The following is a 57,671-nucleotide window of genomic DNA, read 5'->3' on the forward strand; positions in this document are numbered from 1 at the left end:
GCCTGTTCCTCCCCGGAGCTGTTTCGGCGTGCACCAAAACATTGCTCCTGGAACAGGCTTCATGTCAATTTCTTATCCAGAATTCGGGTTAAATATAAGTCTTCATTCTTTGTTTCAGATCAAATGAGAACGTGATTATCTCACTTCAAGTTACTATATATTGTGCTTAAATATGGAAATAAAACTATATATAGCGATATCTATCTTTAAGCTGAATATCAAAACGAGAATTGTTTGCACTTTTAAGCAACATTCTCAAGGAGCCATATTGTGAAAACTGTTGTGATAAAACGGGATGGTCGACAGGTACCATTTGATGAAACACGCATCAAAGATGCCATAAAACGGGCCGCTTCTGCCGTTGGCGTGACGGATGATGAGTATTGTATCCAAGTTGCATCCACAGTAACGCAATTAATCGCTGACTACAGGCAAGTTAATGCACAAGATATTCAGAATGCAGTAGAAAATCAGTTAATGGCTGGCAGATATAAGCACTTTGCCCGTCTTTATATCGAATATCGTCACAATAGGGATATTACCCGAGAGTTACATAGCCGACTTAATCAAGAAATCCGTGGTTTAATTGAACAGAGTAACGTTTCCCTGCTCAATGAGAACGCCAATAAAGATAGTAAAGTGATTCCCACTCAACGGGATCTGTTGGCCGGGATTGTTGCTAAAAGTTATGCCAAACAACATATTCTGCCGCGCAATGTGGTATTGGCTCACGAAAGAGGCGAAATACACTACCATGATCTCGATTATTCCCCCTTTTTCCCAATGTTTAACTGTATGTTAATCGACCTAAAAGGCATGCTAACCAATGGGTTCAAAATGGGTAATGCTGAAATAGAACCGCCAAAATCCATTTCAACCGCAACAGCGGTAACGGCTCAAATTATCGCTCAGGTCGCCAGCCATATTTATGGCGGTACCACCATCAATCGTATAGATGAAGTATTAGCCCCCTTCGTTAAAGCCAGCTATAAAAAACACTTGGCGATTGCCGAACAGTGGGATATCAGCGATAAAAAATCTTATGCCAAAGCACGAACAGAAAAAGAGTGTTATGACGCTTTCCAATCACTGGAATATGAAGTTAATACACTGCATACCGCCAATGGGCAGACTCCTTTTGTCACTTTTGGCTTTGGTCTGGGTACGTCAAAAGAATCCCGCTTAATTCAGCAATCTATTCTGCGTAACCGCATTGCTGGTTTGGGTAAGAATCACAAAACAGCGGTATTCCCCAAACTGGTATTTGCTATCCGTGATGGCCTGAATCACAAACTCGGTGATCCTAACTACGATATCAAGCAACTGGCTCTCAAATGTGCCAGTAAGCGTATGTACCCAGATATTCTTAACTATGATCAAGTGGTTAAGGTCACAGGCTCCTTTAAAACCCCGATGGGTTGTCGCAGTTTCCTCGGTGTCTATGAGGAAAAGGGTGAACAAATTCATGAAGGACGCAATAACTTAGGAGTTATCAGTTTGAACCTGCCTCGGATAGCTATCGAAGCCAAAGGCGATGAAAAACATTTCTGGAAATTATTGGACAAACGGCTGGCACTGGCAAAACAAGCACTCATGACCCGTATTACCCGCCTGGAAGGCATTAAAGCACGAGTTGCGCCAATCCTTTATATAGAAGGCGCCTGCGGGGTTCGCTTGAAAGCCGATGATAATATCGCTGAAATCTTTAAACATGGTCGGGCTTCTATTTCTCTGGGCTATATTGGTATTCATGAAACCATTAACGCATTGTATGGCAATCAGGTTCATCTATTTGATGATCAACAATTACGTGTAAAAGCGCTCTCAATTGTTGATCATCTGCGAAAAGCCACTGATCAATGGAAAAAAGAGACAGGTTATGGTTTCAGTTTATACAGCACGCCAAGCGAAAATCTATGTGACCGTTTCTGCCGCCTTGATACCGCTGAGTTTGGCGTGATTGAAGGCGTGACAGATAAAAGCTATTACACCAACAGTTTCCATCTTGACGTTGAAAAGAAGGCCAATCCTTATGACAAATTGGATTTTGAAGCCCCTTATCCACCACTAACAAACGGCGGTTTTATCTGCTACGGCGAATATCCTAATCTGCAACATAATCTGAAAGCACTGGAGGATGTATGGGATTACAGCTATTCATGTGTCCCTTATTACGGCACCAATACCCCCATCGACGAGTGCTATGAGTGTGGATTCACCGGTGAATTCTCTTGTACCAGTAAAGGGTTTACCTGTCCACGTTGTGGCAATCATGAACCTTCCAAAGTATCAGTAATCCGCCGCATTTGTGGTTATCTGGGAAGCCCCGATGCCCGCCCGTTCAATGCGGGCAAACAAGAAGAGGTGAAACGCAGGGTAAAACATCTGGCAAATGGGCAATTAGGCTAATGAAGGCAGGCTGACAAAGTGAATTATCACCAATACCACCCTGTTGATGTAGTCAATGGCCCCGGAACCCGCTGCACACTGTTTGTCGCCGGGTGCGAGCATCAATGTCCCGGTTGTTATAACAAAAGTACCTGGCGGGTAAGCTCCGGCCAACCATTTACGCAGGAAATGGAAGACCGTGTAATTTTTGATTTACAAGACAAACGCATTAAACGACAAGGGCTATCTTTATCTGGCGGCGATCCCCTCCACCCACACAATGCAGCCGCGATCCTGAAATTGGTAAAACGGGTTAAAACAGAGTGCCCAGACAAGGACATTTGGCTTTGGACAGGTTATCTGCTAAAGGAACTTAGCGAAATTCAACGGGAAATTGTCAGCTATATTAATGTGCTAGTGGATGGCAAGTTTATACAAGATCTTTATGAACCCGGTTTACTATGGCGTGGTAGCCGCAACCAGATTATTCATAGATTAAGATAATTTTATCGCTGCCAGCAGATTTTCTTACCAAATCCAAGCGTATTATCAGTCATCTTTATTTCATTGAGATTCAGTTGCCAAATAGGTGTTTTAACAGCAATTGCCACAGGAAAACGGCGGCAATAACGTGCTCTGGCAGCTTTATCTTGTTCACCTTCAAGACGAATGACTTCCCCTTTGAATTGAATACCCTTTATCTGTGCAATATTTCGAATCTGCCCAGCAATGGTACCTGCAACCTGCGGGTTTACCTGCATCATTTCACCGTGGCGCGTATGAAGTTCAGTCATAAACCAGAAAGCGATCTCATCGGCATTGAAAACATAGAAGCAATTTGCACACCAAATATCATCACCGGTTGCTGTACAAAGCGTTAGGACATGCTGTCTTGCGAGGTATCTATGGATAATCTGAAAGTTTTCAGGAGCGTTCACACTCTCTCCAATAGCAGGATTATATCTGCCTAGAAGCCCAGAACCACGCCGGGATAAACATCATCCTACGGCGTGTTCTGACATCTCCTGACAGGGCCAGGGTTCAGTATGTTCTACTATAAATTAGTTATAGATTTCAGCAACACCTGATAATTGATTCTTACCGCCAGCAGAGATAATGCGGAAAGAAGATGCCCCTGCTTTGTCAGCTTTTTTGGACAACTCGGCACTTAGGGTTTCCAAAGTATCAGCCCCCGTGACAGAAACTACGCCAACTTTAGAAGAGGAAGCAGTTTGAACTTCTGTTGCCGCCATACTACCAAAAGAGATAGCACTTAAAGCTAAAGCAGCAGCGATATATTTTACGTTTTTCATACTATGATCCTTGATCAATTTTTAGTTGAATGAGTTACTCTCTGTGATGTGGATCATAGTATGCTCTAAAGGCCGGAATAAAAATTAGCAATTATTGCTATTCTATTTCAATTTTTTTGAATAAATAATGCGACGTATAGCAAATTGATATGTAACGGGTCTTATAAAACTGTTATATTATAATAACTTAAACTAAATTATTCAGAAAAATGATATAGAAAAGCGTTCGAGTAAAATATAAATATCAAAAATAGAAAATTCAGAAAAAAATTATATGGCCGAAAATCAATGGGTTCTTTACTTACTGAAAACAAAATCTGGCATGCTTTACACCGGGATAACGACAAATATTCATCGCCGTTTTGCACAACATGAAAACGGGAAAGGGGCAAAATCACTGAGAGGGAAAGGACCGTTACAGCTGGTTTTCAGCAGTCATGCCGGAGACCGCTCCAGTGCCTCACGGCTGGAATATCAAGTAAAACAATTAAGTAAACAGCAAAAAGAGAGGCTGGTTATTTGCCAGCCCGTCTGTATATCAGAATATTTAGCATCAATTAGAAACGGCCAAAGTGTGGGGAATAAGTAACCAGTCCCTGATGGTCAGCCAAAAAACTATCAGCTAATTCATATACCTGAAAATAAGATTCATACGTTGGCCACTGGCAATACAATTGGTGCTCACTAGCAAGCGTAAAACCAAACCGGTGATAATAGTGTGGATCACCTAAAACAACGACGACGCCATAACCAAATTCATTCAGGCTATCCAAACCTTCATACACCAACTTTTCACCAATTCCCTGCCGACGATATTCTTCAGCAACCGCTAACGGCGCCAGACCAACCCATTGGTGATCTTCACCATTAATATCCACCGGACTAAAAGCCACGTAACCGATTACCTGGCCTTCGTCATCTGTGGCAACCACGCCTAACGTCAATAGTCCATCTTCCCGCAATCGTTGAACCAATTCCGCTTCCGACGAGGTATCAAAAGATTTCCGTAATAACCGATCTATTCCCGCAGCATCTACCGGAATTTCTACCCTGATCAACATGATAATCGCGCCAGATCGTGCTGATCCGCGCCCTCCGGCAAACTCGTTTTTACACACTCAGCCAATTGCAACAAACCTGCACAGAAAACAGTAAGCATGAATTTCAACGCTATCGCATCTACCAAATTTTTAACACACAACCCTAATTCTGTACGGATAATTATCAGAATCAGATCATTGGCTTCGTCGCTGAAACTAACCTCTTCCTGCTTATACTGGTTGACAACTAAATGACTAGCGCAGACAGTAGTAAACCAGCACAGAGTAAGATTGTGGATTTTTCCTAACACAGCTCAGACTCCTTACTTGATAAAGTAACGTAGCTATTTAGCCAAAATATATCGGCATTCCCCGATCCTACATCAAGAATCCAACACAGACCTAACTGTAAATATTACCTTTTAATTATTGTGGCAATATCTGACTATAAACTGCGCTAAATCAAAACATCTCATCACTCATTCAATTACAATAACTAATCATTTATTGTTTTATTCCGGTATTTTATATGGAGTAACTTTGTCCTACTAAAAATTTATTTGCGTGAAAAGTTATACAGATAACGAAACAGATACTCATTTATATTTGTCTGAAATATGATATCGAAGCCCGTTATCCCTCAATCTGAGGATGAAATAAAATATCGTACAAACATACAGTTATGGAAAAATTTGTAAACATAAGTTGCATACTAAAATTAAAATTTACACATACTGATTATAGCCGATGACAAACTTTTGGCTTAATGTATGGCTCCAGTCTATACGTATTTTGGAAGTTATTTAGAGAAATAATGTTAAAAAACACTCATAGACTTTATTAAGATTCTCTTCTGGATTGATTATCCTCGAGCTGAATTTTCACAAATGTATATAGTTTAGTCTTTATACAATAAATAGGAATGATGTATGGAAGGCCAAGATATTTATTCAAAATTCATTGGTAAGAGGATAAAGCTATGGATGGATGAGCGTTTCCCGCTGCAAAATGCGCCGCTTTTCTTTCTCTTTTATATCATCAGCTATTCCGTAGCTTTTTATTCAATAAGGGAAAAACCCGTTTTATCATGGGAAATCCTGCTCGGTTGCCTGATGTCCTTCTCCTATTTTTTACTATTACGGATATTCGATGAGCATAAGGACTATCAACTGGATTGTGAACATCATCCACAGCGGATTTTACAACGCGGTATTATTACGCTGAAAAATCTACGGGCGCTTGGTATCTGTTGTATCGCATTACAATTGGGTGGAAGCCTATTTTTAGATAGAGGAATAGGTTCAGTTACTTTTGCCTGGCTATTGGTCTTTATCTGGACCTGTCTTATGGGCAAAGAGTTCTTTATCGGTGATTGGTTAAACCAACACCTTACTTGGTATGCTATTTCCCATATGCTGGTAATGCCGCTCATTATCTGGTGGTTGGGCAATATCGCCAGCCCTAACCTCACATTCACTTTCCCAATATGGGTCTTAATGGGGTTGTGCTTTTTCTCTGGATTCAGTTTTGAAATTACACGCAAGTGTAAAGGTCCAGATGAAGAGCGCCTGGAAATACCGACCTATTCATCTATTTTCGGCAGAAAAGGGGCTGTCGCTATTATCGCGGCATTACTCACCGTAATGTTGATATTACAGATTTGGCTAATCCGTATCACCACTGATGGTATAGCGTTATGGGCGTTAATTATCTTGGTCGTTTGTTATGCATTGTGTCTATGGCAATTAAGTAAATTCCTCCGTAACCCCACTATCCAAAATCGCAAACGCGATGAAGCTGTCGTGGGAATATTTATGGTGCTGGGTTACTCGGTTTGCACTGCCAGCATCTTAATAAAGCTTGGGTTTGCTTAGGTATTAAAGGAAATATAATTATGTTGCAAAAGAATATCCAATCATATGTAAGTGATGCATCAGATAATACCACTGATCACATAGAAAACTGTGCGCGAGGTTCTATTCTAGAATTGTCACGTGACATATTTAGCATCAAAAAACACCAAGGAGCATCTGCCGTCCGTACAGAAACAACTCAAGTAAAATTATTGCCCCGCCGCCACCTCTACACCTACACCGAAGAAGCGCGACAAAAACGTCTGGATTATTTGGCAAAACATACCGGGCATACATTGGAACACGTGGCAAATACCCATCTGGATGCGACCAAACTGGCAAAAACCATTGAAGGATTTATTGGTTCAATAGAAATCCCCGTGGGGATCGCCGGCCCTCTCTTGATAAAGGGACAATACGCTCAAGGGATATATTATGCTCCACTTGCTACCACAGAAGGCGCTTTAATTGCTTCGGTATCCCGTGGTTCTTCCGCCATTACGCAATCAGGGGGAACGACCGCGCGTGTACTTGGTCAACGCATGATACGAGCCCCGCGTTTTGAATTTCATAGCGTCTCGCATAGCATTATGTTCAGTGATTGGATCAAAGAACATATCAGCGAATTACGGTATGAAATAGGACGCCATTCAAAACATGCGCAATTGTTGGAAATAAATCCACATATCATCGGTCGCAGCGTCCATTTGCAATTTATCTACAATACCGCCGCAGCGGCAGGTCAAAACATGACCACCATTTGCACTTGGTACGCATGTCAATGGATCCAACAACAGTTAGCCAAAATGGCGTTTATACCACTACGTCACTTTATGATCGATGGTAATACATCTAGTGATAAAAAGGTGTCTTATCAACCTTTCATCGAAGGTCGTGGAACTCGTGTAGTGGCTGAGGTTTATTTAGATGCTGAATCCTGCCAGCAAATCTTGCGAGTCACGCCACAACAACTTGTCACGGCTTATCATCATGTCTGCGAAGGCGCTATTGCCTCAGGGATGATCGGCATGAATATTAATGCGGCCAATGTGATTGCCGGGATGTTTACCGCTCTAGGGCAAGATATTGCCTGCGTACATGAATCGTCAGTCGCCCACCTGCACATGACATTAACTGCCGATAACCGCGTCTATTGCAGTATTACACTGCCTTCTCTGATCATCGGTACTATCGGTGGCGGAACTTATTTACCACACCAACGTGAATGTCTGAACATGTTGGGCTGCACCGATGAAAACGGCACTGCCCGCCTGGCGGAGATCATCGCCAGCTATTGTCTGGCCCTTGATATTTCAACACTGTCAGCTATTGCTGCGGATGAGTTCGCTCAATCACATGAAAGACTTGGCCGCTATCGCCCTGTCACCACCAGCAATATTATTGCACATACCCCACAGGACCTTGATCTCTCCTTCTTCCAGCAAGCAGATTTTAACCCTGTGTTACAAGGTGCCCATTTAACCACGATCAATCCTAAATTTTCTGGCGGTGATGAGCACAGCATGCTGACAAGTCTGAGCTCAAATTATGCGGAACGTTTAATTGGCTTATTTCCTTTTTCTATGACGACATCCGCACAGAACAATTTACCCGTGATGCTGAAACTGAAACCTCTGGGGAGTGAGGTCGTCAATATGGTACTGGATATCGCCAAACACTGTTCTCCTGAGTTGTTTGCTGTTTTCCAGGACTTTGAACATCAGCTTGAATTTAATCAAAGCCATAGCCGTGAGCTGGCTATTATGAATCAGCAAGATCCACGGTTGATGCGTTATATTCCAATTATTTATGGTGTGATTGAAAACGAAGCAACCGGAACTTATGCCCTGATTGAAGAATTGCTCCACGATATGGTGTTAATGAACAACATTAATCTGGAAACACCTTGGGAGCAGCGCCACCTTGAAGCTGCCATCCGAGGAATAGCAGATATTCACGCTATCTGGTTGGGACGAGAAGAAGAGCTCACGTTGAAGTTCCCACAACTGCAAATTGCGAATGCCGATACGGTTTCACAGATGAAGCCCCTGTGGCAAAAACTGGGCAATTTTATTCACCAAACGTTCCCTGAGTTGTTTCCCGTCGAAGAACAAGACGATTTCCAGTACTGGGTAAACAACACCGCCACTTGGTGGAAGGAAATCGAACAGATGCCAAGGACATTAATTCACGGTGATTTCAACCCACGCAATATTGCCTTCCGGCAACAGGAAACCGGGCTACGTTTATGCGCTTGGGATTGGGAGTTGTCTACTTTGCATCTACCACAACGCGACCTGGCAGAACTTCTGGCCTTTAGCTTAGACCCACAAAGCGACGCGGATAAGGTAGCCTATTATATTGAACTACACCGGGTTGAACTTGAGCAAAAATCGGGGCTCTCTCTTGATCCAATAAATTGGCGTCGCGGCTATGAATTAGCGCTGCGTGATTTATGGATGAGAAGAATTCCCCTTTATATGATGGCCCACAATGTTGTTGGCTATCCATTTATGGAGCGCACAATGAAAACTCTCCGCTGGCTTATTTCATTAATACGGAATTAATAATCAACCGAATATACTATTTAATTTTACTCTTCCTCTAAAATAAGGGTGCAGCAATAGCTTGTAATACATTCATATCTTATTGATCTATTCACGCCAACAATATTACGTGCAAATAAGACCATGATGTAAGCAAAGTATACTATTGCTGCATTGGTGGAATAATATGAAATATCTCTACACTCAAGATAACGCTATTGAATTGGCGGAACACTCCTTAGGTGGCAAAGCGGCTAATTTATTATGGCTTACGCAAAACGGTTTTCCTGTACCTAATTATTGGGTCATCAGCAGCGAGGTACTCAATAGCCTGCTTATCAAAGATACATTTGCAAACAATATCATAGAACAGTTGGCTGCCGTACCACGTGATATCAGCCAGGAAAAACTCGATACTATTGCTGCGCCATTGCGTCAGTGGATACAGTCGATTCCACTGCCTACCGAATTAGAAGAAGAATTGGCTCTCTTATCGGAGAATCACCCAGATACATTTTTCGCTGTTCGCTCATCAGCCATTGGCGAGGACGCCGCCAATGCCTCTTTCGCCGGGCAGATGGACAGCTACCTATTTCAACGAGGTAAATCAGCGCTGGTCAATAGCTTACGCGCTGTGATGGCCTCAGCTTTTAACACACGTGCATTACAATATCGCCTACACAAACAGCTACCGATGGGCAATATAAGTAGTGCTGTCATCATTCAAAACATGGTTGCCGGTGAGGTTTCTGGTGTTATGTTTACCGCCCACCCAGTCACGGGCAGCAGGCAACATTGCCTCATCTCATCCGCCTGGGGCACCGGAGAAGGTGTGGTTTCCGGCGAATGCGATACCGACGAATTCTCAGTTCATCTCACTACATCTGAGATTGAACGCCATATCACACAAAAAGAGACAGCAAGTGTTTTCGATACCGCCAATGGCAACGGTACAATAACGATACCCGTCGCAGAAGAAAAACAGTGGAAACCGACCTTACTCGATAATGAAATCTATGCATTACGAAATATTGGCAAAAAAATCGCGGCAGAACGAGGATGCCCACAAGATATCGAATGGACAATTCAAAACCATAAAATCTTTATTCTACAGACCCGGCCAATAACCCGCTTGCCACGTCAGGATGATCAAAGCGAGCGTCATATTATCTTTGATAATTCCAATATTCAGGAATCTTATTGTGGAATAACAACACCACTAACCTTCTCTTTTGCTCGCGCCGGTTATGCCACCGTTTATGAACAGACAATACGTGCCTTAGGTTGCTCGGATAAACAAGTTAACCTGCATCGTTCCATGTTGGAAAACATGCTCGGTTTAATTAAAGGCAGGATCTATTACAACATCAACAATTGGTATAAAGGGCTATTATTACTCCCCTCTTTCCAAACCAATAAAGAAGATATGGAAAGAATGATGGGGCTGGAAGATCCAGTTGATTTTGTTGAGGATAAAACGCTTTCACCAGGCGATAAAATAAAGAAACTGCCAAAAATGGGATGGGCATTTCTGCGCCTGTTATATGCCTTTAGGACTATGGATCAACGGGTAGAACTATTTTTAGAACAGTTCAAATGGCATGACGCCGCCATAAAACAAACAGAACCGCATACTTGTAACAGCGGCCAACTAATCGAGAAACTGAAATATCTGGATGAACATCTGCTACGACGCTGGACGACGCCGATCCTGAACGACTTCTATGTAATGATGTTTAATGGACGGGTAAATCGGGAGCTAATTGCTGCCGATATTGAGAATTCATCTGCATTATTAGGTGATCTCCTCTCTGGGGATGAAGATATTGAAAGCACCCAACCAACCAAAGTGCTGTTAAAGATGTGCCAATATGCACGCCAGCACCCTGAGTTGCGCAACCTATTGACCCACGGTGACGCCCGTACCCTGCTGACCCAAGTACGCCAACTCGATGAATCATTCCACCAGCAGTGCATCGATTATATTAAAAAATATGGCGATCGCACGATGGGGGAATTGAAGCTGGAAACCATCACGCTAAAACAAGATCCCAGTTTTCTATTTCTGATACTAAAAAACTACCTTGCTATCGATACTCTCACCCCAGAGACACTATCTAGCCGGGAAAGAAAATTGCGTACTCAGGCCGAAAACACGGCATTTCAGCAAATACACGAGCGACTTGGCTCCAGACGCATGAACGCTTTCAAAAACAATTTGCAGAAATTGCGCCAGGCGATACGCCACCGGGAAAATATGCGCTTCACCCGGACCCGTATGTTTGGGCTATATCGGGATATTTTCATACAACTTGGTCAAGCCTATGCACTAGAAGGTATCCTCGCTGAACCCCGCGATATTTTTTATCTCACGTTAGAGGAGATCTACAGCGGCTACGAAGGAACAGCAATACAAACCCAACTTAAGCCTTTAGTTGCTATACGCAAGCAAGAATATGCCAGCTACGAAACCGAAGATGAACCCGCTCATCACCTTTTCATTAGAGGCTCGCTGTATCAACAGCAAGATTACAGCTATCCCTATCGGGAAAAACAGGCCCCAACTGATAGCAATGTGCTACAAGGTATAGGTTGTTACCCAGGGCAGGTTGAAACAACTATCCGATTAATTAAAAACCCACAAGATGAAATGTCGCTGGCAGGTCAGATCCTGTGTACTGTGCGTACCGATCCCGGTTGGGCGCCATTATTCCCTACCGCCGGTGGGTTATTAATCGAACGCGGTTCTACTCTCTCACATTCCGCCGTTGTCGCCCGTGAACTGGGTATCCCCGCAATTGTTGGCATTCCTGCCGTCACACAAATTTTGCAAGATGGCGATCGAGTACGCATGGATGGCGCAACTGGAAGTGTTGTCCGCTTGCACGACACCACAACAGAAGAACAGGCATCAAGGAGTGAACATGTCTAATATCTTCATGGGAGAATGGTCTCCGGCCAATCCACTGCCTGAAGGTTTTCTTGACCTTCCGCCAATGATTTATCGCGATTGGCCGCTCTGGTCTGGTGAAGACCGGGAAAAAGTGCAACAACAGTTCAGTCCAAAGAATTCCTGGTTTAATCACAGTAAAGCTTGGATTGGCTGCATTCCTGGGAAAACCCGTCTTGTCGGCTTTTTAGTACCTCATAGTGTTGATGGCCGATCTGCCGCATTTTTCGGCTTTTGGGAAACGGATAATGACATAGCAAGCAACACCATGCTGTTTAGCGCCCTGGAACAATGGGCCAAGGAAAATGGTGCGTGTAATCTCTACGGACCCATTAATTTCTCAACTTTCGGCGATTACCGCGTTCGACTTGATCATTTTGAAGTCCCTCCCTTTGAGCATGAGCCTTATAACCCTCCTTACTATCCTCTTTTGTTAAAAGAGTTAGGGTTTGATATCCGTTATCGCTATATCTCACTATTCGACGATACTCAGGCAATAGCAGGCAACTTTCAGCAAGCTCATCAACGCGCGCAAAAACTTCCTGATATTCAAGCAACATTATTGCCGTTAACACCGGAATTATGGATGCAAGAACAGGTTAAACTTTATTCTTTTATCGACTCGGTATTTGGCGAAAATTTCGCTTATACCACGCCATCTTGGTCCGCCTTTCAACAGCACTGTGGTGAGGAGTTTATTAAACCTTTTTGCCGTTATCCTGCCTCATTTCTGGCTAAAACCACCAACGGCGAAATTGCTGGGTTACTTCTGAGTCTGTCTGTTCTACAAAAAGGTCAGCCCGCTATCGGGTTGTTGAAAACCGTGGCAGTTGCACCGCAATACCGAGGCAGTCGGCTGTACAACACGCTGTATTACTCATTTGAACAGAGCGCCAGGCGTATTCACCCTCGTCTGGGAGGCGCTTTGATGCGTGAAGATAATACATCTCTCAAGACCGCAGGACGGCTTTTTAATACACCGGCTGCCACCAAGCATCAATATGCGCTTTATTACAGGAGGATCGCATGACAAATATTTGTCAACCAATTGTCAATGCAGCCCAAAAACACCCTGAGCATTTAGCCCTGCAAGTGCCACATTCATTGGAGCACAGTAGCGGCTTAAGCTTTCAAGCGTTTTTTTCTCATGCCTCCCATTTCCAGCGTCTATTAACCCAAGCCGGCTTCGTCGCTGGCGATCGCTTGTTGGTGATTATTCAACCAGGCTTAGTCCTGTATCCATTGCTTATTGCTATTCTGGGTTTAGGGCTAGTTCCAGTTATGCTTGAACGCGGGCTTTCCAAAAAGCAACTGAGGGAGATACTGCGCCGCAATAAATTATCAGCGGTGATCACCCAACCTACGTTAGGAAAATTCTGGTTTTTGATCCCTGAACTGTGGCGACTGAGACGTTTTGTCATCGGACAACGTATCTGGGGCATGAAAGCGCTGGAAACACCCAGTCAACATTTATCTTTAGATAGCTTTATCTGCCGAGATTTACCGCCGGATACAACCGGGTTAATTACCTTTACCTCAGGCTCCACCGGCATACCCAAAGGCGCAAACCGCACTCATGACAGCCTGCTAGCACAACTTTATGCCATAACAGCGCTTTTTACTGAGGGAAAGAGTGAGATTGACCTACACAGTTTCCCCGTTATGGTGCTGCACTCATTATGCTGCGGCAACAGCAGTATTCTGCCTGATTTTGACTTTGCCCATCCGGCAACCGTTGATCCGCAGAAGATCGTCAAGCAAGTACAAGACAAAGGTATTACATGCCTCAGCGGCGCTCCCGCCTATATGAGCAAAATTACCGGTTATGCTAAGAGCAAAGGGTTGTCATTCCCCAACGTGCGAACAATCATTGTAGGTGGCGCGCCTGCCAACAAGGCTCTGCTTGAAAACTGCCTGACCGTCTTCCCACATGCTCAGCATTTAGTAGTCTATGGTTCCACCGAGGTTGAACCGATCAGTACCGTCGAAATGACGACTCAATTAAACCACTGGGCAACTCATGATGGTTATTTGGTCGGAAAACCGGTGACACAAGCAGAAATATGTATTCGGGAAATAACTGCCAACCCCCAACAAATTATCCCACTGGCCGCCGGTAATGTGGGTGAAATCTTGGTTGCCGGGCCTCATGTGCTCAAAGACTATATTGATAATCCTCAAGCAACGAAAGAAAACAAACTCCCACGTAAACAGGGGGGCATTTGGCACTGTACCGGCGACGTTGGCTATCTGGATACTACAGGACAGCTCTGGCTACTTGGACGGGTAAAAGACAAAGTGGTGTTAGATGATGGCCGTATCATTCATCCTTACGTACTGGAAAAAAGGATCAATGAACTACCAGAGGTCACTCAAAGCGCATTCGTGTTACATCCTTTAGGCGGTGCCGCTCTGATACTGGAGAGCACCACACTACCGGCAGATTTACCCGCTATTTTAGACCAGTTGGCGCTCACACTAGTTACCCGTATTTATTATGTTAATTCTATTCCGGTCGATATTCGTCATAACAGCAAAATAAACCGCATTGCTCTGACAAATATGCTCAGAAAAGGCCAATTGTCCTCCGTTCCATACAAAGAAAAATAAGGAAAAGTTATGAACAATAATCATTTTATTATCCAATTAAATAGAGCAGACTATATTACTATTGGTGGGGCGGTATTTAGCGCTCTTGCCGTGGCAGCCGCATTACAACATTGGTATTACTTAGCCATTGCGTTTTTATATCTTGCCATGCTTGGTGACGCGCTCGATGGTATTTTAGCCAGAAACTTAAATATTACGCGCCCATTTGGTCGTTATCTTGATGGATTTATGGATCAACTTATTTACTTGATCTCTCCAGCCATTATTCTCTACCTTTCCGGTTATCAATCTTGGTATTCCCTGTTTATTATCTTAATGATCATTAGTGGTTGCCTGCGATTATCTGTATTTAATGAAGTCGGGAATATTAAGAATGAAAACCAGCTCTCCTATCTCGGTATGCCCGTATTCTGGAGCTTATTTATTATCAGTGGTTACGCTTTGGTAAGCTTAGTCGTCGAGCCATGGTTAAGCCATCTCTTACTGACATTAGCGCTCCTTACATTCAGTATCGCTATGTTATGGGATCGCCCGTTTTATAAATTCAAGAGTCTCAATACTATCATCAGTACAACACTTGCAGGATTTGTTTTATTTACCGGTCTTCATTTCTGGAGTCTTTATGTTCAATAGTTTTTATCATGGATGGATTTTAATGATTCCCGTCATCCTTGGTGGTTGTTTACACATGGTAATTGTGACGAAAAACTATTTTGCCCGCTGGGCTATTCCAATACATCAACGTTATTTTGGTCGCAACAAGACCTGGCGCGGTTTTATTGTTGTACCCATTATTACCGCGCTATTTTCGCTATTGTGGTTAGTTCCCGGCACCGGAACACAGGACACTATTATTCCCCAGACTACTTCCTCCTGCTTATTTGCCGGTTTTCTGGCGGGTTTCGGCTATGTTCTTTTCGAATTACCGAACTCTTGGCTAAAAAGGAGACTCGGCGCACCTCCGGGAAAACACCCGGAACAAAATAAGCGATTGTTTATTTTATTCGATCAACTTGATTCTGCTATTGGCGTCACAATAGCCTATTTTATTTATCTTAATCTTACTTATGTCGATGCATTTTCTGTTTTCTTCTGTTTTTTAATCAGCGCCTTTGTCGTTAAAAATATACTGTTTCTACTTTCGCTGAAAAAAACCAGATTCTAGCCAGAAATTCCGATGGAAATACCGCAGCAAAACAGCTGCGGTTTCGCAATTTATATAATAGAACCCAATAGCGTGGGAAATAAAAATGTGGAATCATTCACTTAAACACCCTACGCAAATAATAGGTTATTTTCCTTAATTCACCATTACGCACCATACTTATCAAAATTCCTAACAGAGTATAAACCCCACCAAGAACCAGCATCATGGCAATATCTCCCAGTACATTCTGTACTGGCAATCCCATTTGGTTAACACCGGCAATCGCTTTCGTTGCCCAAGTCGATGGTAAAGCAGAAGAAATTGCTCTCACCCAATCAGGCATTGCCTGTACCGGCCAGACTGTGCCGGAAATATAGAACACAGGCGTGGTAAGCAAAGCGATCGTTAAATAGATCATTTCTACACTGCGCATACATTCTGTCACTAATTTACCTAATCCGAGTACCGCCAACATAAACAAGAACGTCAGCATTAATAGCAAAAGAATAGACGCCTCCTGTCGGTATCCCAACACCCACGGCCAAAGTACAAAAAAGATGATGGAGAGAAAAAGCCAAATCGGTAATAACGCCGACAACGCTCCCAAATAGACAGGCAATGGAGGTTTACCTTTCGGTGTACCACGTATCGTAATACTGACCCGCACACAAGATATCAATAACGAGTGTTGTAATAACATCACCAACAAACCGGGAAAAACAATTGCGGCAAAACTAACACCAGGATTAAATAGCCCAACAGTTTCACTACGAATCGGCATCAGTAATAATTCTGTCTGTTCAGGGCTAAAACCATATTTCAATAATAATTTACTGTTATATTCGTTTAGCAATTGCCGGTGGGCTGAGGTTAACTCTTGCTGAATTTGTCCATTGGCAAGACGACTTGTTGCATCGCCATAAATCGGAAAAGTGATATTTTTTCCATTAAGGATATTTTTCTCCAGATCCGCCGGGATGATAATGATCGCAAAAATTTCACGCAGCAGTAGATCGTGACGAGCATCAGCTAAATTATCATAGCTGTGGACAGCAATTTTAGCCGTAGAATTGAGCTGGCGTATCAAAGCCCGACTAGCAGAGCTGTGATCCTGGTCGATCACGGCAACCGGAAGATCCCATACTGTTGGCCGGACATATACCAAACTCATCATACACAAGGAAACCAGCATCAACATCCACATGGGCTTTTCCAACATTCCCATTAATACCCGGCGAAAAGTTTGCCAATACATCTGCATTATTCATCACCCTGTGGCAAACCAAGTCGTTTAAATAACCGGTTTCGTACTAACAGAAAGCAAACAACCGGATAAATAAATAATAAAGCACAAACAGATAAAATACCCAGCAAAGAAACCTCTCGCAGAAAAATATCAAACATCGCATTTAGCGCATGCGTCAAAGGCTCAATATTGGCAATTATTCGTGCCGGCAATATCATTGATAATTCTGGCACTGACATACCTGAAAAAGTCGTCGCAATACTGACTAGCACTCCAATTAAACTGTAAGCCGTCAATGTGCTATTAGTGAAAGTAAACAGCAACAGGCCAATACTTTGAGCGGCAATGACATAGAAGAAACCCACTATTACCATATATATCGGATTACCATTCACTTTTGCATCAAATACACCAATCAGAGCGGCCAATTCAACAATCAACAACAGAGTAAAAAACAGGGTATAAGGCGCCAATTTTCCCAATAGAGCGAAAGTAAATGGTTTCATTGTCATCAGTGTCTTGCTGCGTGCCATGCTATAAATCGTGCAGGTTACAACAAAAAGCTGTAATAAATGGATTGTGGCCGCAAACTGCTGATAATAGATGTAACTACCGCTGGCATTAAAAAGGCTGTCATAAACGAGCGTAACATTGGCTAATGGCGGTAACTGATGACCCATTTCCGTCGCCAATATGGAACGGTACTTCGCATTAATCTCTGCCATTAAACCACTGAGATCTTGAATAGAATAACTTCCGGCACCATAAAACAACGCGTTGTAATACATACGCACGGTTGGCTGGTTTCCTCTGAGCGCATTAGCTTCAAAATCGTGTGGGATATAAAGTAAAGAGTAATCCTTAGCACTGCCAAGCCTCTCAAGAGATTCCTGTAATCCGCCATCATAAGATTTAATCTGCGCATGAGAAGCCGCATCCAGGTTACGTATTAGATGACGTGACAGCGGGCTCTGATCATTATCAACCACCGATACTGGCAGATTGAGCAACGTCCCTTCTGAGAAATTAGCGCTGATCAGCACAAATAACATCAACGGAAATAACCAGCTTAGCCAGTGAAAAACTGGGCTACGAATCACAGCCCGGATTTCTTGGCTAAAAGCGCGTTCGAAACCACGCCATACAACCTTGCTTCGCATCAGTCACCTACTTATCCCAACGCCACAAGGCACTCATACCAGGACGTAAACCTTCAATAGGCTGTAAGGAATACAAGCGCACTTCAAAGGTTCTTAAATCGAAATCACCAGTGGCGCGAGTGGCACGTTTAGTCGCGTAATCACCCATCGGAGAGATATAACGAACTTCGGCTTCAACCTCTTTATCACCTAGCGCAGGAATACGAAGTTTGACTTTATCCCCTTTGTGTACCTTTGCCAGAATGTCTTCCCGCAGGTTATAAATAAAATAAGCTTCTGGTACACGGATTAATGTCACTAAAGGACTATTAGCACTAAATAATTCACCAACTTCTGCCGGAATCGGCCCCACTTCCCCCGCGACAGGCGCTTTGACTTGCAAATCATCACTCTGGGTTCGCAACTCAATCAGTTGCTGTTCAGCCTGACGTAAAGCTGCTGCGTATTTCTGGCGCAATTCAATCCTGTCACCATGCCTGCCTTCATCCAATGCCGCTTTTGCGCTCTGCATTTTCTGATAAGCAACATCCCTACTTCTGTGAGCATTATCTAGATCGTTTCGTGAAACATAACCTTTAGATGCGACATTCTGAATGCGCTCATATTCACGTACCGCATTATCATATTCGGCCTGAGCTTGTGCCAAACCCGCTTCCAAATTCCGAATACTTTCTTCACGGGTTCCATGAAGAGATTGTTCCAACTGCGCTTTAGCTTGATCACGAGCAGCTTCTAATGAAGCAACCTGGGCCAGTAATTCAGGGCTTTCAAGTGTAATCAGCAACTGGCCTGCTTTAACATCATCTCCCCGTTCAATGTGACGTTTGATCACTCGTCCCTTAGCTTTAGACGCCACAATCACTTCCGGCGCATCAACTTCACCTTGCAACAATAAATATTGGTTATGAGAATGAAACAACACAGCCATTGCTGTGAGCAAAATCACCAGTAAAATCGTAAAAAGTGTTCTTTTTTTCATGATGTCTTACACATCCAAAATTACCCGACTCGAAACTAACGTTATAGCTTCGCATTGTTCTACGGAAAATTTCTTATATATTCGTGCGTATAATCACTGACAGAAAGGAAGACGCTTTATAATAGTGTAGTGGTTTATGATTGTTGTCAAATATTAACCTACTTAAACTAAACTTTTAATAATATTATTAGCTGTTTCTGTAAACTAATAACATCCATAAATCCTCTCGGAAAATTTATGTACGAATTTAATCTTGTGTTGTTATTACTACAACAGATGTGTGTTTATTTGGTGATCGCCTGGCTGCTAAGTAAAACACCACTATTTATTCCACTGTTACAAGTCACTGTGCGTTTACCTCATAAACTGCTGTGTTATGTCACTTTTTCCATTTTCTGTATTATGGGAACCTATTTTGGTCTGCATGTAGGTGATTCCATTGCCAATACCCGTGCTATTGGCGCAGTCCTTGGCGGGCTTCTGGGTGGGCCAAGTGTCGGCGCACTGGTGGGATTAACCGGTGGACTGCACCGCTACTCCCTTGGTGGGATAACCGCTTTCAGTTGCATGATATCGACCATTATTGAAGGTTTAATCGGTGGCATTATTCACAGCTATCTGACGAAACGTGGTCAGATAAACCGACTGATTAATCCCTGGACAGCCGCTGTCGTCACGTTTTGTGCTGAAATAATACAGATGGGCATTTTACTACTGCTCGCTCGTCCATACAGTGAAGCATTAGCGTTGGTCAAAAATATCGCCATCCCCATGATCATCACCAATAGTATCGGCTCAGCAATGTTTATACGTATCCTACTTGACCGACGCGCGATATTTGAAAAATACACTAGCGCATTTTCTGCTCAAGCCCTGAAAATCGCTGTCTATACAGAGGGTATTCTACGAAAAGGATTTAATGAAAATAACAGTATGAAGGTAGCAAAAGTTATTTATCAACAACTGGAAATAGGCGCAGTGGCTATTACAGATAGAGAAAAACTCTTGGCGTTTATTGGTACCGGTTCAGATCATCACCTCCCTGGAACACCTATTGCTTCAGAACAATCCCGTCGAGCAATTGAAAATAATGAAGTGGTTTATGCCGATGGCAATGAAATACCTTACCGTTGTTCAATCAATCCAACCTGCAAGCTCGGTTCAACTCTGGTCATCCCGCTACAGGGAGAAAATCAGCAAGTTATCGGCGCAATCAAACTTTATGAAGCCAAAAACCGTCTGTTCAGCTCAATCAACCGCCCTCTAGGGGAAGGCATTGCCAGTTTGTTATCCGCCCAAATCCTCGCAGGACAATATGAACGTAACAAACAATCACTGCTTCAATCCGAAATTAAGCTGCTTCATGCGCAAGTGAATCCTCACTTTTTATTTAATGCCTTAAATACCTTGCAAGCCGTGATCCGACGAGACAGTTATCAAGCGGGTCAATTAGTACAATATCTCTCAACCTTTTTCCGTAAAAACTTGAAACGGTCAGAAGAGATTGTCACGCTGTCTGATGAAATAGAGCATGTGAATGCTTACTTACAAATTGAGAAGGCGCGTTTCCGTGATCATCTGCAAATAAGCATTGAACTGCCGGAATCTCTGCTTCACGCTAAATTACCCGCTTTTTCTCTCCAGCCAATAGTAGAAAATGCGATCAAACACGGCACATCACAGTTATTAGAAACCGGTAAGGTTACTATTCGTGCTCATCAACAAAATCAATTGTTGATACTGGAAGTGGAAGATAATGCCGGTCTTTATAAATCGGTCTCTATGGGGGATGGACTAGGAATGAGTCTGGTAGATAAACGGCTACGACTTCGCTATGGTGAAAATTATGGTGTGCAAATAGATTGCCAACCAGAAAAATTTACTCGCGTAATTTTACACTTGCCACTCATTAAAGAGGCTAATAAAACTGTGTGAATATGAATATATTAATTGTTGATGACGAACCGCTTGCACGAGAAAACCTACGTTGTTTGCTAGAAGAAGAACATGATATTCAAATTATTGGCGAATGCGCCAATGCTATTGAAGCCATTGGCGCCATATATCATCTAAAACCCGATGTTGTATTTTTGGATATCCAAATGCCACGTATTACCGGATTAGAAATGGTTGGTATGCTCGATCCAGAACATCGTCCCTATATTGTTTTTCTGACTGCGTTTGATGAATATGCAATACAAGCGTTTGAGGAGCACGCATTTGACTATTTATTAAAACCTCTGGAAAAAAGCCGTCTAACTAAAACCCTACAACGATTACGGCAAGGGCATCAGAAACAGGATATTTCCATCCTTAAAGTAGAAGAGCCGCTGAAATATATCCCATGCACCGGCCACAGCCGCATCTGGCTTGTGCAACTGGATGAAATACTTTATGTCACCTCCCGTCCAAGCGGAGTGTATGTTATGTGTACCAACGGGCAGGAAGGATTTACTGAACTGACACTTCGCACATTGGAAACCCGCACACCATTGATGAGAAATCATCGTCAATATTTGGTCAATATGACCCATCTGCGCGAAATCTTATTTGGTGATCACGGACAGGCCGAACTGATTCTACGCAATGGTAAAACTATTCCTGTCAGCCGCCGTTATTTGAAGCCATTGAAAGAGGCACTAGGATTGAAGTAATCGTGACAATTATCACATTTTCAGCAGGTTAGTCAGTTCTTACTCACCGCTCACCTGCTGAATCTGACCACTTAACCCGCCATACAACCACTCACTCAGACACTCCCTTATAGCTTCCTTTACCTGTGACAAGATACGAGTAAAAATTTATAACTCTCAGGAGAAGAGAAATGCAACACGCTCTCACATTTGTCATTGCAACGTTGTGTATTCTGGTTACCTGCTACCGCTTATACGGCGTATTCTTCGTTAAGAAGGTACTGAAAGCAGATGACAGCGAGGTTACACCTTCCCATCTACTGGAAGACGGTAAAGATTATGTACCCACGAAAAAATGGGTCAATTTTGGTAGCCACTTCGCAGCAATCGCAGCCGCAGGACCGCTGGTTGGCCCTGTGTTAGCAGCCCAATACGGTTATCTGCCAAGTATGTTATGGCTGTTAATCGGCTGTGTTATCGGCGGTGCCGTGCATGATACGGTTGTTTTATTCGCTTCAATGAAACATAGCGGTAAATCTCTGTCAGAAGTTGCTAAAACAGAACTTGGCCCAATTGCTGGTTGGTGCACCGGCCTTGCAATGCTGTTCATCATTACGATTACTATGGCAGGTCTATCCCTAGTGGTCGTTCATGCGCTAGAGCGTAACCCTTGGGGAACATTTGCAGTATTTATGACCATTCCGGTCGCAATCGGCGTCGGTCTGTGGGAGCGCTTCACTGGTAACATGCGCGGAGCAACTTGGGTAGGTATTATCACCATCATGGCTTGTGTGATTGTCGGCCCTTACATTCAATCATCCGCCTTCGGTGAATGGCTGAGTCTACGTACATCGACTGTTAGCTTGGCACTGCCAATCTATGCATTTTTTGCAACCGCTCTGCCAGTATGGATGCTACTGACTCCCCGTGGTTATCTTTCCAGTTTTATGAAAATCGGTGTGTTCGGCGCGTTAGTTGTGGGAGTCATCTTTATTAACCCGGAGATCCAATTCCCGGCAGTCACTGAATTTATTCATGGCAATGGCCCTGTACTGGCAGGTCCGGTGTGGCCGTTTATCTCCATCACCATTGCGTGTGGCGCTATTTCTGGTTTTCATGCATTTATCGGCTCTGGCACAACACCAAAACAGATCGATAAGTGGAGTGATATTCTGCCAGTTGGTTTCGGCGCCATGCTGGCAGAATGTGTCGTTGGCGTCATGGCGTTGATCGCTGCCACTTCTCTCTATCCTGCTGACTATTTCGCGATTAACTCCTCCCCAGAGGTCTTTGCTACACTGGGTATGGATGTTATCCATCTACCACAACTGAGTCAGGAAATTGGTCTGGATCTGTATGGCCGTACCGGTGGAGCCGTCACATTGGCGGTTGGTATGGCGGATATCTTCACCCGCGTCCCTTGGTTCAACCAGCTAACATCCTACTTCTTCCAGTTCGTCGTCATGTTCGAAGCCGTATTTATCCTGACAGCGGTTGATTCCGGTACACGTGTTGCCCGTTACCTGCTGCAAGATTTCCTGGGCGATATTTGGGCGCCCCTGAAACGTATTAACTGGTTACCAGGTTCCATTGGTTGCAGTATCATTGCCTGTTTACTGTGGGGCTATCTGCTGAATTCCGGCGATATCAATTCAGTCTGGGCGCTATTCGGGGTATCCAATCAACTGATGGCCTCCATCGGCCTGATGATTGGTGCGACAATTATCCTGCGTCTGTCTGAAAAACGCTGGTATATACTGACTTGCCTGATACCACTGGTTTACCTGTATGTTACTGTGAACTACGCTGCTTACTGGATGGTGAAGAATGTTTACTTCAACTCCACAGCAAAAGGTTTCAACATCTTCAATGGAACGATCTCCATTGTGATGGTTATCCTCGGCGTTGTGATTACGGTTTCTTCCATTATGCAATGGCTGAAACTGTGGCGCGCCCGCAGTGCAGGTAATTCAGTTGAGGTACTGACTCACTGATCTCTTTCTCATATCAAAAGCTGCCCTTTGTATAAAGAGCAGCTTTTTTATTATAAAAAACATTAAATAAATTAACTGATAACAAAAACGGCTCCTGTAGAAAGAGCCGCTTTATTATTTAAAATACCCGTTATCTTTCAAGTTGCCTCTTTGTTGGCTGCACTCACTCACCCCGGTCACATAGTTACCTATGCTCCCGGGGATTCGCTCCCTTGCCGTCGCGATGCATCTTGAAATCCATAGGGTATATCAGTTCAGATGATTACTGTGCGTTACTATTGTTATGACGACGGCGTGGAGCAGATGAACCATGATCATCACCACGACCACGGAAATTGCTACGGCTTTGGCCTTCACCACGGCCTTCTCCACCGCGGCGTTCACCATTGAAACGACGACCGCCACCATTAAAACTCTCACGATCACGGCGAGGGCCACTACCATTACCGTTACCGTTACGCCCACCACCGCGACGTTCACGACGTTCAAATGGCTGTGCATCACCCAATAACTGCATATTCATTGGTTTGTTCAGAATGCGGGTACGGGTAAAGTGGGACAATAAATCACCTGGCATACCTTTTGGCAATTCAATTGTGGAATGCGTTGCAAACAATTTGATATTGCCAATATAACGGCTGCTGATATCACCTTCGTTAGCAATCGCACCAACGATATGACGAACTTCAACACCATCATCACGGCCCACTTCAATACGGTACAACTCCATTTCACCGACATCACGGCGTTCACGACGAGGACGATCGCCGCGTTCGCTACGATCATCAAAACCATTACGACGACGATCATCACGTTCATTGAATTCACGGCGAGGACGACGCACCGGATCTGGAGGCAGAATCAATGGACGCTCACCTTGCGCCATTTTTAATAATGCCGCGGCCAGCGTTTCTATATCCAGATCTTCCGCAGGTTGCAATTTAGACAACAGAGTACGGTACTGATCCAGATCACTGCTTTCCAATTGCTGCTGTACATTAGCGGCAAATTTTTCCAGACGACGCTGACTCAGCAATTCAGCATTTGGCAGTTCAACTTCCGGGATAGTCAGCTTCATTGTACGTTCAACGTTACGTAACAAGCGACGTTCACGGTTTTCTACAAACAGCAACGCTCGACCAGCACGCCCTGCACGACCAGTACGGCCAATACGGTGAACATAAGATTCGGCATCCATTGGAATGTCATAGTTAACAACCAGACTGATGCGCTCAACATCCAGACCACGCGCTGCAACATCAGTTGCAATCAAAATATCCAAACGGCCGTCTTTCAGACGCTCCAACGTCTGCTCACGCAGTGCCTGGTTCATATCACCGTTTAGCGCCGCACTGTTGTAGCCATTACGCTCCAGTGCTTCTGCCACTTCCAGCGTTGCGTTTTTGGTGCGCACAAAAATAATCGCGGCATCAAAATCCTCTGCTTCAAGGAAACGCACCAAAGCTTCATTTTTACGCATACCGTAAACAGACCAATAGCTCTGGCTGATGTCAGGACGAGTCGTTACACTCGCTTGGATACGCACTTCTTGCGGATCGTTCATAAAACGACGAGTAATGCGACGGATAGCTTCTGGCATAGTTGCAGAGAACAGCGCAGTCTGATGCTCTGCGGGGATCTGGCTCATGATGTTTTCAACATCTTCGATAAAACCCATACGCAGCATTTCGTCTGCTTCATCCAAAACTAAGCCGCTCAGGTTAGATAGATCTAACGTACCACGTTTCAGATGATCCAAAAGACGCCCAGGTGTACCCACAACAATTTGTGGCCCTTGACGCAAAGCGCGTAACTGAACGTCATAACGTTGCCCACCATACAGCGCAACAACATTCACGTTACGCATATGTTTGGAAAAATCTGCGCACGCTTCGGCTACCTGTACCGCCAGTTCACGGGTCGGCGCCAACACAAGGATCTGCGGAGCTTTCAACTCAGCATTGATGTTATGCAGTAAAGGCAGACTGAATGCCGCAGTTTTACCACTCCCCGTCTGCGCCATACCTAGTACGTCACGACCATTTAATAAATGGGGAATACATTGTTGCTGAATTGGAGATGGCTTTTCATAGCCAAGATCTTCCAGTGCAGAAAGGATAGGTGCTGATAAACCCAGATCAGCAAAAGAGATTTCAGTCTCAGTGGTCATGTAATGGTGCCTCGTTAGTTATGGCGGCCAGTCTACATAACGCATCGAAAAAAATTTCGGTCATTTTCATTTAAAATGTGAACTGGCTCAAAGTATTTAATTAAACGAACAAATAAGCCCTCATCGGTCAAGATGATGGACTTTGTTAATCGATCTCGAAATGTTCGTCAGCTATTGCTGGTCCGATTCTGATAGGTCATCTTGTTCCTGGCCTAACAGCGCCAATTCCAACAATGCATAGCGGTGCTCAACAAAGTTATGTGCGTTGTTAGCTACCGTCAGCTTGAATAACGCAGATGCGCTATCCTTGTCCCCCAGACTTAGGTAATGTTTACCTAAATAGAAGTCAGTTTCACTGAGATGCTCAGCGAGCGAAGTGTTATCCGTTGCATTCTCTTTCAAGCGGTTCATCAATGTATATTCACTAATTTTGCCTAAATAGAATTCAACTATATTCCAGCCCCATTGCCCCCGGTTCGCTTTTTCGTAGTGCTGCGACAAGTTCAACATCGCCCCTTTAGGATAAAATTCTTTTTCCACCAGGTACAACCACAGCGAACGGAAAGGATCATTTGGATCGTCTTGATAAAACGCCTGCAGATCATCCTGCGCTAACTTATACCGACCACCGTAATACAACGCGATGCCACGGTTAAGACGCGCGTAATTGTAAGTTGGATCAAGCTCTAATACAGAATCAAACGCTTCATAGGCGGCATCAAAATTGCCAGCCTGTGTGAAGTAAATTCCCAGATAATTAAAAATCTCTGGAATATTAGGCCGAATAGATAAGGCAACAGAAAAATCATTCCGTGCCAAAGCTCTCAGCCCGAGACTATCATACAGCACACCTCTCTCATATAAAAGCTGTGCGTACTCATCTTCTGTCAATGACCGACTCGCAAGAATCTGTTCCATGCGAGCCAGAATGACTTCTTGTTGCAATGAAGGTTGTAACGGAATAGCAAAAACTTCGTTTTTACGCCAATCCTTGCTGCTGCATCCTGCCAAAAGAAGTATTGCTACAGCATAACACCAGCGCAGAAAAAGATTCATTTCCTACTCCCGAAAGTCAGACATTAATTAAGAATGCCCTATCACCCATATTGCATTTATTGGGCCTCCTGCCCTGAGTCTATAAACGGCGCTTTTTTACAAGACGCCGGTTTATAACATCAAATTTATTCTGCTGATTGTGGTACTACTGGTGTATCCTCGACAATTACCCCGGCTGTCGCTTCTTTAATGCTCAGGCGAACACGACCCTGACGATCAATTTCCAGAACTTTAACTGAAACTTCCTGACCAACCTGCAAATAGTCAGCCACTTTCTCAACACGCTTATCCGCAATCTGAGAAATATGTACCAGACCTTCTTTACCACCACCGATAGCAACAAATGCGCCAAAATCAACGATGCGAGTTACTTTACCAGTGTAAACGCGGGCAACTTCGATCTCAGCGGTGATTTCTTCAATACGACTGATGGCATGTTTTGCTTTTTCACCATCAGTTGCAGCAATTTTCACTGTGCCATCATCTTCGATCTCAATGGTAGTACCGGTTTCTTCTGTCAGTGCACGGATAACTGAACCACCTTTACCGATAACATCTTTGATCTTATCAGGATTGATCTTAATAGTGTGAATGCGGGGTGCAAATTCTGAAATTTCATTACGTGGGCTGTTAATTGCCTGTTCCATTACACTCAGGATATGCAAACGCGCACCTTTTGCCTGATTTAGAGCAATTTGCATAATTTCACGGGTAATGCCTTCAATTTTGATGTCCATTTGCAGTGCGCTGATACCTTCACAGCTACCCGCAACTTTAAAGTCCATGTCTCCCAAATGATCTTCATCACCCAAGATGTCAGACAGAACAACAAAATTATCGTCTTCTTTCACTAATCCCATTGCAATACCAGCAACAGCAGCTTTAATCGGCACACCTGCATCCATCAACGCAAGAGATGCGCCACAAACAGACGCCATTGAAGATGAGCCGTTTGATTCCGTGATTTCAGAAACTACACGAACGGTATATGGGAATTCATGAGCTTTTGGCATGACTGCCGCCACACCACGTTTAGCCAGACGACCATGACCAATTTCACGACGTTTTGGCGAACCCATCATACCTGTTTCACCAACAGAATATGGTGGGAAGTTGTAGTGCAATAGGAAACGATCTGTGCGTTCTCCCATCAACTCGTCAATGATCTGTGCATCACGTTCTGTACCCAAAGTTGCAGTAACTAAAGCCTGAGTTTCACCACGGGTAAACAATGCAGAGCCATGCGTACGAGGCAGAACTCCAGTACGTACGTCCAATGCACGAACCATATCTTTTTCACGGCCATCAATACGCGGCTCGCCACACAAAACACGACTACGGACAACTTTTTTCTCTAAGCTACCCAGAATCTCATGGATTTCGGCTTCCTCTAGAGCTTCATCCTGTTCCAACAGCGCAGCCGTCACTTCCTCTTTGATAGCATCAACCTGAGCATAACGCTCCTGCTTCTCAGTGATACGGTAAGCATCTCCCAAACGGCTTTCTGCCAATTCAGCTACACGGTCATGCAACGCTTGATTAACAGGTTCCGGCACCCAATCCCATTTTTCTTTACCTGCTTCCGCAGCTAATGCATTGATGTTTTCAATAACCACCTGTTGTTGATCATGGCCGAATACTACCGCACCTAACATTTGCTCTTCAGTTAGAATGTCGGCTTCAGATTCAACCATCAAAACAGCACCAGCAGTACCTGAAACCACCAGATCCAAACGGCTGTTTTTCAGCTCATCACTGGTTGGGTTAAGCACATACTGATCATTAATATAGCCAACGCGAGCCGCGCCAATTGGACCATTGAACGGAATACCAGATAGTGCCAGCACAGCAGAAGCGCCGATCATTGCAACAATATCTGGGTTTACTTGCGGGTTAACAGAAACAACTGTCGCTACAATCTGTACCTCGTTCAGGAAACCTTCCGGGAACAGAGGACGCAAAGGACGATCAATTAAACGAGCGACTAATGTTTCGCCTTCACCAGGGCGACCTTCACGACGAAAGAAACTGCCTGGAATACGACCAGCAGCATAAGTACGCTCCTGATAGTTAACAGTCAGTGGAAAGAAATCCTGACCTTCTTTTACTTTTTTCTGACCAACAACGGTAACAAATACAGCCGTGTCATCCATATTGACCATGACAGCAGCAGTAGCCTGGCGAGCCATCATACCTGTTTCGATAGTAACGGTATGTTGACCATATTGAAATTTACGAACAATCGGATTAAGCAAAATAATATCCTTTCGTTAACATTGTCTTTTATATTCAGCAGACAACAATGAATAATCTCTTCATGCCACATCCTCGCGACTAACGACAGGTCTTACTCCCTTAAGCACTCTCATTAGCCGCGCGAACCTCTGTAACTGAAAAGCCTTAATAAAAACCATCACCAACATTTTTCGTGCTGTTACCTAATGATGGCTTCTCAGAAGAAAAGGGGCCATATATGGCCCCTTTCCACTGAAACTTGCTTGATTAGCGACGCAGGCCAAGACGCCCAATCAGCGCAGTGTAACTTGTTACATTTTTACGCTTCAGATAGTCCAACAGTTTACGACGCTGAGAAACCATGCGCAGCAGACCACGACGGCTGTGGTGATCTTTTTTGTGCTCTGAAAAGTGGCCTTGCAAGTGGTTAATTTGTGCAGTTAACAAAGCAATCTGTACTTCACTAGAACCACTGTCATTCGTATCACGACCAAATTCAGCAATAATTTGCGCTTTTGCTTCAGTACTTAGAGACATATTACAACTCCAAAAACATATAAACTAAAATTACAGGTGCCGATCTCTAATTCAGCTACCCAACATATAACTGCGCCATTCTACGCTGCAAATAAGTTAAGCGCAAGATAGCCCCAAATACCCTAATCCCGGCTTTCAACAACTAAACGGCGGGGAGCAACAAGCCCATCGTCATTGATAACAGCAATGCCAATGAATTTCCGTTCATCACCTTCAGTTACACGTACCATACTTTCAACCAAAGTCGGCGATTTGGCACTGCGTACCGCCTGACCTTGTTTAAAATAAGCCGCAACTACTGGAATCAAATTAACCTCTGGGAAATGAACAATTGCACTATCCATTGGTAATAGTAATGAATCAATTAATTCACCCACAGGTATTTCCTGATCTTTAGCCTGCTTTTGCAATTCATATAATTGCTCAAGTGTTACCATGCGATCATTTGGATAATTCGCTACCTGTAAACGCCTTAAATAAATAACATGAGCACCACAGCCTAATAATTCACCTAAGTCATCAATAATAGTGCGAATATAAGTTCCTTTCGAACAGTGTATTTCCAATTCCAGTTCATCATCTTCCCAACGGATAAACTGTAATTCATAGACTGTAATTGGTCGTGCTTCGCGCTCTACTTCAATACCCTGACGAGCATACTCATACAACGGTTTTCCCTGATGTTTCAGTGCGGAATACATGGAAGGAATTTGCATGGTATCCCCACGGAATTTATCCAAAGCTGCATCAAGTTGAGCCTGATTTAGCAGGATTGCCCTTTCACTGATGATTTGCCCGTGTGAATCAGATGTGTCAGTTCGCTGACCAAGACGAGCTATCACTCGATAACGCTTGTCAGAATCAAGTAAGAACTGGGAAAACTTTGTAGCTTCACCAAGGCAAACTGGTAGCATACCCGTTGCCAGTGGATCCAACGCGCCAGTGTGACCCGCTTTGCTGGCATTGAAAATACGTTTTACTTTTTGTAACGCATCATTAGAAGAAATATCCTGCGGCTTATCCAGTAACAACACACCATGTATATCACGACCGCGACGACGACGCCCCATTACTTCTCCTCTTTGTGATCCGCAGAAGCCCGGCGCTGTTCGTCATTCTTCACAACATTAGTAACCAGATTGGACATTCTCATCCCTTCTACCAGGGAATTATCGTAGGAGAAAGTCAGTTCTGGTACGACACGCAAACGCATTGCTTTACCCAGCAGAGAACGAATAAAACCAGAAGCTTCATTCAATGCCTTAATACCATTCTTTACCACTTCGGAATCATGTTCTTCAGTCAACACATTCAGAAAGGTGACGAATACTTTGGCATAAGCCAAATCACGGGAAACTTCAACACCAGAAACAGTCGCCATACCGATTCGGGGATCTTTCACTTCTCGCTGTAAAATGATGGCAATCTCTTTTTGCATTTCCTGTGCAACACGCTGAGTACGACTAAATTCTCTTGCCATTGTTATATCTCCTGACATTTGGGGGGCAAAAGCCCCCCAATAATGAAATTAACCAGTGGTAGGAATTAAGCGATAGATCGTTTAACTTCAATAACTTCAAATACTTCGATCATGTCACCAACACGAACATCGTTGTAGTTCTTAACACCGATACCACATTCCATACCATTACGGACTTCGTTAACATCATCTTTAAAGCGGCGAAGGGATTCCAATTCACCTTCGTAAATCACTACGTTATCACGCAACACGCGAATTGGATTATTACGTTTAATCGTACCTTCGGTCACCATACAACCTGCGATCGCACCAAATTTCGGTGACTTAAACACATCACGAACTTCTGCTAGCCCCATGATCTGCTGTTTATATTCAGGCGCCAGCATACCACTCATTGCCTGCTTAACTTCATCAATCAGGCTATAAATAACAGAGTAATAACGCAGATCCAAGTTTTCATTTTCAACAACTCGGCGTGCGGAAGCATCGGCACGAACATTGAAGCCCAGAATAATCGCATTAGAAGCAGCAGCCAGTGTTGCATCAGTCTCAGTAATACCACCTACGCCAGAGCCGATGATTTTCACTTTCACTTCATTGGTAGACAATTGTTCCAATGCCTCGCGGATCGCTTCACATGATCCCTGAACGTCAGATTTCAGAACGATATTCAATTCAGAAACTTCACCTTCTTCCATGTTAGCGAACATGTTTTCCAGTTTAGATTTCTGCTGGCGAGCCAGTTTGACCTCACGGAATTTACCCTGACGGTACAGAGCAACCTCACGAGCTTTCTTCTCGTCACGTACAACAGTTGCTTCATCACCAGCCGCAGGTACGTTGGACAGGCCAAGGATTTCCACTGGAATAGATGGGCCCGCGGAGAACACTTCACGACCTAGCTCGTCACGCATTGCACGAACTCGTCCATATTCAAAGCCACAAAGTACGATATCACCTTTGTTCAAAGTACCTTCCTGAACCAGTACTGTTGCGACCGGACCACGGCCTTTGTCCAAGAATGATTCGATCACAACGCCGCTTGCCATACCAGAATGGACTGCTTTTAGTTCAAGAACTTCAGCTTGAAGTAAGATTGCATCCAGCAATTCATCGATACCAATACCAGCTTTAGCAGATACATTGATAAACTGAGTTTCACCGCCCCATTCTTCAGGCTGAACACCGTGCTGAGAAAGCTCATTCTTCACACGATCCGGATCAGCTTCTGGTTTATCGATCTTGTTAACTGCAACAACCACGGGCACATTCGCTGCTTTTGCATGCTGAATAGCTTCGATAGTCTGAGGCATCACACCATCATCGGCAGCAACAACCAAGACCACGATGTCGGTAGCTTTTGCACCACGTGCACGCATTGAAGTAAATGCAGCATGCCCTGGGGTATCCAAGAAAGTAATCATGCCACTTTCAGTTTCAACATGGTAAGCACCGATATGCTGGGTAATACCACCCGCTTCACCAGAAGCAACTTTCGTAGAACGAATGTAATCCAGCAAAGAAGTTTTACCGTGGTCAACGTGCCCCATGATCGTCACAACCGGCGCACGAGGTTCAGCAACCGCTTCACCTGTATCGCGGTCGCTCATCAGCGCTTCTTCCAACTCATTCTCACGACGCAGGATAACTTTATGACCCATCTCTTCAGCAACTAGCTGCGCTGTTTCCTGATCGATCACTTGGTTGATGGTTGCCATTGCGCCCATTTTCATCATGGCTTTGATGACCTGAGAACCTTTAACAGCCATTTTATTAGCCAACTCAGCAACAGTAATGGTTTCACCGATCACAACATCACGGTTAACAGCCGCTACAGGCTTATTAAAACTTTGTTGCAATGTACTGGTTTTACGTTGCTTGCCTTTTGTACGACCAACTGCGCGGGCTTCTTCACGATCTGCTTTAGATTCAGAATGCTTATTATTTTTCTTCTGGCGAGTAGCCTTACCGCTACGACCACGAGCACGGCGATCACCTTCAACTTTAGCATCGTTTTCGTCTTCTGCCGCGCGGGCATGACGGGAGGTAGTGACATGATAATCGTCGTTATCAATAGAATCTGAATCACTTGACCACTTATCCTGATTCTCTTCAGCCATACGGCGAGCTTCCTCAGCAACGCGTCTAGCTTCTTCCTCTACCTTACGACGCATCTCTTCTTCTGCTTTACGCTTAAGATCAGCAGCTTCTGCTTCACGACGTGCTTTTTCACTCTGGACTGGTTTTTGTTTATGTTCGGTATGTTGATTGGTCACTTTTTCATTTTCCGCTGCCTGACGCTTAGCTTTTTCAGCTGCTTCACGTTTGGCTTTTTCTTCTGCCTCACGTTTAGCCTGCTCTTCAGCGAGTTTCTTCGCTGCTGCTTCGGCTTCGCGTTGCGCTTTTTCTTCTGCTTCGCGCCGTGCTTGCTCTTCCGCTTCGCGCTTCGCCTGCTCTTCCGCTTTAGCCTGTTCAATTGCATCACGGTTCACATATGTACGCTTTTTGCGGACCTCAACGGCTACCGGTTTGCTTTTACCATCGGTGCCTGAAACATTCAGCGTACTACGCGTCTTACGCTGCAATGTTAATTTATCGGGTTTACCAGCCGAACCGCCTTGTTCGCGGTTCAAATGTGCCAGTAAAGCTTCTTTTTCTTTCTGGGAGACAAAATCAGTTTCGGTTTTTTTAATCCCTGCATCAGCAAATTGCTGTACTAAGCGATCAACCGAAGTCTGGATCTCTTCTGCCAGTGATTTTACGGTTACATCTGTCATGCTGTTCCTTCCTGCTACGGTTTATTACGCATCATCGCCAAACCAACAGATATTTCTGGCAGCCATGATGAGCTCGCCTGTCTTCTCATCATTCAAACCTTCAATATCAGATAGGTCGTCGATACCCTGCTCGGCAAGATCTTCCAGCGTACAGATGCCACGGGCAGCCAGGTCAAATGCCAGAGTACGGTTCATACCAGTCAGATTTAACAACTCTTCGGTTGGTTGTTTATCACTGAGACTCTCTTTCTGAGCCAGTTCCAGAGTAGTTAAAGCAGCTTTCGCACGTTCACGCAGGACTTCGATAGTTTCTTCATCAAGGCCCTCAATTTCCAGGAGTTCCTTAATTGGTACATAGGCCAATTCTTCCAGAGTTGAGAACCCTTCTTCGACTAGAACAGTAGCGAATTCTTCATCAATATCGAGATGCTTAGTGAATGTATCAATAGAAGCATGAGCTTCTGCCTGATGTTTTGCTTGTAGCTCTTCAGCAGTCATGACATTTAATTCCCATTTGTCATCACCACGGTGCTTTTTCAACAATTGCGCAGCGAGGCGCACATTTTGACCATTACGGCCGATAGCCTGCGCTAAGTTGTTGCTTTCAACGGCAACATCCATCGTGCACTTATCTTCGTCAACAACAATGGATGCAACATCAGCCGGAGCCATAGCATTAATGACAAACTGAGCAGGATTATCATCCCACAGTACGATATCGATTCGTTCGCCGCCCAGTTCGCTGGAAACAGCCTGTACTCGCGCACCACGCATTCCAACGCAAGCACCAACAGGATCAATACGCTTGTCATTCGTTTTTACTGCAATCTTGGCGCGAGATCCCGGATCACGGGCAGCAGCTTTAATTTCAATTAGCTCCTCGCCAATTTCCGGAACTTCAATACGGAACAGTTCAACCAGCATTTCCGGACGGGAACGGCTGACAAACAGTTGCGCGCCTCGTGCTTCAGGGCGAACATCATACAGTACGCCACGCACACGGTCACCTGGGCGGAAATTTTCCCTTGGTAACATATCTTCGCGAAGAATAACTGCTTCAGCATTATTGCCCAAATCAAGGGTGATATTCTCACGATTGACTTTCTTAACCACACTGGTGATGATCTCACCTTGCTGTTCGCGGAACTGGTCAACAACCATAGCGCGTTCAGCCTCACGTACTTTTTGTACAATAACCTGTTTAGCGGTCTGCGTTGTAATACGATCAAAAGTCACTGATTCAATTTGATCTTCGGTATAGCTACCCAAATCAATTTCAGGCTCTTCAAACCTAGCCGCTTCCAACGTAATTTCACGAGTCGGCTGAGTCACTTCTTCAACAACTAACCAACGACGGAAGGTGTCAAAATCGCCAGATTTACGGTCAATGCTGACACGAACATCAATATCTTGTTCATATTTTTTCTTGGTGGCTGTGGCCAATGCTGTTTCCAGCGCCTCGAAGATCTTTTCGCGTGGAAGGGATTTTTCGTTGGAAACCGCTTCCACAACAGCCAGAATTTCTTTATTCATCCTAGTTGCCTCATCCGAACTTTAAAAGTGGGGTACCAGGTTCGCTTTCTGGATGTTGCTCAGTGCGAACACTTCATCTTTTCCATCCACCGTAACCGTGATCATTTCGCCGTCGACAGTTTTGATAATGCCCAGCCATTTCCGACGGTTTTGCATTGCTATACGTAAGACCAGACTGACTTCCTCACCAATAAAACGCTGGTAATGTTCAACCGTGAACAATGGACGCTCTAAGCCAGGTGAAGAAATTTCCAGGTTATAAAGCACTGAGATAGGATCTTCGACATCCAATACCGCACTGACCTGGTGGCTAACATCAGCACAATCATCAACAGTGATGCCATTCTCACTATCAATATAAATCCGCAGTGTAGAAACACGTGCACGAATAAACTCTAAGCCGACTAACTCAAAGCCTAAAGCTTCAACTGGTGCTGAAATCATCGCTGTTAATTTTTGCTCTAATGTGGACAAGCCCACCCCCAAGACATAAAAAAAGGGCTAATTAGCCCAGTAGTTCTGTTGTCAAATAACAAAAAACCCCGAAATTCGGGGCTTTATGCAACTGGACCCTATTTGCTGCCAGTGGCTTCAACCACTCACTTCATGCCCTTTTAAATCAGAATCAATATTTCAAATATTGCTGAATTATTTCGTTCAAAAAGGTGCATCTTAATTTAAGAAGTGGTTGCGGGAGCCGGATTTGAACCGACGACCTTCGGGTTATGAGCCCGACGAGCTACCATGCTGCTCCATCCCGCGTTCGAAAACGTGGCAAATATTACGCCGATAACTGCGAAAACGCAAGCTATCCGAATAATGGTACCGAGGACGGGACTTGAACCCGTAAGCCCTAGTGTGGGCACTACCACCTCAAGGTAGCGTGTCTACCAATTTCACCACCTCGGCACTACATGAGGCCATCGCTGATTAAACAGCCCCATTTTAATTCTTTCTTGTGATGATTACTGCGGAATGTCACTATTTGGTGCTGCTGGCGCCGCCGGAATCTCCGTTGATTTCTCGACTTTAGCAGGCTCGCCAATGTTTTCCCACTTACTGCTCGTACCGGTCTGATTACTGGCCAGATTACCAAGTACTAAACTAATAATGAAAAACAGAGTAGCGAAAATCGCAGTCATACGGGTCATAAAGTTACCAGAACCCGATGAACCAAACAGCGTCGCAGAGGCACCCGCCCCAAAGGAAGCACCCATATCAGCACCTTTACCTTGCTGTAGCATAACCAAGCCAACTAGCCCGATAGCAACCAGCAAGAAAACAACTAAAAGAGCGTCATACATATGTCGTACCTATGTCCTCGTGGGGTTTACCACAATCTATGTGGCTACCTTATACTGCATCACCCACTCAAACAGGCTAATCGCCTGACCGAGTGGGTCTGAATACTAACCAAACCACATCTGATACGCAAGGTTAATTTCAATAATCAGAATCACTTGAGGAAAAAAACAACAAATTAATCCGCGTGTTTCACCGCATCAGCAATACGATGAGCCAAGGCCGTGACTTGTACATTATCTTCACCCTCTACCATGACACGAATCAATGGCTCAGTACCAGATTTACGTAACAATACCCGTCCACGACCATTTAATTCAGCTTCAACAGATTTAGTAATATTAATTACATTTTCCGATTTAAGTGGATCGTGTGAACCGGAGAAACGAACATTTACCAGCACCTGTGGCAAAAGTTTCATACCACTACACAGATCGTGCAAACTCATATGGTTACGTACCATAGCACTCAGAACCTGAAGGCCAGCAACAATGCCGTCACCCGTAGTTGTTTTATCCAACAAGATAACATGACCAGAATTTTCAGCCCCTAAACGCCAGCCTTCTTGCTGCAATTTTTCCAACACATAACGGTCACCCACTTTAGCACGCAAGAACGGGATACCAAGCTGCTTCAATGCCAACTCCAATCCCATATTACTCATCAGCGTACCAACAACACCACCACGCAGTTGCCCTTGTCTCAATGCTTCACGAGCAATGATATAAAGGATCTGGTCGCCATCAACTTTCTGTCCCAAATGATCAACCATAATAATGCGGTCACCATCACCATCAAATGCCAGACCAACATCAGCCTTCTCTTCTACAACACGTTGCTGCAATAAACAAACATCAGTAGCACCACATTTTTCATTAATATTGATACCGTTTGGCTCACAGCCAATCGTCACAACATCAGCCCCCAGTTCTCTGAGTACATTTGGGGCAATGTGGTAAGTCGCACCGTTAGCGCAATCAAGTACAATTTTCAAGCCATTAAGACTTTGCTCACTTGGAAATGTACCTTTGCAGAATTCAATATAACGACCCGCAGCATCCACAATACGATTTGCACGTCCCAGCTCTGCGGACTCCACGCAAGTCAGCGGCTTTTCCATTTCAACCTCAATTGCCTCTTCCACATCATCCGGCAGTTTCGTACCGTCAATAGAGAAGAATTTAATACCATTATCATAATAAGGATTATGAGAAGCAGAGATAACAATTCCAGCTTCAGCACGGAAGGTACGAGTCAAATAAGCAACAGCAGGTGTTGGCATGGGACCAGTAAACAAAGCCGATAAACCAGCCGCAGCTAAACCTGCTTCTAAAGAAGATTCCAGCATATAGCCAGAAATACGGGTATCCTTACCGATAATGATCTTACGAGAACCGTGACGAGCCAGTACTTTACCCGCAGCCCAACCAAGCTTTAACACAAAATCTGGCGTAATTGGGCTATTGCCCACTTTGCCACGGATACCATCAGTACCAAAGTATTTGCGGTTACTCATAATTTCTTTTCTTCCTTTGCTGAAAGTGTTGCTTCGACAATTTGCATTGCCTGCACGGTTTCTTTGACATCATGCACCCGGATAATTTGCGCTCCTTGCATAGCAGCGATAACAGCGCAAGCCACACTACCGACAACCCTTTCTTGTGGCGGTACATGAAGCAACTGACCTATCATAGATTTACGTGACATTCCTGCTAGCACAGGTAAACCAAATTGATGAAATTGGTTTAAATGTGCCAGTAACTGATAATTATGCGTCAAGTTCTTACCAAAACCGAAGCCTGGATCAAGAACAAGTTTATCTTTTGCTATCCCTGCCATCACACAACGTTCAATTTGTTCAGTAAAAAATTGTTTCACTTCACTTAACAAATTTTCATAATGTGGCGCATCCTGCATTGTCCGTGGTTGGCCCTTCATATGCATCAAGCAAACGGGTAAACCAGATTTAGCCGCGCTTTCCAAAGCACCAGGCTCTTGCAATGCACGAATATCATTAATCAAATGGGCGCCAGCCTTTGCTGACTCACTCATCACCAATGCTTTCGAGGTATCAACAGAAATCCAAATATTAAATCGTTGAGCTAAAGCCTCAACAACCGGAACAACACGCTCTACTTCTTCCTGTTCACTGACTTCATCAGCTCCCGGACGGGTAGACTCCCCACCGATATCAATGATCGCAGCTCCTTCATTAATCATCTTTTCAGCATGTCGTAAAGCCATATCCAGAGTATTATGAACACCACCATCAGAAAATGAATCTGGAGTCACATTCAAAATACCCATTATTTGTGGGCGAGAAAGGTTGAGAACATTATCTCTGGCTCTGAGTTTCATGTTTGGGCTACCTTCAATGTCAAAACCCCAGGACTTACCTGGGGTTTCATAAATATATCAATCAGACTACGAAACAATGGAACAATTACTAATCTTTATTTCCTGACTGCCCTACTTGTTCACCACCTTGCGCCAATGTATTGATATCACCAGTTGGTTTTGTAGCCTGCGGAGGAGGTGTATTACCTGTTGGGCGACTGTTATTATTGCTGCCATTATCGCTTTCCCATCCAGCTGGTGGACGCACATTCGTACGATTCATTAAGTCATCAATCTGGGGGGCATCAATAGTTTCGTACTTCATCAATGCATCTTTCATCGAATGTAGAATATCAAGGTTGTCCATCAGAATCTGACGAGCACGTTGATAGTTATGATCGATAATTGCCTTTACTTCCTGATCGATAAGACGAGCCGTTTCATCAGACATGTGCTTAGCTTTAGCAACTGAACGGCCAAGGAACACTTCTCCTTCTTCCTCTGCATAGAGTAATGGGCCGAGTTTTTCTGAGAAACCCCACTGCGTTACCATGTTACGGGCAATTGATGTCGCCACTTTGATATCGTTAGATGCGCCAGTAGAAACGCTGTCTGGACCGTAAATAATCTCTTCCGCCAGACGACCGCCATATAAGGTTGAAATCTGGCTTTCCAACTTCTGACGACTAGCGCTGATCTGATCGCCTTCCGGTAGGAAAAAAGTCACACCCAAGGCGCGACCACGTGGAATAATGGTAACTTTATGAACAGGATCATGCTCAGGAACCAAGCGGCCAATAATGGCATGGCCTGCTTCATGATAAGCAGTTGATTCTTTTTGCTCTTCCGTCATCACCATAGAGCGGCGTTCTGCGCCCATCATGATTTTGTCTTTCGCTTTTTCGAATTCAACCATAGAAACTACGCGCCTGTTACCACGAGCCGCAAACAAAGCAGCTTCGTTCACCAGGTTAGCCAAATCAGCGCCAGAGAATCCCGGAGTACCGCGAGCAATGACAGAAGCATCAACATCAGTATCCAGAGGAACCCGGCGCATATGAACTTTCAGAATCTGCTCGCGACCACGTACGTCTGGCAAACCAACAACAACCTGACGGTCAAAACGGCCAGGACGCAACAAGGCAGGATCAAGTACGTCGGGACGGTTAGTCGCGGCAATAACGATAATACCTTCGTTGCCTTCAAAACCATCCATCTCAACCAGCATCTGGTTCAGAGTCTGCTCACGTTCATCGTGACCGCCACCCAAACCAGCACCACGCTGACGGCCCACCGCATCAATCTCATCAATAAAGATGATACAAGGTGCTGCTTTCTTCGCCTGCTCGAACATATCACGAACACGGGATGCACCAACACCAACAAACATTTCAACGAAGTCAGAACCGGAGATAGTAAAGAATGGCACCTTCGCTTCACCCGCAATCGCTTTTGCCAGCAAAGTCTTACCCGTACCCGGAGGCCCAACCATTAGAATACCTTTCGGGATTTTTCCACCCAACTTCTGGAAGCGGCCTGGCTCTCGCAAATATTCCACCAGTTCACCAACTTCTTCTTTCGCTTCGTCACAACCAGCAACATCAGCAAAAGTGGTTTTAATCTGATCTTCTGTCAGCATACGGGCCTTGCTTTTACCGAAAGACATTGCCCCTTTACCGCCGCCGCCCTGCATCTGACGCATGAAGAAAATCCAGACCCCAATAAGCAATAACATCGGGAACCAGGAAATGAAAATAGAAGTTAGCAGACTTGGCTCCTCTGGAGGTTCACCAACCACTTTTACGTTTTTATTCAGTAACGTATCTAACAGTTTTTCATCCTGTACTGGTAGGTAAGTGGTGTATCTGCTGTTATCTTTCCTACTAACATTAATTTCACGACCTGTGATACGAACTTCGCGCACCTGATCCTGGGCTAATTCATTGATGAAGGTAGAATAATCCACCCTACGACTATTGGAATCGCTGGGACCAAAACTCTGGAATAACGACATCAGCACAACTGCGATAACTAACCAGAGAATCAGGTTTTTCGCCATGTCACTCAAGGGATTAACCTCATATTACAACTGTGTTAACAAATAGCATTCAGGGTACTATAGTTTCCGCCCTGTCGCTACAATGTATACTTCACGCGATCGTGCCCGCGAAGCGTCCGGCTTACGAATTTTCACGTTCGTAAATAGGGAGCGAATTTCCCTCAGGTATTCATCAAAGCCTTCTCCCTGAAACACTTTGACAATAAAACTCCCCCCGGGGGCCAGCACATCACGACACATATCTAACGCCAATTCAACCAGATACATGGATCGAGGAATATCGACCGCAGGTGTTCCGCTCATATTGGGCGCCATATCCGACATGACGACCTGGACTTTGTTATCACCAACTCGCTCAAGCAATGCTTTCAATACAAGTTCATCACGAAAATCACCCTGAAGGAAATCAACGCCAACAATGGGATCCATCGGTAAAAGATCACAGGCAATCACTCGCCCATTATCATTAATTTGACTCACTGCGTACTGAGACCATCCACCAGGAGCTGCGCCTAAATCGACAACGGTCATGCCAGGCTTAAAAACTTTGTCACTTTGTTGAATTTCATCAAGTTTAAACCAAGCGCGAGAGCGAAGCCCTTTTTTCTGTGCTTGCAGAACATATTTATCACTAAAGTGTTCTTGTAACCAGCGACTAGAGCTTGCCGAACGTTTTTTATTGGCCATTGTCCTTTCCAACTATACTACGAATAAAGAGCCAGATATCTATTGCTCCATACACCAAAACCACAACACACTATTTATGGTGATAGAGATGAGATGGCGGTAGAATGTCCCGTTTTCAATCCTAACTAAGCAAAAAAACAATGACCCTTAACAAAAAACAAGTACAACACCTGAGAAGTCTCGCTCACCCGCTAAAACCTGTCGTCATGATTGGTAATAACGGCCTGACCGAGGGTGTGTTGGCCGAAATTGAGCAAACACTGTCACACCATGAGCTTATCAAAGTCAAAATCGCAGGCGAAGATCGTGAAACCAAAAATTTGATCGCCGATGCAATTGTCCGCGAGACCGGTGCATATAATGTGCAAATTATCGGTAAAATCCTAGTTCTTTACCGCCAATCGGAAGAACGCAAAATTATTTTACCTAAATAATCAAACCTCATTTATATAAAATTCCGTGCATATACTATGATAAAAAAGGCCATATCCGGCCTTTTTTACTTTCACCACGATCCTTGTGCAACTTTACCTAACGTAAATCAATAGCAACAGGCCAATCCTGAAGTTAAATATATTCAACTTTCAGGATTTCATATTCAACTTCACCACCCGGTGTTTTGATAATAACAACGTCATCAACTTCTTTACCTATCAAACCTCGGGCAATTGGTGAATTCACTGAGATTAAATTTTCTTTAATATCTGCTTCATCGTCACCCACAATCCGGTAAGTCTGCTCTTCATCAGTATTAACATTCAAAACCGTAACTGTAGTCCCAAAAATAACACGTCCAGTCTTGGGCATTTTCGTGACATCAATCACCTGTGCATTAGAAAGCTTAGCTTCGATTTCCTGAATACGGCCTTCGCAGAAACCTTGTTGTTCACGAGCAGCGTGATATTCAGCGTTTTCTTTCAGATCACCATGTTCACGTGCTTCAGCAATGTCTGAAATAATTTTTGGACGGCGTACGTTCTTTAGATAATCTAACTCTTCGCGCAACTTATCCGCGCCACGTACCGTCATTGGAATCTGTTTCATTTATTAATCCTCTAAATCTTTCCTGAGCAAAAAACAAGCATCATCCTGATGTTTTCAGATAACAGCACAATGAGCACACCTTGTCGGGCGGGCTTACAGACAATAAACAATAGTGCAAACCACAGGGCTACCCGGAGTTCACAATCATATTTTACATATTAATATATCATTCTAACGTAGACTTGGTGATGGGTCATCGTTTACTTTTCCCCACTTTGCGCCTTAGTATTGTGGTACGTCTACATCCATATGCGAAATTTATGTCCTTCTTTAAAATTGCCAGCAGATTAGTTTGCGTTACCGCTCTGTACTTAATTACACCCAACGCAAACGCCACACCCGTTGAGGAATATACGCAATATCTGCCTGATGGTACTAATCTGGCGTTAATCGCTCAAAAAGTTGGTGCCAATACCCCGTTAATTGATTATCACGGGCAGCAAATGGCTCTACCAGCGAGTACGCTGAAAGTTGTCACAGCTCTTGCAGCATTGTTACAACTGGGTAAAGATTATCGCTTTATCACCACGCTGGAAAGCCACGGAAAAATTTCAAACGGCGTCCTGAGAGGGAATTTGATCGCTCGTTTTGTCGGAGATCCAACACTGACCCGTCAACAACTTCGCAATATGGTCACCGTTTTGAAACAATCTGGCGTGGAAAAAATTGACGGCAACCTTCTGATAGATGTTTCCGCTTTTGCCAGCCATGATAAAGCTCCCGGTTGGGTATGGAATGACATGACCCAATGTTTCAGTGCTCCCCCTGCTGCCGCAATTGTAGATCGAAACTGTTTTTCAGTTTCGCTATATAGTGCTGAACATCCCGGTGATACTGCATTTATCCGCGTAGCATCTTTTTATCCCGTAAATATGTTCAGTGAAGTTAAGACGTTGGCAAAAGGCTCTCCTGAAAGCCAATACTGCGAATTGGACATCGTTCCCGGAGAACTGAACCGTTTTACTCTTACCGGATGCCTTACTCAACGCAGTGAACCGTTGCCACTGGCTTTCGCGATTCAAAATGGCACCAGCTATGCAGGGGCAATTCTCAAAAATGAATTGCAAGTTGCAGGAATTGAAATCACAGGTAATCTCAAACGCCAGAGTTTACCAACTGAACCGGGAAAAGTTCTGGCTAAAAATCAATCGGCACCATTACATGATCTGCTGAAAGTCATGCTGAAAAAATCTGACAATATGATCGCTGATACCGTATTTCGGACAATAGGCCGAGAACACTTTGATATACCAGGAACCTGGCGTTCAGGCTCTGATGCGGTACGGCAAGTATTAAAACAAAAAGCAGGCATCGACCTAGGAAATACGGTGATGGTAGATGGCTCAGGATTATCCCGCCATAATCTGATTACTCCAACAACCATGATGGAAGTATTACAGTTTATTGCTCAACATGATCAAGAATTAGATTTTATTTCCATGCTGCCATTAGCAGGTCATGACGGCACACTAAGGTATCGGGGAGGGCTGGATGAAGCAGGAGTAAACGGAAAAGTTTCGGCTAAAACCGGTGCCCTGCAAGGAGTTTATAACCTGGCTGGCTTTATAACCACTGCTAGCGGTCAACAAGTTGCTTTCGTGCAATTTATTTCTGCTTACGCCGTACCGCCAAAAGAACATCGCAACCGTCGAGCTCCTTTGATTCGATTCGAAAGCAGGCTGTACAAAGATTTATACCAAAGCAACTGATAAAATTGGCGCCACAAATATGGCGCCCTTAACTATGATGAGAAAGGATATATGATGAGAAAGTAAAAGAATCAGCGTTTATAAATAACTTCTACTCCTTGGTCGTCATCTTCGTCCCAATCGTCATCCCAGTCATCGTCTATTTCCGAAACCTGTTCCAATTGCTTCTTATGATAGTCATCCCACATAAATTCAACTTTCTCAGGCTGAGATTCACCGTCTGCTGTACTCATATTACGAGGCTGAGTTTTCATAAATTCCATAATATCCCAGCAAAGCGCTTTAACCCCTAGGTGATTTATCGCTGAGATCATATAAAAGTCGCCTTCCCACCCCAATTCATCAGCAATAGCTTGGGCTCGCTGTTTAGCTTCTTCTGAATCCAACAGATCAACTTTATTAAATACCAACCAACGTGGTTTGTCTGCCAATTTTTCACTGTATTGCTGTAGCTCGTTGACAATAATCCGGGCATTTTCAACAGGATCTGATTCATCAATAGGACAAATATCAATTAAATGCAGCAGTACCCGGCAACGTTCCAAATGTTTCAAGAAACGAATACCCAAACCGGCGCCATCGGAAGCACCTTCAATGAGTCCTGGAATATCAGCCACAACGAAACTTTGTTCGTTATCCATCCTTACTACACCCAAGCTTGGTACCAGAGTAGTAAATGGATAATCTGCAACTTTTGGTTTAGCAGCAGAAACAGCCCGGATAAATGTGGATTTTCCCGCATTTGGCATCCCCAGCATACCAACATCTGCCAACAGCATCAGTTCCAACATTAATTCACGGGTTTCACCTGAGGTTCCCATTGTTTTTTGGCGAGGAGCCCGGTTAACAGAAGATTTAAAGCGGGTATTACCAAGCCCGTGGAATCCACCTTTCGCAACCATTAGACGCTGTTCATGACGAATCATATCGCCAAGAACCTCACCGGTTACCGCATCGCGGACACGCGTTCCAACAGGGACTTTAATCGTGATATCCTGACCACGCTTGCCAGTACAATCACGGCTTTGACCATTTTGTCCACGCTCCGCTCGAAAGGATTTTTCAAAACGATAGTCAATCAGTGTATTGAGATTTTCATCTGCTAGCAGATAGACATCTCCACCATCTCCACCATCCCCACCGTCTGGCCCACCTTTCGGAATATATTTTTCACGACGGAAGCTGACACAACCATTGCCACCATCCCCCGCAACAACCAGTATTCTGGCTTCATCTACAAATTTCATATTTTTTCTCCGTATGATAGCCATTACAGTGCTGGACGGCCGTGTTACCCAGAGATGGCGTACTTTAGAATATAAAAAGCCCCGCAACACATGCAGGGCTTCTGATTCGGTTTATAACTCGAAAAACTTATTCAGCTTCGATGCTGATAAATTTGCGGTTTTTCGGGCCTTTAACTTCGAATTTAACTTTCCCATCAGCTAATGCGAACAGGGTGTGATCGCGACCACAACCAACGTTATCGCCAGCGTGGAATTTAGTGCCACGTTGACGAACAATGATGCTGCCTGCTAATACAGACTCGCCACCAAAACGTTTTACACCCAGACGTTTGCTTTCAGAATCGCGGCCATTACGAGTTGAGCCGCCAGCCTTTTTGTGTGCCATTAATCTGCTCTCCTAAATCTTAAGCGATGCCAGTGATTTTAACATCGGTGAACCACTGACGGTGGCCTTGTTGCTTACGGCTGTGTTTACGACGACGAAACTTAACGATTTTAATTTTCTCGCCACGACCGTGGGCAACGATTTCAGCTTTGATTTTAACGCCTTCAACGACAGGAGCGCCGATTTTGATGTCATCACCATTAGCGACCATCAGAACCTGGTCAAACTCAACAGTTTCACCCGTTGCGATGTCCAGCTTTTCCAGGCGAATAGTTTGACCTTCGCTGACTCGGTGTTGTTTACCACCACTTTGGAAAACCGCGTACATATAAACTCCGCTTTCCGCACGCCCCCTTAAATATCATTCCAGAGCGCGCTATAAATATTCATAATAGGGCGCGAATTCTACGCAAAAAAGCCTAAAAAGACAAGTGCAGAATTAGAGCAGATGATAAAAAAACATAGTTGCTGAATTGTCATTTATTTAGACTGTTTTTCGAGTACAATCAAGACACAGCAATAACTATTTTAATGTTAATATGAACACAGCCCTGCATTAAAACCCATAGCCGAAAAAATATGAATTTAGAATCTATTATCAAGCTAACCGCTGATGATATGGCAGCGGTAAATGAAACCATTCTTAGTCAGTTGAATTCTGACGTTACTCTTATCAATCAGTTGGGCTACTACATAATCAGTGGCGGTGGAAAACGCCTCCGCCCAATCATTGCCATCCTGGCTAGCAAAGCATTGGGTTATCAGGGTGATAAGCATATTACTGTTGCCGCATTAATTGAATTTATCCACACAGCAACTTTGTTACATGATGATGTTGTGGATGAATCAGACATGCGACGTGGCAAAGCGACCGCCAATGCCATGTTTGGTAATGCAGCAAGCGTACTAGTTGGTGACTTTATATACACTCGCTCTTTCCAAATGATGACCGCTCTTAACTCTATGCGAGTTCTTAAATTGATGTCAGAAGCAACCAATGTTATCGCTGAAGGTGAAGTTTTACAGTTGATGAACTGCAATGATCCAAATATTTCTGAAGATGATTATATGCGGGTGATTTACAGTAAAACAGCCCGATTATTTGAAGTCGCCGCACATGCTTCTGCAATTCTTTCTAACGCCACCCCAGAGCAAGAAACCGCTTTACAAAATTACGGACGTTATTTAGGCACTGCATTCCAGTTAATAGACGACTTACTAGATTATGATGCCGATAGCGATACATTAGGCAAAAACACCGGTGATGACCTTAATGAAGGTAAACCAACATTACCTTTACTACACGCCATGAATCATGGTACTCCAGAACAATCAGCACTCATTCGTGAAGCAATTGAAAAAGGTAATGGCCGCCATTTACTCGAAACCGTACTGGTAACCATGAAACAGTGCGGCTCATTGGAATATACCCGTAAACGAGCAGAGGAAGAAGCAGATAAAGCAATAGCTGCTTTGCAGGCGCTGGAAAACTCCCCATACAAGCAAGCACTCGTGGGGTTAGCCCATATTGCCGTACAACGCCTTTCTTAATCGATAGAACAAAACCTGGGGTTAATCTGACTCCAGGTTTTTCTCTGCGTCTTCAGCACCCACATCAATATAACCAATAAGTTTTGCCAGCCCCTCTCGAAGGATAAATTTCACAATTTTTTCCCGCTCAACTTTAGTTAGTTGATAGTAAGCCTCAATCCAAATTAAGAATGGGTCTTGCCGTTTGTTTGCATAATCAACAGTGCTTTCCCCTACAGATAGCACATTAAGTACATCCTCAGGCAAGCTATTTATATGATATTCAAGAGCCTTGCCCTGAACACCCCGTTTACGTCTATATTCCCATCCTTCCCGCCTTGCCATCAGATTTATTCCCTGAGGCGAAGAAGGAAGTCCGGCAATACCAACCAGCTCTTTAGCTGAGTACCATTCTTTTTTCATACTTTTCTTCTCACTTTGCACCGGGATAATGAAGAAGAATCCAAGTTAGTTGGCATTTTTAATTTCCAAAAATAGGTCAAATAACAGAAAGTTTTTCTAAAAAACTTCTGATACCATCCCGTAAGATCATGGCTGTCACAGCCTGTTTCTCAGATTCTGATAACTGATGGAAAGCACCAACCCAAATCGATAAAGGATCTTGTTTCTGCACCTGATACTCAGAAGATGATTCATGAAGCTCCAGTGCTGCAATGGTCGTTTCCGGGAAACAGGAGTAGTGATACTCTACCGCTTTACCCTGTTTACCTCGTCTTTTCTGACGTAACCACTCCTCGCGTTTTGCTCTGGCATTAACTCCTTGTGGTGATCCAGGTAACTCACCTACACCGATTAACTCCTTGGCCGAATACCACTCTTTTTTCATCACGTTTCTCTATTTTTGTAACCAAGTTCAAAAAAGAAGTTTTTAAGAAAAAATTTGGAAATATTTTTAGAAAAATAATGCTATTTTATTTCTCAATAACAGGTTTAAGTTCGTTATTACTCTCATGCGTACCTGTTATTTATACCACTAATGGCATCAAATTTAATAAAAAAAGGATTAAAAATGATTTCAAGGAAATCTGATTGGCATCCTGCCGATATAATTGCAGCTTTACGCAAGCGGGGAACAACCTTAGCTGAAGTATCACGCAGAGCGGGGCTTAGCTCGTCGACCCTAGCCAATGCGCTATCTCGGCCGTGGCCAAAGGGGGAATGGATAATTGCGAATTATCTGGAAATACACCCTTCAGAAATTTGGCCAAGTCGTTATTTTGATCCAAATACTGGAGAATTATTAGAAAGGAAAGTACGCGAACAAACAAATAATTAGCTAACGAATTATATTCGTTGAATAAAAACCGCCGGTAATTCGCTATACCAGCGGTTTTACTATTTCATAGATATATATTTTTTACTTATAAAATATATAAATTAGTTATTAATAAATTTTTCGCCTAATTCTATATCTTTTCTCAATACATCTAGCATGCCTTCCAGCGCTTTCTGCTCAAAATTACTCAACTGACCAATGTCCAAACGCTCTTCTACGCCATTTTTACCCAAACGAACCGGCTGAGCGAAGAAGCGAGCATATTCACCATCACCTTCAACATAAGCACACTCTACAACATCACTTTCGCCTTGTAAGCCGCGGACCAAAGAGAGCCCCAAACGAGCCGCAGCTTGCCCCATAGACAGAGTTGCAGATCCTCCACCCGCTTTAGCTTCAACCACTTCAGTGCCGGCATTCTGAATACGTTTAGTTAAGGCAACCAACTCTTCATCAGTAAAGCTCACACCTGGGATCTGCGACAACAGAGGTAAGATTGTCACACCAGAATGACCACCGATGACGGGCACTTCGATTTCCTGTGGTTTTTTATCTTTCAATTCAGCAACAAAAGTATTAGAACGAATAACATCTAGAGTTGTGATGCCAAACAGCCGGTTTTTGTCATATACACCCGCTTTTTTCAGCACTTCGGCTGCAATAGCTACAGTTGTGTTGACTGGGTTAGTAATAATCCCAATCAGTGCTTTCGGACAAGTTTTAGCCACTTGTTCTACCAGGTTACGAACGATACCCGCGTTAACATTAAACAGATCTGAACGATCCATGCCAGGTTTACGGGCAACACCCGCAGAAATCAATACAACATCTGCTCCCTCTAACGCAGGAGTGGCATCTTCACCGGCAAAGCCTTTAATTTTTACTTCCGTTGGAATGTGGCTCAGATCAACAGCCACCCCAGGTGTCACTGGAGCGATATCATATAAAGAGAGTTCTGAACCTGAAGGAAGCTGGGTTTTTAGTAGAAGAGCAAGAGCCTGACCAATACCACCGGCTGCACCGAGAACTGCAACTTTCATCCTGATACTCCTTAAATCGTTTATACTTTAAAATGCTGTGAATTCATCTGGTTAAGAACCATAGATTACTACGTTTTTGAAAACAATCTATTAACAGCCAAATTGTGGACTTACGCTCTAATAGTGGGACGTAAAAGTCGCCGTATTCTAGGCAAAATGCTTATCTGTTAATGAGATAACGGACACTATTTTGAGAATTTCCCTATGATTTTACGAAATAATCGGCTAAATACCTTACACCCAACAACAACGCCAAACAATATCATTTGATTAACAATATATTTACCTGAATAACCAACTAAAAAAAGCAAATTTTCATATTCATGTTTTATGAATTTCTATATAACATAAGGCCAATTTTGCTCGGTTCAAACTGGCTATAAAATCATTATTATTGCATAAAAATGCATTTATATGCATAATATCAAGCTTCATAGCTGACTGAATATGGTGAAATATGCGTACTCCCTCTAAACAGGAAGATTTAGTAAAAGCTTTCAAGGCGTTATTGAAAGAAGAAAAATTTAGCTCTCAAGGTGAAATTGTCACCGCTTTACTGGAAGAAGGTTTTGAGAACATTAATCAATCCAAAGTTTCCAGAATGCTCACTAAATTTGGCGCTGTTCGCACCCGTAATGCCAAAATGGAGATGGTCTACTGTCTGCCCGCTGAACTTGGCGTCCCAACAGCCACCAGCCCACTAAAAAACTTAGTATTGGACGTTGATCACAACCACTCAATTGTGGTCATTCGCACCAGTCCCGGTGCTGCACAGCTTATTGCGCGTCTGCTAGATTCTCTTGGTAAAGCAGAAGGTATACTTGGCAGTATCGCTGGCGATGACACCATTTTTACCACACCGGCTAGAGGTTTTACGGCAGAACAGTTGCGTGAAGCAATTCTCGGGTTATTCGAACAAGAACTTTAAATGAACGCGCCAACAATGGCGCGATTCATTTTCCCACAGTTATTTTCAGGATCGATAAGCTTTTTTATTCAGTGCAAATAGCAATTTTTCATGAATACCACCAAACCCACCATTACTCATAACCAGAATATGATCACCCTGTTGTGCCTTATCAACAATCATATTTACCAGTGAATCGATATCGGCACTCCAGTAAGCAGGCTGAACACAGCGATCTGCAATTTCTGATACATGCCATTTAATATTAGCTGGCTGAAATAAAAACACTTCGTCAGCACGTCCTAGTGCTGGCGCGATCTCATTCTTACTGATACCCATTCTCATGGTATTTGAACGCGGTTCCAACACAGTAATAATACGCGCAGTTCCACCAACCTTACTACGCAGAGCTTCTAAAGTTGCCAGTATTGCTGTCGGGTGATGTGCAAAATCATCATAAACAGTGATGCCATTCTCCTCACCACGCAGCTCAAGGCGACGACGTGCATTAATAAATTCACTTAGAGCACAACAGGCATCTGCTGGCTGGACACCAACATGATGTGCAGCGGCAATTGCAATCAGCCCGTTGCGCATATTATGTTCACCCACCAGAGACCAGTTCACTTCTCCAACAACTTTACCATCATAAAACACCTGATAATTACGGCTGTCTGTGCTGATCTTTTTTGCCTGCCAGTTACCGGTTTCACCCACTAGCTCCAATTCACTCCAGCAGCCCATAGACAAAACCTGTTTCAGGTTAATATCGTTATCCGGGATAAGGATCTTGCCACTACCCGGAACGATCCTAACAAGATGATGGAACTGTCTCTGAATAGCTGCCAGATCGCCAAAAATATCACCATGATCGAATTCCAGATTGTTCATGATCAGCGTACGTGGGCTGTAATGAACAAACTTAGATCGTTTATCAAAAAAAGCACTGTCATATTCATCAGCTTCTATTACGAAAAACGGGCTTTCCCCGATCTGAGCTGATGTTTCAAAATTCCCCGGAACACCACCAATTAAGAAACCTGGTTTATAACCACAAGCTTCCAAAATCCAGGCTAACATACCCGCAGTTGTTGTCTTGCCATGCGTCCCTGCAACCGCCAGCACCCAACGTTCAGGCAAAACATAATCATGCAGCCATTGTGGGCCAGAAGTATAAGGGAGCCCACGCTCCAGCACCGCTTCTACACAAAGATTCCCACGGCTCATAATATTACCGATGATGACCATATCTGGCGCAGAATCCAACTGTACCGGGTCATATCCCTGAATCAGATTAATCCCATGTTTTTCCAGTAAGGTACTCATTGGTGGATAAACATTGGCATCAGAACCAGTCACTTCATGGCCAAGAGAACGTGCCAAAATCGCCAGTCCACCCATAAAAGTGCCGCAGATACCAAGAATATGAATACGCATTGATTTCCTATTCCATAGCATGAAGTTAGCCACTATTCTAACCATCAATAGCAAGATAAGAAATGGAATAGCCTATGAATCATCCCTTTCTTTGGCTAAACTGCCCGCGTAAGAGTGCAACAGTCACTCTAAAACCACTATCAAATCACATTCAGGACTTTCGTCATGAAAACATTAGGCGAATTCATCGTCGAAAAGCAGCACGATTTTTCTCACGCTACGGGTGAACTCACTGCATTGCTCTCCGCTATTAAGCTCGGAGCAAAAATCATTCACCGTGATATCAACAAAGCCGGTTTAGTGGATATTTTAGGCACCAGCGGTGTGTCCAATATCCAAGGCGAGGTGCAGATGAAACTGGACCTGTATGCTAATGAAAAACTCAAAGCAGCACTGAAAGCACGCGGTGAAGTTGCGGGGATCGCTTCAGAGGAAGAAGATGATATCGTTATTTTTGAAGGAGACCGCGCTGAAAACGCAAAATATGTTGTTTTGATGGACCCATTAGATGGTTCTTCAAATATTGATGTAAACGTTTCCGTCGGTACTATCTTCTCTATCTACCGCCGTATTACCCCCATCGGCCAGCCAGTGACTGAAAAAGATTTCCTGCAACCAGGCCATCGTCAAGTCGCCGCCGGATATGTTGTTTACGGTTCTTCAACTATGCTGGTTTACACCACCGGCTGTGGGGTACACGCCTTTACTTACGATCCTTCCTTGGGAGTATTTTGTCTTTCCCATGAGAAAGTTCAGTTCCCAGCCAATGGCAATATGTATTCCATCAACGAAGGGAATTACATCAAATTCCCTATGGGGGTAAAGAAATACATCAAATATTGCCAGGAACAAGATGAAGCAACTCAGCGCCCTTATACCACCCGTTATATTGGTTCGCTGGTTGCTGATTTCCACCGAAATTTACTGAAAGGCGGTATCTACATTTACCCAAGCACCGCCAGTCATCCATCAGGAAAATTACGCCTGCTGTATGAATGTAATCCAATGGCATTCCTGGCTGAACAAGCCGGCGGTAAAGCGAGTGATGGAGTTAATCGCATTCTAGATATCATCCCATCCAAACTGCATCAGCGCGTTCCTTTCTTTGTGGGTAGTAAATCAATGGTGGAGAAAGCAGAGAGTTTTATGGCTGAGTTCCCAGATGAGTAATTTCATCGGCTAATGACGGATAAGCGGCGGGATTTTTCGTCGCTTTTTTGATTTTAACTAGTTACTTTATTACTGATTGGTGAGCACCTAACAGATCACCTTCAATAAAATGGCGACTACACAAAATCGTGCACAAGCTCCATATTCAGCACTCATTGATAAAGTGCATTCATTTTAGCCTGTTTTACCTATAGTGACTGCACCCCGGGGCTATCATCAAACTCAGCGGCAGCATCAACCAACAAGCTACTTGTCAGAAAAATGGAGAGTACTTTAAAAAATGTTTTGGCTATAATACTCCCCACTCTATTCTGGTTTGAAATAAAGGAAACTTTCATGAGCCTGAACTTAGTACCGGCAGGAAAAGAACTGCCTGAAGATATCTATGTCATTATTGAGATCCCTGCAAATGCCGATCCGATTAAATATGAAATTGATAAAGAATCCGGTGCACTGTTTGTAGACCGTTTCATGTCTACCGCGATGTTCTATCCATGCAACTATGGTTACATCAACAACACTTTATCTCTGGATGGTGACCCGGTTGATGTTCTGGTTCCGACGCCATACCCACTACAACCAGGCTCTGTGATTCGTTGCCGTCCGGTTGGCGTTCTGAAAATGACTGATGAATCAGGTGAAGACGCGAAACTGGTTGCAGTTCCACATAGCAAACTAACCAAAGAGTATGATCACATTAAAGATGTGAACGATCTACCAGAACTACTGCGCGCTCAGATCACTCATTTCTTTGAGCGCTATAAAGATCTGGAAAAAGGTAAGTGGGTTAAAGTGGATGGTTGGGATAATGCCGAAGCTGCTAAAGCAGAAATTATCTCCTCTTTCGAACGTGCCGCTAAGAAATAGTTTTTTCCTGTTTGAATAATTAAAAAACCTCTGGGGAACATCACCAACAGAGGTTTTTTAATACCATACTCCCTTTTTATTACAAAAAAAGGCTTTTTATTTACTCTTCCGCATGACGCTTCAACCAGTCACCGCTTTTTATCCGCCGTAAACCAGTTATTGGAAACTGATAAAGATATATCCATGCATTGCCATACGGTGTCTGAATCAATTCCCTTAGATACTCCCGCGAATTATCTTTTAAATCGTCTAATTCTGTCAGGATAGTAGAATTGATTCGATATACCTCACATTCAATACTTCCATCACCACGGACAACCGCAGGATAATGCCCAAGGTCATATAGCTCATAGCCTTCCAGCCGATGATCACCTAACCATTGAGCATCAGTCATCCAGTGATGATTGCCCTGTTTGCGCCGTAAGCTGCCATAAACAATAATTCGCATTTTTAAAACTCAAACTGATAGAGCAAATCCAATGTCTGATCAATACCAGACACCGCTTCCAGATACAATCTAGGCATTAACCTATAACGTAAGGTTAATGTTGCCAGTGAATCAAATATACCAACACCATACTTAACTTGCAGATCTTTTGTAATCTTTCCGCTAACAACTACCTGTGATTTATCACCAACCCCCTGAGTATCCAGTGCTAAGTCGGAAACACCAAATATTTCACCGATCTTACCTACCAACTGACCACTCTGTGCAACCCCCAAACCTATTAATATTGCCGTCATCTGTGAGTTGTCCGAGTTACTATTCTCTAACCCTTCACCACGCAACAGATAAGAAAGTGCTTCCAATTGTGATCTAACAGGCTCTGAGAAAATTTCTACTTTTGGCTGATCCGCCAAACCGGTCACCCTTACCCCTGCAATAACCTGTCCATCGGTAGAATCTGGATTACGAATAGCTTCAATATTCAGCAATGGCTGATCAGGTGGACCGGAGAACATAATCAGCCCTTTACGAACAATCAGATCCTGCCCATAAGTATGGAAACGACCATCAAGAATATCAACTTGACCATTCAAACCCAGGCCCTGTTTATCTTGAACAACCTTCAGATCGCCTTTAAGTTGCGCTTTAAGGCCGAAAGCACTGAGACGAACATCGTCTCCTATATGAATCGTCAAGTTACTCTGAATCGGGATCGACGCTTTCTTCTCTTGTAATGGCTGGAGATTCTCATTCAATATAACTTCATCCGGTGAAGACTCAACTGTCGATTCTGGTAGCTCCTTCACCGTAATACGCGCCCAAGGAATACCAACGCTACCATCCAATTTCAGCAACTGAGGAGAAGCCTCAAACACCAGAGCAGGGCTAACATCAATTTTCACCATTGGTGGAAAAACCACTCTTAACTTGTCACCATTAGCCGCCACTCTTGCATGCCATGCATCCACATTGCGCCAGTCTGCATCACCATTCAGGTTAAGTTGTCCTTTCGGGGTTTTGATAATCCCCTCAAGAACAGAGCGTACTCCATCAAAATTCACACCAATTTGCCCTTGAGTAATATCAAATGGGATCCAGTGACCTGAAACTTGCAATGCCCCCAAGTTCAACCGGCCAAACAATAATGGATTTTTGGCATTACCACCCAAACGCAGGTTAGCATTCAAATGACCTTCCGCCTTATCACCTTTCCCTAGAATCGGCTTGATTAACGCCAGTGAAATATCCTGAATATCGACATTGCCCGATAGCTTACGGCTCCCTGCAAGATCAGCAATCTGAACGTCACCGTTAAACTGACCATTTCCCATAATCTTAAACAACCAATTCAGCTTTGCCGTGCCATTCTTCAAGCCTGCATTAAGTGTCAGCGTCTGGAAATCTACCGGTAACGCAGTACCATCAACCATCTGCTTAACCTGCACCCCATCACCACGCAAATTAACATTGGCCTGAGGTAATCCGCTGTCCGCACTCCATTTAACGTCAGCATTGCCACTGAATACACCTTTCAAATGGGTTTCAGGCCCCAGTAATGGCTGAATCATCGCAAGATCAAAGCGTTCAAGAATAAGGGATGCGCTACCGCTGGCGCCTGCTTCAATGGATTTAGGCACGCAGAGCCGCGCATGTGGATTCAGCCAACAATGCGTGCCCACAGTGACTTTCTGTTGTTGATTAAGATAATCGAGAGTTATTGCTTTAGTTAAACGCCATTCCCCAACCGGGGTGTCAAAACGGGTATTGTCGATGCTGCCTTTCCATCGCTGTTGCTTACGATCAAAACTGCCATTAAGCGAAAGTTGACCCGCAATCGGCTCACCGTCGATCTTTAGTTGCAAGTTGTGCTGTTTCTCATTGCCCTTTGCATCCAACGCCAAATTACGGACAGTCAAATCCGCCTGTTTCAACTGACTGACTTTAACAGCAAGATCCCCGTGGATCTGTTCAGCAGAACGTACATTTCCCTTTACACTCACACGATCAATACGCAAATCCTGCCACTTCAATCCATTAGCATTGAGATCAGCCAAAAGTTGAGGCGTTTGCATATTACCGCGCAATTTCAGCGTCCCATTCACGACACCGCCAAGCCCCGGTAATATGCCATCCAGCTTCGGTGCACTGATATCGCCATCCAGTTTCCACTGTTTGGACAACTGTCCCTGGAGATTCAATTTATTGCGCCCTAAAGCTAGCTCAAATTGAGGAATATTCCACTGACCAGCCGCGTTACCAGAAATCTTACCTCTGGCTTTTACTAAGTTCTGTTTTACGTTGCCGTCCAGCATAATTTCCGGGATCTGGAGCTGCCAACTACCACCGTGTAAACTACCACGGGTAACTATTTTTCCATCTACTTTGGCGGGCCATTCCGGCCACTGTTTAGCGGTATTGATCCCGGAGAGTGCCAGTACCGCATTCCAACTGACCGCCTTACTCCAGTCTGCCACACCTGCCAATTCAGCCTTTCCCTGCAAAGCAGATAGGCGTAGACGGGTCAACTTAAACTGCTCTTCATTGCCTTTAGCATCTAA

The 57,671-nt window shown here is 44.0% G+C and carries 52 protein-coding genes and 2 tRNA genes (1 of these 54 running past the window's edge); 20 read left to right on the forward strand and 34 right to left on the reverse strand.

The window, feature by feature from the left end; genetic code table 11:
• Positions 1-270 precede the first annotated feature (270 nt).
• Positions 271-2,409 carry an anaerobic ribonucleoside-triphosphate reductase gene (gene nrdD / locus BA1DRAFT_RS04365; RefSeq protein ID WP_036776447.1) on the forward strand — a complete coding sequence of 713 codons (2,139 nt, stop codon included), beginning with the start codon at positions 271-273 and terminating at the stop codon, positions 2,407-2,409.
• A gap of 18 nt (positions 2,410-2,427) precedes the next feature.
• Positions 2,428-2,892 (forward strand): anaerobic ribonucleoside-triphosphate reductase-activating protein, encoded by a 465-nt coding sequence (nrdG, locus tag BA1DRAFT_RS04370; RefSeq protein WP_036776449.1) that lies wholly within the window; start codon positions 2,428-2,430, stop codon positions 2,890-2,892.
• Positions 2,893-2,894: 2 nt separating this feature from the next.
• On the opposite strand, the gene BA1DRAFT_RS04375 is transcribed toward nrdG, so the two are convergent.
• Positions 2,895-3,326 carry a YhbP family protein gene (locus BA1DRAFT_RS04375; protein WP_036776456.1) on the reverse strand — a complete coding sequence of 144 codons (432 nt, stop codon included), beginning with the start codon at positions 3,324-3,326 and terminating at the stop codon, positions 2,895-2,897.
• 123 nt (positions 3,327-3,449) lie between these two features.
• The gene (gene bhsA / locus BA1DRAFT_RS04380; protein WP_036776459.1) at positions 3,450-3,701 is read right to left on the reverse strand and encodes a multiple stress resistance protein BhsA; all 252 of its coding nucleotides are present in this window, start codon (positions 3,699-3,701) and stop codon (positions 3,450-3,452) included.
• Between the two features lie 274 nt (positions 3,702-3,975).
• On the opposite strand from bhsA, the gene BA1DRAFT_RS04385 reads away from it, so the two are divergent.
• Positions 3,976-4,290, forward strand: coding sequence for a GIY-YIG nuclease family protein (locus BA1DRAFT_RS04385; protein ID WP_036776461.1), 315 nt, complete (start codon positions 3,976-3,978; stop codon positions 4,288-4,290).
• Here the strand turns inward: BA1DRAFT_RS04385 and BA1DRAFT_RS04390 are convergent.
• Together BA1DRAFT_RS04390 and BA1DRAFT_RS04395 are read right to left on the reverse strand one after the other, a co-directional pair.
• The gene (locus BA1DRAFT_RS04390) at positions 4,259-4,762 is read right to left on the reverse strand and encodes a GNAT family N-acetyltransferase (RefSeq protein WP_036776462.1); all 504 of its coding nucleotides are present in this window, start codon (positions 4,760-4,762) and stop codon (positions 4,259-4,261) included. The two genes, BA1DRAFT_RS04385 and BA1DRAFT_RS04390, sit on opposite strands and share 32 nt — an antisense overlap.
• Positions 4,756-5,052 (reverse strand): hypothetical protein, encoded by a 297-nt coding sequence (locus tag BA1DRAFT_RS04395; protein WP_051560659.1) that lies wholly within the window; start codon positions 5,050-5,052, stop codon positions 4,756-4,758. Before BA1DRAFT_RS04395 ends, BA1DRAFT_RS04390 begins: the two co-directional genes overlap by 7 nt.
• Before the next feature lie 618 nt (positions 5,053-5,670).
• Here BA1DRAFT_RS04395 and BA1DRAFT_RS04400 point away from each other — a divergent pair.
• The 7 genes from BA1DRAFT_RS04400 (at position 5,671) to BA1DRAFT_RS04430 (ending at position 15,865) form a co-directional block, all read left to right on the forward strand.
• Positions 5,671-6,615 carry a prenyltransferase gene (locus tag BA1DRAFT_RS04400; protein ID WP_036776465.1) on the forward strand — a complete coding sequence of 315 codons (945 nt, stop codon included), beginning with the start codon at positions 5,671-5,673 and terminating at the stop codon, positions 6,613-6,615.
• 20 nt (positions 6,616-6,635) lie between these two features.
• Entirely contained in the window at positions 6,636-9,161 is a 2,526-nt protein-coding gene (locus BA1DRAFT_RS21195; protein WP_051560660.1) for a phosphotransferase, read from the forward strand.
• A gap of 166 nt (positions 9,162-9,327) precedes the next feature.
• Entirely contained in the window at positions 9,328-12,072 is a 2,745-nt protein-coding gene (locus BA1DRAFT_RS04410) for a phosphoenolpyruvate synthase (RefSeq protein ID WP_051560661.1), read from the forward strand.
• On the forward strand, positions 12,065-13,120 hold the full coding sequence (locus BA1DRAFT_RS04415; RefSeq protein ID WP_036776469.1) for a hypothetical protein: 1,056 nt from the start codon (positions 12,065-12,067) through the stop codon (positions 13,118-13,120). The genes BA1DRAFT_RS04410 and BA1DRAFT_RS04415 overlap by 8 nt, the downstream gene beginning before the upstream one ends.
• Positions 13,117-14,700: a fatty acid CoA ligase family protein gene (locus BA1DRAFT_RS04420; RefSeq protein ID WP_036776472.1), complete on the forward strand. Its 1,584-nt coding sequence runs from the start codon at positions 13,117-13,119 to the stop codon at positions 14,698-14,700. Before BA1DRAFT_RS04415 ends, BA1DRAFT_RS04420 begins: the two co-directional genes overlap by 4 nt.
• 9 nt (positions 14,701-14,709) lie before the next feature.
• Positions 14,710-15,333: a CDP-alcohol phosphatidyltransferase family protein gene (locus BA1DRAFT_RS04425; RefSeq protein WP_036776478.1), complete on the forward strand. Its 624-nt coding sequence runs from the start codon at positions 14,710-14,712 to the stop codon at positions 15,331-15,333.
• Positions 15,323-15,865, forward strand: a complete 543-nt coding sequence (locus tag BA1DRAFT_RS04430; RefSeq protein ID WP_036776481.1) for a CDP-archaeol synthase — start codon at positions 15,323-15,325, stop codon at positions 15,863-15,865. The genes BA1DRAFT_RS04425 and BA1DRAFT_RS04430 overlap by 11 nt, the downstream gene beginning before the upstream one ends.
• A gap of 97 nt (positions 15,866-15,962) precedes the next feature.
• Here BA1DRAFT_RS04430 and BA1DRAFT_RS04435 read toward each other — a convergent pair whose 3' ends face one another.
• From BA1DRAFT_RS04435 to BA1DRAFT_RS04445, 3 genes are read right to left on the reverse strand one after another with little or no spacing between them, the layout of a single operon-like run.
• Positions 15,963-17,108 carry an ABC transporter permease gene (locus BA1DRAFT_RS04435; protein ID WP_036776482.1) on the reverse strand — a complete coding sequence of 382 codons (1,146 nt, stop codon included), beginning with the start codon at positions 17,106-17,108 and terminating at the stop codon, positions 15,963-15,965.
• Positions 17,108-18,253: an ABC transporter permease gene (locus BA1DRAFT_RS04440; RefSeq protein ID WP_036776484.1), complete on the reverse strand. Its 1,146-nt coding sequence runs from the start codon at positions 18,251-18,253 to the stop codon at positions 17,108-17,110. Before BA1DRAFT_RS04440 ends, BA1DRAFT_RS04435 begins: the two co-directional genes overlap by 1 nt.
• Positions 18,254-18,260: 7 nt before the next feature.
• Positions 18,261-19,232, reverse strand: a complete 972-nt coding sequence (locus tag BA1DRAFT_RS04445; RefSeq protein WP_036776487.1) for an HlyD family secretion protein — start codon at positions 19,230-19,232, stop codon at positions 18,261-18,263.
• A gap of 237 nt (positions 19,233-19,469) precedes the next feature.
• On the opposite strand from BA1DRAFT_RS04445, the gene BA1DRAFT_RS04450 reads away from it, so the two are divergent.
• The 3 genes from BA1DRAFT_RS04450 (at position 19,470) to BA1DRAFT_RS04460 (ending at position 23,859) form a co-directional block, all read left to right on the forward strand.
• Positions 19,470-21,167 carry a sensor histidine kinase gene (locus BA1DRAFT_RS04450; RefSeq protein WP_036776488.1) on the forward strand — a complete coding sequence of 566 codons (1,698 nt, stop codon included), beginning with the start codon at positions 19,470-19,472 and terminating at the stop codon, positions 21,165-21,167.
• 2 nt (positions 21,168-21,169) lie between these two features.
• On the forward strand, positions 21,170-21,886 hold the full coding sequence (gene btsR, locus BA1DRAFT_RS04455) for a two-component system response regulator BtsR (RefSeq protein WP_036776491.1): 717 nt from the start codon (positions 21,170-21,172) through the stop codon (positions 21,884-21,886).
• A 170-nt stretch (positions 21,887-22,056) separates the two neighbouring features.
• Positions 22,057-23,859 carry a carbon starvation CstA family protein gene (locus tag BA1DRAFT_RS04460; RefSeq protein WP_036776494.1) on the forward strand — a complete coding sequence of 601 codons (1,803 nt, stop codon included), beginning with the start codon at positions 22,057-22,059 and terminating at the stop codon, positions 23,857-23,859.
• Positions 23,860-24,121: 262 nt separating this feature from the next.
• Here BA1DRAFT_RS04460 and BA1DRAFT_RS04465 read toward each other — a convergent pair whose 3' ends face one another.
• The 17 genes from BA1DRAFT_RS04465 to rlmE form a co-directional block, all read right to left on the reverse strand.
• Entirely contained in the window at positions 24,122-26,029 is a 1,908-nt protein-coding gene (locus tag BA1DRAFT_RS04465; RefSeq protein WP_036776501.1) for a DEAD/DEAH family ATP-dependent RNA helicase, read from the reverse strand.
• On the reverse strand, positions 26,019-26,099 hold the full coding sequence (yrbN, locus tag BA1DRAFT_RS24595) for a protein YrbN (RefSeq protein WP_105394837.1): 81 nt from the start codon (positions 26,097-26,099) through the stop codon (positions 26,019-26,021). Before yrbN ends, BA1DRAFT_RS04465 begins: the two co-directional genes overlap by 11 nt.
• A 101-nt stretch (positions 26,100-26,200) precedes the next feature.
• On the reverse strand, positions 26,201-27,085 hold the full coding sequence (nlpI, locus tag BA1DRAFT_RS04470; protein WP_036776503.1) for a lipoprotein NlpI: 885 nt from the start codon (positions 27,083-27,085) through the stop codon (positions 26,201-26,203).
• A 125-nt stretch (positions 27,086-27,210) separates the two neighbouring features.
• A complete protein-coding gene (gene pnp, locus BA1DRAFT_RS04475) occupies positions 27,211-29,340 on the reverse strand; it encodes a polyribonucleotide nucleotidyltransferase (protein WP_036776505.1) in 2,130 nt (709 codons plus the stop codon).
• A 247-nt stretch (positions 29,341-29,587) separates the two neighbouring features.
• Positions 29,588-29,857 carry a 30S ribosomal protein S15 gene (gene rpsO, locus BA1DRAFT_RS04480; RefSeq protein WP_036776507.1) on the reverse strand — a complete coding sequence of 90 codons (270 nt, stop codon included), beginning with the start codon at positions 29,855-29,857 and terminating at the stop codon, positions 29,588-29,590.
• A gap of 122 nt (positions 29,858-29,979) precedes the next feature.
• Complete coding sequence (truB, locus tag BA1DRAFT_RS04485; RefSeq protein WP_036776510.1) at positions 29,980-30,927, reverse strand: tRNA pseudouridine(55) synthase TruB; 948 nt, start codon at positions 30,925-30,927, stop codon at positions 29,980-29,982.
• Positions 30,927-31,337, reverse strand: coding sequence for a 30S ribosome-binding factor RbfA (gene rbfA, locus BA1DRAFT_RS04490; protein ID WP_036776512.1), 411 nt, complete (start codon positions 31,335-31,337; stop codon positions 30,927-30,929). The genes truB and rbfA overlap by 1 nt, the downstream gene beginning before the upstream one ends.
• 65 nt (positions 31,338-31,402) lie before the next feature.
• Entirely contained in the window at positions 31,403-34,114 is a 2,712-nt protein-coding gene (infB, locus tag BA1DRAFT_RS04495; RefSeq protein ID WP_036776516.1) for a translation initiation factor IF-2, read from the reverse strand.
• 24 nt (positions 34,115-34,138) lie between these two features.
• Positions 34,139-35,647 (reverse strand): transcription termination factor NusA, encoded by a 1,509-nt coding sequence (gene nusA / locus BA1DRAFT_RS04500; RefSeq protein ID WP_011148606.1) that lies wholly within the window; start codon positions 35,645-35,647, stop codon positions 34,139-34,141.
• A gap of 21 nt (positions 35,648-35,668) precedes the next feature.
• Positions 35,669-36,121 (reverse strand): ribosome maturation factor RimP, encoded by a 453-nt coding sequence (gene rimP / locus BA1DRAFT_RS04505; protein ID WP_036776519.1) that lies wholly within the window; start codon positions 36,119-36,121, stop codon positions 35,669-35,671.
• Between the two features lie 211 nt (positions 36,122-36,332).
• Positions 36,333-36,409: transfer RNA gene (locus BA1DRAFT_RS04510), tRNA-Met, on the reverse strand.
• 58 nt (positions 36,410-36,467) lie between these two features.
• Positions 36,468-36,556: transfer RNA gene (locus tag BA1DRAFT_RS04515), tRNA-Leu, on the reverse strand.
• Positions 36,557-36,612: 56 nt separating this feature from the next.
• Entirely contained in the window at positions 36,613-36,951 is a 339-nt protein-coding gene (secG, locus tag BA1DRAFT_RS04520; protein WP_036776521.1) for a preprotein translocase subunit SecG, read from the reverse strand.
• A 176-nt stretch (positions 36,952-37,127) separates the two neighbouring features.
• Positions 37,128-38,465 carry a phosphoglucosamine mutase gene (glmM, locus tag BA1DRAFT_RS04525; protein WP_036776523.1) on the reverse strand — a complete coding sequence of 446 codons (1,338 nt, stop codon included), beginning with the start codon at positions 38,463-38,465 and terminating at the stop codon, positions 37,128-37,130.
• Positions 38,462-39,307 (reverse strand): dihydropteroate synthase, encoded by an 846-nt coding sequence (gene folP, locus BA1DRAFT_RS04530; RefSeq protein ID WP_036776525.1) that lies wholly within the window; start codon positions 39,305-39,307, stop codon positions 38,462-38,464. Before folP ends, glmM begins: the two co-directional genes overlap by 4 nt.
• Before the next feature lie 88 nt (positions 39,308-39,395).
• Positions 39,396-41,354 (reverse strand): ATP-dependent zinc metalloprotease FtsH, encoded by a 1,959-nt coding sequence (gene ftsH, locus BA1DRAFT_RS04535; RefSeq protein ID WP_036776526.1) that lies wholly within the window; start codon positions 41,352-41,354, stop codon positions 39,396-39,398.
• Between the two features lie 48 nt (positions 41,355-41,402).
• Positions 41,403-42,032 carry a 23S rRNA (uridine(2552)-2'-O)-methyltransferase RlmE gene (rlmE, locus tag BA1DRAFT_RS04540; protein WP_036776528.1) on the reverse strand — a complete coding sequence of 210 codons (630 nt, stop codon included), beginning with the start codon at positions 42,030-42,032 and terminating at the stop codon, positions 41,403-41,405.
• A gap of 140 nt (positions 42,033-42,172) precedes the next feature.
• Between rlmE and yhbY the strand changes: the two genes are divergently transcribed.
• Positions 42,173-42,466, forward strand: coding sequence for a ribosome assembly RNA-binding protein YhbY (gene yhbY / locus BA1DRAFT_RS04545; RefSeq protein WP_036776529.1), 294 nt, complete (start codon positions 42,173-42,175; stop codon positions 42,464-42,466).
• A 133-nt stretch (positions 42,467-42,599) separates the two neighbouring features.
• On the opposite strand, the gene greA is transcribed toward yhbY, so the two are convergent.
• On the reverse strand, positions 42,600-43,076 hold the full coding sequence (gene greA, locus BA1DRAFT_RS04550; protein WP_036776530.1) for a transcription elongation factor GreA: 477 nt from the start codon (positions 43,074-43,076) through the stop codon (positions 42,600-42,602).
• Positions 43,077-43,336: 260 nt separating this feature from the next.
• On the opposite strand from greA, the gene dacB reads away from it, so the two are divergent.
• Positions 43,337-44,785, forward strand: a complete 1,449-nt coding sequence (gene dacB, locus BA1DRAFT_RS04555) for a serine-type D-Ala-D-Ala carboxypeptidase (protein ID WP_036776532.1) — start codon at positions 43,337-43,339, stop codon at positions 44,783-44,785.
• 71 nt (positions 44,786-44,856) lie between these two features.
• Here dacB and cgtA read toward each other — a convergent pair whose 3' ends face one another.
• From cgtA to rplU, 3 genes are all read right to left on the reverse strand, one after another.
• A complete protein-coding gene (cgtA, locus tag BA1DRAFT_RS04560) occupies positions 44,857-46,032 on the reverse strand; it encodes an Obg family GTPase CgtA (protein ID WP_036776534.1) in 1,176 nt (391 codons plus the stop codon).
• Between the two features lie 127 nt (positions 46,033-46,159).
• Positions 46,160-46,417, reverse strand: a complete 258-nt coding sequence (gene rpmA / locus BA1DRAFT_RS04565; RefSeq protein WP_036776537.1) for a 50S ribosomal protein L27 — start codon at positions 46,415-46,417, stop codon at positions 46,160-46,162.
• 19 nt (positions 46,418-46,436) lie between these two features.
• Complete coding sequence (gene rplU / locus BA1DRAFT_RS04570) at positions 46,437-46,745, reverse strand: 50S ribosomal protein L21 (protein WP_036776539.1); 309 nt, start codon at positions 46,743-46,745, stop codon at positions 46,437-46,439.
• A 251-nt stretch (positions 46,746-46,996) separates the two neighbouring features.
• Between rplU and ispB the strand changes: the two genes are divergently transcribed.
• A complete protein-coding gene (gene ispB, locus BA1DRAFT_RS04575; RefSeq protein ID WP_036776542.1) occupies positions 46,997-47,968 on the forward strand; it encodes an octaprenyl diphosphate synthase in 972 nt (323 codons plus the stop codon).
• A 21-nt stretch (positions 47,969-47,989) separates the two neighbouring features.
• Here ispB and BA1DRAFT_RS04580 read toward each other — a convergent pair whose 3' ends face one another.
• Positions 47,990-48,370, reverse strand: a complete 381-nt coding sequence (locus BA1DRAFT_RS04580) for a DNA-binding protein (protein WP_036776545.1) — start codon at positions 48,368-48,370, stop codon at positions 47,990-47,992.
• Between the two features lie 76 nt (positions 48,371-48,446).
• Positions 48,447-48,794, reverse strand: coding sequence for a DNA-binding protein (locus BA1DRAFT_RS04585; protein ID WP_036776546.1), 348 nt, complete (start codon positions 48,792-48,794; stop codon positions 48,447-48,449).
• Positions 48,795-48,977: 183 nt separating this feature from the next.
• On the opposite strand from BA1DRAFT_RS04585, the gene BA1DRAFT_RS04590 reads away from it, so the two are divergent.
• Entirely contained in the window at positions 48,978-49,244 is a 267-nt protein-coding gene (locus BA1DRAFT_RS04590) for a helix-turn-helix domain-containing protein (RefSeq protein ID WP_011148622.1), read from the forward strand.
• Between the two features lie 101 nt (positions 49,245-49,345).
• Here BA1DRAFT_RS04590 and mdh read toward each other — a convergent pair whose 3' ends face one another.
• A complete protein-coding gene (gene mdh, locus BA1DRAFT_RS04595) occupies positions 49,346-50,284 on the reverse strand; it encodes a malate dehydrogenase (RefSeq protein ID WP_036776548.1) in 939 nt (312 codons plus the stop codon).
• A 457-nt stretch (positions 50,285-50,741) separates the two neighbouring features.
• Here mdh and argR point away from each other — a divergent pair, with 457 nt between their 5' ends.
• On the forward strand, positions 50,742-51,212 hold the full coding sequence (gene argR, locus BA1DRAFT_RS04600; protein ID WP_036776550.1) for a transcriptional regulator ArgR: 471 nt from the start codon (positions 50,742-50,744) through the stop codon (positions 51,210-51,212).
• 45 nt (positions 51,213-51,257) lie between these two features.
• Here the strand turns inward: argR and mpl are convergent, their stop codons facing one another.
• A complete protein-coding gene (mpl, locus tag BA1DRAFT_RS04605) occupies positions 51,258-52,628 on the reverse strand; it encodes a UDP-N-acetylmuramate:L-alanyl-gamma-D-glutamyl-meso-diaminopimelate ligase (protein ID WP_036776553.1) in 1,371 nt (456 codons plus the stop codon).
• 165 nt (positions 52,629-52,793) lie between these two features.
• On the opposite strand from mpl, the gene fbp reads away from it, so the two are divergent.
• Together fbp and ppa are read left to right on the forward strand one after the other, a co-directional pair.
• On the forward strand, positions 52,794-53,798 hold the full coding sequence (gene fbp / locus BA1DRAFT_RS04610) for a class 1 fructose-bisphosphatase (protein ID WP_036776555.1): 1,005 nt from the start codon (positions 52,794-52,796) through the stop codon (positions 53,796-53,798).
• Positions 53,799-54,134: 336 nt separating this feature from the next.
• Positions 54,135-54,665, forward strand: a complete 531-nt coding sequence (gene ppa, locus BA1DRAFT_RS04615) for an inorganic diphosphatase (RefSeq protein WP_036776561.1) — start codon at positions 54,135-54,137, stop codon at positions 54,663-54,665.
• Positions 54,666-54,765: 100 nt separating this feature from the next.
• Here the strand turns inward: ppa and BA1DRAFT_RS04620 are convergent, their stop codons facing one another.
• On the reverse strand, positions 54,766-55,113 hold the full coding sequence (locus BA1DRAFT_RS04620; RefSeq protein ID WP_036776564.1) for a gamma-glutamylcyclotransferase family protein: 348 nt from the start codon (positions 55,111-55,113) through the stop codon (positions 54,766-54,768).
• Positions 55,114-55,115: 2 nt separating this feature from the next.
• Positions 55,116-57,671, reverse strand: the 3' portion of a protein-coding gene (gene tamB / locus BA1DRAFT_RS04625; RefSeq protein WP_036776566.1) for an autotransporter assembly complex protein TamB. The gene runs 1,218 nt beyond the window's last position; only the last 2,556 of its 3,774 coding nucleotides appear in the window; the start codon falls outside the window, past its right edge; it ends in the stop codon at positions 55,116-55,118.

Origin of the sequence: Photorhabdus aegyptia (genome assembly GCF_000612035.1) — a bacterium.
In the GTDB taxonomy this organism is placed as follows: domain Bacteria; phylum Pseudomonadota; class Gammaproteobacteria; order Enterobacterales; family Enterobacteriaceae; genus Photorhabdus; species Photorhabdus akhurstii.

What these genes read in the sequence shown, in the direction of transcription:
- yrbN (WP_105394837.1), bottom strand. Translation starts at nt 26,099, where the DNA reads ATGAAAATGACCGAAATTTTTTTCGATGCGTTATGTAGACTGGCCGCC.
- yhbY (WP_036776529.1), top strand. Translation starts at nt 42,173, where the DNA reads ATGACCCTTAACAAAAAACAAGTACAACACCTGAGAAGTCTCGCTCAC.
- BA1DRAFT_RS04420 (WP_036776472.1), top strand. Translation starts at nt 13,117, where the DNA reads ATGACAAATATTTGTCAACCAATTGTCAATGCAGCCCAAAAACACCCT.
- truB (WP_036776510.1), bottom strand. Translation starts at nt 30,927, where the DNA reads ATGGGGCGTCGTCGTCGCGGTCGTGATATACATGGTGTGTTGTTACTG.
- nusA (WP_011148606.1), bottom strand. Translation starts at nt 35,647, where the DNA reads ATGAATAAAGAAATTCTGGCTGTTGTGGAAGCGGTTTCCAACGAAAAA.
- bhsA (WP_036776459.1), bottom strand. Translation starts at nt 3,701, where the DNA reads ATGAAAAACGTAAAATATATCGCTGCTGCTTTAGCTTTAAGTGCTATC.
- BA1DRAFT_RS04460 (WP_036776494.1), top strand. Translation starts at nt 22,057, where the DNA reads ATGCAACACGCTCTCACATTTGTCATTGCAACGTTGTGTATTCTGGTT.
- ispB (WP_036776542.1), top strand. Translation starts at nt 46,997, where the DNA reads ATGAATTTAGAATCTATTATCAAGCTAACCGCTGATGATATGGCAGCG.
- BA1DRAFT_RS04440 (WP_036776484.1), bottom strand. Translation starts at nt 18,253, where the DNA reads ATGCGAAGCAAGGTTGTATGGCGTGGTTTCGAACGCGCTTTTAGCCAA.
- mpl (WP_036776553.1), bottom strand. Translation starts at nt 52,628, where the DNA reads ATGCGTATTCATATTCTTGGTATCTGCGGCACTTTTATGGGTGGACTG.
- dacB (WP_036776532.1), top strand. Translation starts at nt 43,337, where the DNA reads ATGTCCTTCTTTAAAATTGCCAGCAGATTAGTTTGCGTTACCGCTCTG.
- BA1DRAFT_RS04390 (WP_036776462.1), bottom strand. Translation starts at nt 4,762, where the DNA reads ATGTTGATCAGGGTAGAAATTCCGGTAGATGCTGCGGGAATAGATCGG.
- BA1DRAFT_RS04590 (WP_011148622.1), top strand. Translation starts at nt 48,978, where the DNA reads ATGATTTCAAGGAAATCTGATTGGCATCCTGCCGATATAATTGCAGCT.
- btsR (WP_036776491.1), top strand. Translation starts at nt 21,170, where the DNA reads ATGAATATATTAATTGTTGATGACGAACCGCTTGCACGAGAAAACCTA.
- glmM (WP_036776523.1), bottom strand. Translation starts at nt 38,465, where the DNA reads ATGAGTAACCGCAAATACTTTGGTACTGATGGTATCCGTGGCAAAGTG.
- BA1DRAFT_RS04465 (WP_036776501.1), bottom strand. Translation starts at nt 26,029, where the DNA reads ATGACCACTGAGACTGAAATCTCTTTTGCTGATCTGGGTTTATCAGCA.
- mdh (WP_036776548.1), bottom strand. Translation starts at nt 50,284, where the DNA reads ATGAAAGTTGCAGTTCTCGGTGCAGCCGGTGGTATTGGTCAGGCTCTT.
- BA1DRAFT_RS04580 (WP_036776545.1), bottom strand. Translation starts at nt 48,370, where the DNA reads ATGAAAAAAGAATGGTACTCAGCTAAAGAGCTGGTTGGTATTGCCGGA.
- rpsO (WP_036776507.1), bottom strand. Translation starts at nt 29,857, where the DNA reads ATGTCTCTAAGTACTGAAGCAAAAGCGCAAATTATTGCTGAATTTGGT.
- BA1DRAFT_RS04445 (WP_036776487.1), bottom strand. Translation starts at nt 19,232, where the DNA reads ATGAAAAAAAGAACACTTTTTACGATTTTACTGGTGATTTTGCTCACA.
- rbfA (WP_036776512.1), bottom strand. Translation starts at nt 31,337, where the DNA reads ATGGCAAGAGAATTTAGTCGTACTCAGCGTGTTGCACAGGAAATGCAA.
- BA1DRAFT_RS04620 (WP_036776564.1), bottom strand. Translation starts at nt 55,113, where the DNA reads ATGCGAATTATTGTTTATGGCAGCTTACGGCGCAAACAGGGCAATCAT.
- BA1DRAFT_RS04400 (WP_036776465.1), top strand. Translation starts at nt 5,671, where the DNA reads ATGGAAGGCCAAGATATTTATTCAAAATTCATTGGTAAGAGGATAAAG.
- ppa (WP_036776561.1), top strand. Translation starts at nt 54,135, where the DNA reads ATGAGCCTGAACTTAGTACCGGCAGGAAAAGAACTGCCTGAAGATATC.
- greA (WP_036776530.1), bottom strand. Translation starts at nt 43,076, where the DNA reads ATGAAACAGATTCCAATGACGGTACGTGGCGCGGATAAGTTGCGCGAA.
- BA1DRAFT_RS04585 (WP_036776546.1), bottom strand. Translation starts at nt 48,794, where the DNA reads ATGAAAAAAGAGTGGTATTCGGCCAAGGAGTTAATCGGTGTAGGTGAG.
- infB (WP_036776516.1), bottom strand. Translation starts at nt 34,114, where the DNA reads ATGACAGATGTAACCGTAAAATCACTGGCAGAAGAGATCCAGACTTCG.
- BA1DRAFT_RS04415 (WP_036776469.1), top strand. Translation starts at nt 12,065, where the DNA reads ATGTCTAATATCTTCATGGGAGAATGGTCTCCGGCCAATCCACTGCCT.
- cgtA (WP_036776534.1), bottom strand. Translation starts at nt 46,032, where the DNA reads ATGAAATTTGTAGATGAAGCCAGAATACTGGTTGTTGCGGGGGATGGT.
- rpmA (WP_036776537.1), bottom strand. Translation starts at nt 46,417, where the DNA reads ATGGCACACAAAAAGGCTGGCGGCTCAACTCGTAATGGCCGCGATTCT.
- BA1DRAFT_RS04435 (WP_036776482.1), bottom strand. Translation starts at nt 17,108, where the DNA reads ATGCAGATGTATTGGCAAACTTTTCGCCGGGTATTAATGGGAATGTTG.
- BA1DRAFT_RS04430 (WP_036776481.1), top strand. Translation starts at nt 15,323, where the DNA reads ATGTTCAATAGTTTTTATCATGGATGGATTTTAATGATTCCCGTCATC.
- BA1DRAFT_RS04385 (WP_036776461.1), top strand. Translation starts at nt 3,976, where the DNA reads ATGGCCGAAAATCAATGGGTTCTTTACTTACTGAAAACAAAATCTGGC.
- BA1DRAFT_RS21195 (WP_051560660.1), top strand. Translation starts at nt 6,636, where the DNA reads ATGTTGCAAAAGAATATCCAATCATATGTAAGTGATGCATCAGATAAT.
- BA1DRAFT_RS04425 (WP_036776478.1), top strand. Translation starts at nt 14,710, where the DNA reads ATGAACAATAATCATTTTATTATCCAATTAAATAGAGCAGACTATATT.
- secG (WP_036776521.1), bottom strand. Translation starts at nt 36,951, where the DNA reads ATGTATGACGCTCTTTTAGTTGTTTTCTTGCTGGTTGCTATCGGGCTA.
- BA1DRAFT_RS04450 (WP_036776488.1), top strand. Translation starts at nt 19,470, where the DNA reads ATGTACGAATTTAATCTTGTGTTGTTATTACTACAACAGATGTGTGTT.
- rlmE (WP_036776528.1), bottom strand. Translation starts at nt 42,032, where the DNA reads ATGGCCAATAAAAAACGTTCGGCAAGCTCTAGTCGCTGGTTACAAGAA.
- nlpI (WP_036776503.1), bottom strand. Translation starts at nt 27,085, where the DNA reads ATGAATCTTTTTCTGCGCTGGTGTTATGCTGTAGCAATACTTCTTTTG.
- rplU (WP_036776539.1), bottom strand. Translation starts at nt 46,745, where the DNA reads ATGTACGCGGTTTTCCAAAGTGGTGGTAAACAACACCGAGTCAGCGAA.
- folP (WP_036776525.1), bottom strand. Translation starts at nt 39,307, where the DNA reads ATGAAACTCAGAGCCAGAGATAATGTTCTCAACCTTTCTCGCCCACAA.
- fbp (WP_036776555.1), top strand. Translation starts at nt 52,794, where the DNA reads ATGAAAACATTAGGCGAATTCATCGTCGAAAAGCAGCACGATTTTTCT.
- argR (WP_036776550.1), top strand. Translation starts at nt 50,742, where the DNA reads ATGCGTACTCCCTCTAAACAGGAAGATTTAGTAAAAGCTTTCAAGGCG.
- BA1DRAFT_RS04410 (WP_051560661.1), top strand. Translation starts at nt 9,328, where the DNA reads ATGAAATATCTCTACACTCAAGATAACGCTATTGAATTGGCGGAACAC.